Source organism: Streptomyces sp. NPDC088747 (assembly GCF_044751025.1).
In the GTDB taxonomy this organism is placed as follows: Bacteria; Actinomycetota; Actinomycetes; order Streptomycetales; family Streptomycetaceae; genus Streptomyces.
In genome coordinates, this window is sequence record NZ_JBIVKZ010000010.1 from 229,004 (window position 1) to 285,482 (window position 56,479).

The window sequence follows — 56,479 nt, forward strand, 5'->3', positions numbered from 1 at the left end:
CGGGCCGCTGACGGCTCCGTAGCCGCGTCGGACCCCGTGGGCCCGGCTCGCGGGGAGCCGGGCCCACGCCCACGGCACCGACTTCGCTGTGCGGAAACAGCGTCGACCCCAGCCATTAACAGCTTCGGTATTCCCTCAGTGCACGCACGACCGGAAGGAGAGGGAGCATGAGCCGTACCGTCATCAGGGGTGGACTCGTCGTCACCGCGTCCGACGAGATCCACGCCGACGTCCTGATCGAGGACGGCCGGATCGCCGCCCTCGCCGCCACCGGCACCCCGGCCGCCGACGCGTGGACGGCCGAGCGGACCATCGACGCCACCGGGAAGTACGTCATCCCGGGCGGTGTCGACGCGCACACCCACATGGAACTGCCCTTCGGCGGCACCTTCGCCTCCGACACCTTCGAGACGGGCACCAGGGCCGCGGCCTGGGGCGGCACGACCACGATCATCGACTTCGCGGTGCAGAGCGTCGGCCACTCGCTGCGCGAGGGCCTCGACGCCTGGAACGCCAAGGCCGACGGCAAGTGCGCCATCGACTACGCATTCCACATGATCGTCTCCGACGTCAACCAGGACACCCTCAAGGAGATGGACCTGCTGGTGGAGGAGGGCGTCACCTCCTTCAAGCAGTTCATGGCCTACCCCGGCGTCTTCTACAGCGACGACGGCCAGATCCTGCGCGCCATGCAGCGCTCCGCCGAGAACGGCGGCCTGATCATGATGCACGCCGAGAACGGCATCGCGATCGACGTCCTGGTCGAGCAGGCGCTCGCCCGCGGGGAGACCGACCCGCGTTTCCACGGCGAGGTCCGCAAGGAGCTCCTGGAGGCCGAGGCCACCCACCGTGCCATCAAGCTCGCGCAGGTCGCCGGCGCGCCGCTGTACGTGGTGCACGTCTCGGCACAGCAGGCGGTCGCCGAACTGGCCAGGGCGCGCGACGAGGGCCTGAACGTCTTCGGCGAGACCTGCCCGCAGTACCTGTTCCTGTCGACGGACAACCTCGCCGAGCCGAACTTCGAGGGCTCGAAGTACGTGTGCAGCACGCCGCTCCGGCCAAGGGAGCACCAGGCCGCCCTGTGGCGCGGACTGCGCACGAACGACCTCCAGGTCGTCTCCACCGACCACTGCCCCTTCTGCTTCGTGGGCCAGAAGGAGCTCGGACGCGGTGACTTCTCCAAGATCCCCAACGGGCTCCCGGGCGTGGAGAACCGGATGGACCTGCTCCACCAGGCCGTCGTCGACGGGCACATCTCGCGCCGCCGCTGGATCGAGATCGCCTGCGCGACGCCTGCCCGGATGTTCGGCCTGTACCCGAAGAAGGGCACCATCGCGCCGGGCGCGGACGCCGACATCGTCATCTACGACCCGCACGCCGAGCAGGTCATGTCGGTCGAGACCCACCACATGAACGTCGACTACTCGGCGTACGAGGGCAAGCGCGTCACCGGCCGCGTCGAGACGGTGCTCTCGCGCGGCGAACTCGTCATCACCGAGCGGGAGTTCACCGGGCGCGCGGGACACGGCGCCTACACCCCCCGGTCCACCTGTCAGTACCTTCTCTGAGAGACCAGGAGCGGCGCCATGGACTTCGGACTCGTCCTGCAGACAGACCCACCCGCCTCCCGCGTCATCGACCTGATGAAGCGGGCCGAGGACAACGGCTTCACGTACGGCTGGACCTTCGACTCCGCCGTGCTGTGGCAGGAACCCTTCGTGATCTACAGTCAGATCCTCGCGAACACCGAGAAGTTGACGGTCGGACCGATGGTCACCAACCCGGGCACCCGTACCTGGGAGGTGACCGCGTCCACCTTCGCGACTCTCAACGACATGTACGGCAACCGGACGGTGTGCGGCATCGGGCGCGGTGACTCGGCGATGCGTGTCGCCGGGCGCAAGCCCAACACGCTGGCCCGCATCAGCGGTGCCATGAAGGTCATCCGGGCCCTCGCGCGTGGCGACGAGGCCGACCTCGGTGGCACCGTCATCAAGTTCCCCTGGGTCAGGCCCGGCGCCGAACTCCCGGTCTGGATGGCCGCGTACGGACCCAAGGCCCTGAAGATGACCGGCGAGGAGGCCGACGGGTTCATCCTCCAGCTCGCCGACCTGTACCTCACCGAGTACATGGTCAAGGCCGTGAAGGACGCGGCCGTCGAGGCGGGCCGCGACCCCTCCGACGTAAGGATCTGCGTCGCAGCGCCCGCCTACATCACCGCGGACGACTCGCCCGAGGCGCTCGCCCACGCCCGCGAACAGTGCCGCTGGTTCGGCGGCATGGTCGGCAACCACGTCGCCGACCTCGTGTCCAAGTACGGGGAGCACTCGGCCGCCGTACCCGACGAACTCACCGACTACATCAAGGCCCGTGAGGGCTACGACTACTCGCACCACGGCCGCAGCGACAACCCCGACACCAGGTTCGTGCCCGACGAGATCGTCGACCGCTTCTGCCTGATCGGCACCGCCGAGCGGCACATCGAGAAGCTGACCGCCCTGCGCGCGCTGGGCGTGGACCAGTTCGCGGTGTACGACATGCACGACGCCCAGGAGGCCACCATCGACGCGTACGGGACGAAGGTCATCCCCGCCCTCAACGCCCTCTAGAAGCAGGGCCGTCGAGGCCCGCCCGCGGTTCCCCCGTTCTCCCCTTCCCGCCGTCCCGGGAAGGGGATCAGGGCGCTTGCCCGGCGCCCCGCAGGTCGCCCCGCACGGCCTTTCCCGTCACTCCTCAGTCGATTGGCCTGCCCATGACCGAGACCGTCCCCACCGACAGTCCGCCGCCCGCCGCTCAGGTCACGCTCCCCGACGGCCGGGTGGAGACAGCTCCCGGCGCGCCCGTGCCCAGCGGCCCCTACGCCAACGAGGACCTGCTGCCGGTCCCGATAGAGAAGCGCACCTGGACCACGTACAACTTCTCCGCGCTCTGGGTCGGCATGGCCCACAACACCGCTTCCTGGACCCTGGCCTCCGGTCTGATAGCCGTCGGCATGGACTGGAAGCAGGCCGTGTTCACCATCGCGCTGGCCAACCTGATCGTGCTGGTCCCGATGCTGCTCACCGGGCACGCGGGACCCAAGTACGGCATTCCGTTCCCGGTCCTCGCCCGTGCCTCCTTCGGTGTCCGCGGCGCCAACCTGCCTGCTGTCGTACGGGCGTTGGTGGCCTGCGGCTGGTTCGGCATCCAGACCTGGATCGGCGGCGAGGCGATCTTCTTCCTGGCCGGGAAGCTCTTCGGCGACAGCTGGGCGAACGCCGGCCACATCGGCGGCTACGCCTGGACCATGTGGCTGTCCTTCGCGATCTTCTGGGTGCTTCAGGTCGCCATCATCTACCGGGGCATGGAGACGATCCGCCGCTTCGAGAACTGGGCCGCGCCCTTCGTGCTCGTCGGCGCCGGCGTGATGCTGTGGTGGATGAGCGACAAGGCGGGCGGCTTCGGCCCGTTGCTCGACCAGCCGTCCAAGCTCGGCTGGGGGCCCGACTTCTGGACCCTCTTCGCCCCCGCCCTCATGGGCATGATCGGCTTCTGGTCCACGCTGTCGCTGAACATCCCGGACTTCACCCGGTACGGCAGGAGCCAGAAGGCGCAGACCCTCGGGCAGGCCCTCGGGTTGCCCACCACGATGACGCTGTTCGCCTTCCTGTCGGTGATGGTCACCTCCGGTTCCCAGGCGGTGTACGGCGAGGCGATCTGGGACCCGGTCCAGCTCGCCGCGAAGACGGACAACGTCTTCGGCATCATCTTCGCGCTGGTGACGGTGCTCGTGGCGACCCTGTCCGTGAACGTCGCGGCCAACCTGGTCTCGCCGGCCTTCGACTTCTCCAACATCGCGCCCCGGAAGATCAGTTTCCGGGCCGGCGCCCTCGTCACCTGCGTGCTCGGCGTGCTGATCTTCCCGTGGAAGCTCTACTCCGACCCGCAGGGCTACATCTTCACCTGGCTCGGACTCGTCGGCGGTCTGCTCGGCACGGTCGCCGGCATCCTCATCGCCGACTACTGGATCCTGCGCCGCACCAAGCTCGACCTCGCCGACCTCTACAGCACGGGCGGCCGCTACTGGTACGACGGCGGCTGGAACTGGCGGGCCGTGGTCGCCTTCGTCACCGGCGGCGTACTGGCCATCGGCGGCGCCGACTTCCACCCGCTGATCGACGGACGGCCCGTCCCGGCACTGGAGTCGCTCGCCGACTACGGCTGGGCGGTCGGCCTCGGGACGTCGATGGCGCTCTACCTGGCGCTGATGCTCGCGCGTGGGCGGGGGAAGACGGCCGTGTGAGCCGGAGGGTGTCCGAGCGCGAGGCCGACCGTCCGGTGGCGGTCGGCCTCGACGCCGGCCGCGGTCACGGCGCGCCGATAGCGGCGCCGGGTCGCGCCGTTCCCGGCCGGTCCCGCTACTTCTTGTCCAGCGCCGCCACGGCTTCCTTGGCGGCGCTGATGGCACCCTTGTTGATCACGTCGGCCGAGGGGGCCTTCTTCGACTCGAAGTCGCTGCCGTTGTAGGTGATGAGGACCAGCGCGTTGGACGCCCGGACGATCACCACGCCCTCGCGGGTCTGCTGCTTGTCCTCGGTCGTGAGGTTCACCACGGAGTAGCCCGCGTCACCGACGCCGGGGACGGCGCCGCCGCCGCTCTTGTCGGCGATCCGCTCCTTGTAGGACTTCTCGGCCGCCGCGTCCGACTCCTTGACCTCGTACGAGACGTCGAGCCAGCGGTAGTCGAACCCCTTCAGGGCGTTCCAGGAACAGGTGCGGCGCACCGACTTGTCGGTCGAGGCGATCTCCTGGCCGGCGGTCTTGGCGCCCGGGACCAGCGACTTGATCGTCTTCTCGGCCACGCTGTCGCAGGGCGAGGGGGAGGCGGCGTACGTCTTGGTGGCCGCGGAGGTCGACGGCGCGGACGCCGACTCTGTGGGCTTCTGCGGTGATTTGTCCTCGGCGGCGGTCGGGGTCGCGGCGAGCGGACCGGACGTCAACGCCCAGCCCGCGGAGGCGAGCACGACGACCGGCAGCAGACGCGCGGTGAGGGCGAGCGGCAAAGGAAGAGAACGCACGGCGCACTTCTCGTGGGGGACGGTGCGGAGGTGGTCCGCACTGCGGACGGGACGCCAGTGTCACACGACTCCCTGTGGGGTGGAAGCCCGAACTCGCTCTGTGCCTGTGCGGTCACAGTGACTCACTGTTGACGGCCTGTGTGGCCCCCGCCCCGGTGCGGGCCGTCGTGGCTCGTGCGGGGCGTGTCCGGCGCCTCGTGCCGAACTTCCTCGCGGGCAAAGGGAGTTGTCCGGTCGTACCGCTCGCCCGGCCCGCATGCCATGATCGCCGGGTGAGTGCGATACGCCTGAAGGCGACCCAGAGTGCCGCCCTCGTCTGCCTCGCGCTGGCCGTGAGCGGTTGCGGACTCTCCGCCGAACTGGACCGCGAGTTCCACCCCGATGGCCGACCCCGCCCCGAGGCGACCCGGGCCGCCGTTCCGACCGCGTCCGTCCCGCCCGCACCGTCGCAGCCCGCACCGTCGCCGCCGGTGCAGGCGGCGAGCGGCTGCCCGTCGTCCGGTCTGCGTTACGCGGTCGGTCCCGTCGACGGGGCGATGGGGCTGCGGTACATGTCACTCATCCTGACCAACTGCGGTGAGCGGCCGTACGAGTTGGACGGGTATCCCTCCGTCACCGTCCTGGACGAGACGGGTGAGCCGTTCCCGGGCGTCCGCACGGCCCGGGGGACGGAGGAGGTGCCCATGGCGCCGGACCCGGCCGAACCCGAACCCTTCACGCTCGGACCGGGCGAGACCACGCAGGCGGGGCTGTACTGGCGGATGGCGGCCGAGGACGGTACGTATCTCCGCGTCGCGCCGGACGCGAAGGGCGACGGCGTGAACGTACGCCTCGATGATCCTCTCGACATCGGTCCGGAGAACGTCCTGGGTACGACCCCCTGGACGCCCGTGTCCTAGCCGACCGGAGGGGTTGTCGCAATGGGGGTATCACAGCGGCCGTGGGCGCCGTACGTCCGGAAGGCGGCGGTTACGGCACGCGGCCGGTCCACTCCGGGGAGGCGAACTTCGTCCGCGCGAGTTCCTCGGCGCGTGCCAGCTCCTCCGGTGTCACCTTGCCCGCCGACAGCCCGTAGCGGCCACGGAACGAGTCGATCATCCGCTCGATGACCGCCTCGCGTGGCAGACCGGTCTGTCGGCGCAGCGGATCCACCCGCTTCTTCGCGCTCTTCGTGCCCTTGTCGGAGAGCTTCTCCCGGCCGATGCGCAGTACTTCGAGCATCTTGTCGGCGTCGATGTCGTAGGCCATGGTCACGTGGTGGAGCACCGCGCCGGGCCCGCCGTCCGGGCCGACCGTCCGCTTCTGCGCGGCACCGGCGACCTTCCCGGCCTCCGTGGCGATGTCGTTCAGCGGCTGGTACCAGGCCTTGATGCCCATGTCGCCGAGCGCGCCGAGCACCCAGTCGTCGAGGTACGCGTAGCTGTCCTGGAACGACAGCCCCTGCACGAGGGACTCGGGCACGGAGAGCGAGTACGTGATGGTGTTGCCCGGTTCCACGAACATCGCGCCGCCGCCGGAGATCCGTCGTACGACCTCGACGCCGTGCCGCTCGGCACCGGCCGGGTCGACCTCGTTGCGCAGCGACTGGAAGCTGCCGATGATCACGGCGGGCGCGGCCCACTCCCACACGCGCAGCGTCGGGGGCCGGTGGCCCGCGGCGACCTCGGCGGTCAGGACCTCGTCCAGTGCCATGTGCAGGGCGGGGGACTGGGGTCCCTCGTGGACGAGCTGCCAGTCGTAGTCGGTCCAGTCGGTGGCGTGCGCGAGCGCCCTGCGTACGGCGATGCCGATGCCCTCCGAGGTCAGGCCGTACATCACCGTGCCTGCGGGAAGCGCGGCGTCGACGCGGGCGGCCAGGCCCGCGGCGTCGGTGTCCGCGGGGGCGCCGTTCAGAGCGCTGTCGACGGCGGCCAGCGCCTCGTCCGGTTCGAGGAAGAAGTCGCCCGCCACGCGCGCGTGCCTGATGAATCCGCCCTCGACGTCCAGGTCGACCACGACGAGCTTGCCGCCGGGGACCTTGTACTCACCGTGCACCGATCCGCCTCCGCCTCCGTGTCCGTTCCATCAGCGCCAACGCCGCCTCCGGACGATTGATTCCGGACGATTGGTTCCGGCCGTGTGGGGAGGTCGAGCGGGGGAGGCCGTGCGCTCAGCGGGCGCCGATCCGGGAGGCCACCCAGGGGATGCTGCGGCCGGTGGCCGCCGACAGTTCACGCAGGGTGGCGCCCTCGGCGGTCCGCTCGCGCAGCCAGGCCGCGATGTCCCGGGTTCCGACGCGTTCGGCGGCGGCCAGGTCGTTGAGCCGCGCGCGTGAGCGCCGGCCGGCGGCGGAGTTGTGCCCCGCGGGGCGGACCGGGATGCCGTACTCGGCCAGCAGCCGGCGCAGTCTGCCCCTGCCGACGGACAGCATGCGCGCGGTGTCCTCGACGCTGTTCTCCCGCTCGGCGTACAGGGTGCGCAGAGCCTGCCCGAGGTCGCTGAAGCCGTGGGTACGCAGTGCGGCCGTCATCCGGTCGTCCGCGGCCCGCGCCTGCGTACGGCGTCCGGCGCCGAGCCCGGCCTCTCGTACCCGCCGCAGTTCCTCCGGGTCCGTCCGTCCGGTGGCGGCGCCCCAGCGTCTGCGGCTCAGTTCGCCCGAGCGGGCCATGGCCCGGCCCGCCGCGAAACGGGCCTGGGCCTGCTCGGACGCCCGGTAGGCGGCGAGGCGGGTGCGGGACCGCTCCGCGGAGAGCGACCGCGCGCTGAGTGCGCGGGCACTGAGCAGGCCGAACTTCCGCCGGTACTCGGCGGCGGTCATCCTGTGCGCGCGCACATGCGCGCCCAGCGCGCGAAAGGCCCGCCCGCACACGTGGCAGACCACGGTGTCAGTGCTCCGTCCCGGACCAGCCGCCCGAAGTCGGGGTGGAGTACCCCGAGTCCGGTGCCGGTGCCGGTGCCGAGTTCGGTGGCGGTAGAGGCGGCGAGGGCCGCGGGAACGGTCGTCACTGTTCGTCTCCTCCGGTGCCGGTCTCGGGTGTTCTACTGTTAATGCAAGTTATTCGCAATAGCGGTGTGGTTGCAAGAAGGCGGTCCGTCGAGCGACACTGTGCCCAGGTGCGGGGCGGCGTCCTGCCTGACGCGTCCGAGTCCCTCGGGCATTGCCCCGCACCCCTTCTCGCCTGTATCCCCGTTCGCCCCGCGTCCATTCCGGACGGGTCCGGGGCCGCGATCACCGGGGCACTAGCCTGGTCCGGCCGCCGACCGGCACAAGCAGCGAGGTGAGAAGCCGTATGTTCACGACCCGTCCCACTCTCCAGGGCACCTTCGGCATGGTGTCCACGACGCACTGGCTCGCCTCGCAGTCGGCGATGGCCGTCCTGGAGGACGGCGGCAACGCCTACGACGCCGCGGTCGCCGCGGGCTTCGTCCTGCACGTCGTCGAGCCGCACCTCAACGGGCCCGCGGGCGAGGTCCCCGTCATCGTCGCCCCCGCGGACGGCGAGGTGCGGGTGCTGTGCGGGCAGGGCGTCGCGCCCGCCGGAGCGACGATCGCCCACTACAGGGGGCTCGGTCTGGATCTCGTACCCGGGACCGGACCGCTCGCCGCCGCCGTCCCCGGCGCCTTCGACGCCTGGATGCTGCTCCTGCGCGACCACGGCACGAAGTCCCTCGCCGCCCTCCTGAAGTACGCCATCGGGTACGCGGAGGACGGGCACGCGCCCGTGGAGCGCGTCGGCGAGACCGTGGAGACCGTACGCGAGCTCTTCGAGACGGAGTGGACCTCGTCGGCGGAGGTCTACCTGCCGGGCGGCAGAGCCCCGCGCCCCGGCGAACTGTTCCGCAACCCCGCCCTCGCCGGCACCTGGCGGCGGCTGCTCGCGGAGATATCCGACGGCCCGGAGACCACCGACGCCGCCGGGACGCCGGGGGAGGCGGAGCGGGTGAGGCAGATCGAGGCCGCCCGTGAGGTGTGGCGGTCCGGCTTCATCGCCGAGGCGCTCGTACGCCAGGCGCGGCGCCCCACCCTGGACACCAGCGGCGAGCGCCACACCGGCACCCTGACGCCCGCCGATCTGGCCTCCTGGTCGGCGAGTTACGAGGCTCCGGCGACGTACGACTGGCGAGGCTGGACCCTGTGCAAGGCGGGCCCCTGGAGCCAGGGTCCGGTCCTGCTCCAGCAGTTGGCCCTGCTGCCGCCGCGACTGCCCCTCTACGGGTCCGCCGACTACGTCCACCTGTTGATCGAGGGCTGCAAGCTCGCCATGGCCGACCGGGAGGCCTGGTACGGGGACGCGGCCGAGGTGCCGCTCGACGCGCTGCTGTCGGAGCCGTACAACACGGCCCGGCGCGCGCTCGTCGGCCACCGGGCGTCCTGCGAACTGAGGCCCGGCGGCCCCGGAGGGCGGGAGCCGCGGATGAGCGGGCACGCGCGCGTGGTGGCCGCCGGGGAACCGGGCTTCGACGCGCTCGCGGTGCCGGGGGCGGGTGAACCCACGGTGGCCCGGGGTGGCGCCGACCCCCGGGTGGCGCCGGACGGCGGTACCCGGGGCGACACCTGCCACCTCGACATCGTCGACCGCTGGGGCAACATGGTCGCCGCCACGCCCAGCGGCGGCTGGCTCCAGTCCAACCCGGTCGTGCCCGAGCTGGGCTTCCCGCTCGGCACCCGGCTCCAGATGGCCTGGCTGGAGGAGGGGCTGCCCAACTCCCTGACGCCTGGCCGCCGTCCGCGCACCACGCTGACCCCCTCGCTCGCGTTGCGCGACGGAGTGCCGGTCATGGCGTTCGGCACACCTGGCGGGGACCAGCAGGACCAGTGGCAGACGCACTTCTTCCTGTCCGTGGCGCTCCGCGCCGAGGTGCGCGGCGGCCTCGACCTCCAGGGCGCGATCGACGAGCCGAACTGGCACAACGACAGCTTCCCCGGCTCCTTCTACCCGCGTGCCATGCACCCCGGCAGCGTCACCGTCGAGTCCCGCATGGACCCGGGGGTCGTCGAGGAACTGGGTCGCCGCGGGCACCACGTCCAGGTCGGCGAGGCGTGGTCCGAGGGCCGGCTGTGCGCGGTCGCGCGGGATCCGGAGACGGGAGTGCTGTCGGCGGGGGCCAATCCGCGGGGGATGCAGGGGTATGCGGTCGGGCGCTGATCCGGCGGGTCCGGGGGGTCCGGGGTCCGGCGGGCCCGGAGGATCCGGGGAGTTCGGGGCGCTCGGGATTGGGCGGCGGCACGCGGCCCGGCGCGTTCGCGCACCCCGTGTGCCGTGCCGCGCGCCCTCCGTCACCGAACACTCCGGGAATTCACGGTGAATCCGCCCGGAGTGCACCCGTCCGGTGAGGATTGTCAGCGACGCGTGCTGTCATGGAGCCATGATCGTAGACATCGAAACCATCGACGAGTTTCTCGACCACCGCACGACCGACGTCGAAGAAGCGGTCCGGCAGGCGGCCGCCGGCGAGATCATGCCGCGCTTCCGGCAGCTCGCCGCGCACGAGATAGACCAGAAGACCGGCCCGCACGACCTGGTGACGGACGCCGACCGCAAGGCCGAGCAGTACCTCACCGGGGTGCTCACCGCGCTGCTGCCCGGCTCCGTGGTGGTCGGCGAGGAGGCGGTGCACGCCGATCCGGCGACGTACGGAGCCATTCGCGGCACCGAGCCCGTCTGGATCGTGGACCCGGTCGACGGGACACGGCAGTTCGTCCACGGCGACCCCGGATTCTGCACCCTGGTCGCGCTCGCCCTGGACGGCGTCGTGCGGGCCTCCTGGACGTTCGCGCCGGCCCGCGACGAGTTCGCCACCGCGATCCGCGGCCGGGGTGCCGTACTCGACGGCGTGCCCCTGCGCTCCGGCTCGCCCGTGCCCGGCCGCGACCTCGACGTCGCGACCTCGCACCCGGACTTCACCACGGACGCCCAGAAGCGCGCGCTCGCCGCCCTGTGGACCGACGGTGTCGTCACCCGTCCCTGCGGCTCCGCTGGCCTGGAGTACCTGGCCGTCGCCCGCGGCGAGCTGGACGCCACGGCCTTCTCGTGGGAGGCCGCCTGGGACCACGCGGCGGGCCTGCTCCTGGTCGAGGAGGCGGGCGGTGCCCATCTGACCCTCACGGGCGAGCCGTTCCGGATCGCCGGAGGCAACACGATGCCGTTCACGGCGGCCCGCGACGAGGCCACGGCACGCCGGGTGGTGTCACTGCTGAGGGGCGGGATCTGAGCCGGGGCCGGCGGGTGCCGGGCGGAACCGGCTTCCGGGGCGAGCGGAACCGAGGTCTCCGAGCGGCCGGAACGATGCCTCCGGCGCGAGCGGCCGGAACGATGTCTCCGGCGCGACCGGAACGGAGACTTCCGGCGCGGCCGGGTTTTCAACCGCCCGCGCCGTCAGGGCTGTCGCTCCCCCGGCATATCCTGATCCCAGTGGCCATCGGCTGACAAAGGAGTCCGAAGGTGCCGTCGATGCTCGATGTGGTCGTGGTGGGTGCGGGGCCGAACGGCCTGACGGCCGCCGTGGAGCTGGCCCGTCGCGGCCTCTCCGTGGCCGTCTTCGAGGCGCGGGACACCGTGGGCGGCGGATCCCGCACCGAAGAGCTGACACTGCCCGGCTTCCGGCACGACCCGTGTTCGGCGGCCCATCCGCTGGGCGTCAACTCACCCGCGTTCAGGGCGATGCCCCTGGAGCGGTACGGCCTGGAGTGGCTGCACGCCGAGCTGCCCATGGCCCACCCGTTCCTCGACGGCACCGCGGCCGTGCTCTCCCGGTCCGTCGCGGAGACCGCCGCCTCGTTCGGGCCCCGCGACGCCGGTGCGTACCGCCGCCTGATCGCCCCGTTCCTCCCCAAATGGGACACACTGCTCCACGACTTCATGTCGCTGCCCCTGACCGCGCTGCCCCGCGATCCGGTCACCCTCGCCCGCTTCGGACTCGTCGGACTGCCGCCCTCGACATGGCTGATGCGCCGCTTCCGTGACGAGCGGGCCAAGGCGCTGTTCTCCGGGCTCGTCGCCCATGTCATCGCCCCGCTCGACGGGATCGCCACCGGTGCCGTGGGCCTCGTCTTCGCCCTCGCCGCGCACGCCCGCGGCTGGCCCGTCGCGCGCGGCGGCTCGCAGTCCATCTCCGACGCGCTCACCGCGTACCTCAAGGACCTCGGCGGCAGCGTCCACACGGACTACGAGGTCAAGCGGCTCGACGACCTGCCGCCCGCCCGCGCCTACGTCTTCGACACCTCGCCCACCGCGCTGTCCCGGATCGCCGGCTTCGGCCGCTACTACGAGCACTACCGGTACGGCGCGAGCGTGTTCAAGATCGACTACGCGCTCGACGGCCCGGTGCCGTGGACGGCGAAGGAGGCGCGCACCGCCGGGACCGTGCAGGTCGGGGCGAGCCGCGCGGAGATCGACGGCGCACTGCGGGCGGTCTCGCGCGAGGGACGGGCACCCGACACGCCGTTCCTGATCACCGTGCAGCCCGGCGTCGTCGACCCCTCCCGGGCGCCCGACGGCAAGCAGGTCTTCTGGGCGTACGGACACGTTCCGAACGGCTGGACGGGAGACCTCACCGACGCCATCGAGCGCCAGCTGGAGCGCTTCGCGCCGGGCTTCCGCGACCGCGTCCTCGCCCGGGCGACAGCGGGTCCGCCCGAACTCGCCGCCCGCAACGCCAACTACGTGGGCGGCGACATCGCGTCCGGCGCCGCCGCCGGCCTCCAGCTCCTGCTGCGCCCCAAACTCTCCCTCTTCCCGTACGGCACCCCGCACCCGGCCGTCTTCATCTGTTCCTCGGCCACCCCGCCGGGCCCGGGCGTCCACGGCATGTCGGGGCACAACGCGGCGAAGGCCGTGTGGAGGAGGCTGAGGCAGCCATGACCACGATCGCGCTGGTCCGGGGCGACATCACCCGGCAGAGCGTCGACGCCGTCGTCAACGCGGCGAACTCCTCGCTGCTCGGCGGGGGCGGCGTCGACGGCGCCATCCACCGCCGGGGCGGACCCGCCATCCTCGCCGAGTGCCGCAAGCTCCGTGCCTCCCACTACGGCAAGGGCCTGGCCACCGGACAGGCGGTCGCCACCACGGCGGGCGAACTGGACGCGCGCTGGGTGATCCACACCGTCGGCCCGGTGTGGCAGGGCCCCGGCAGCGACTCCGCCCCGCTCGCTTCCTGCTACCGGCAGTCCCTTCGCGTGGCGGACGAGCTGGGCGCGCGCACCGTCGCCTTTCCTGCCATCTCGGCCGGCGTCTTCGGGTGGCCGATGGACGACGCCGCCCGCGTGGCCGTCGAGACGGTCGAGGAGACCCCGACGGCGGTCGAAGAGGTCCGGTTCGTCCTCTTCGACGAGCGGGCGTACGAGGCGTTCGCCGCGCGGGTCCGCTGACTGTCCTCGACAGGGGGCAGCCGAGGGAAATTGCCGGGCGGCTGGGGCGCCTTCCGCAGTACGGTCCGGCTGTGACGGACGAGGACGGGTATTTCGGGGAGAGTGTCGCGGCGACCTACGACGAGTCGTCCGCGGAGGAGTTCCGGCCGGAGGTCGTCGGGGCGGTGGTCGACTTCCTGGCGGGGCTCGCCGGTGGCGGCCGGGCGCTGGAACTGGGCATCGGGACGGGGCGCGTCGCGTTGCCGCTGGCACGGAGAGGAGTCCCGGTCCACGGCATCGACCTGTCGCGGGCCATGGTGGACCGGCTGCGCGCCAAGCCGGGCGGCGACACGATCGGCGTGACGATCGGCGACTTCGCGACGACGAAGGTGGAGGGGACCTTCTCCGTCGCCTTTCTGGTCTTTAACACGATCATGAACCTGACGACGCAGGACGCGCAGGTGGACTGCTTCCGCAACGTCGCGGCCCACCTCGAACCCGGCGGCCGGTTCGTCATCGAGGTCATGGTCCCCGAGCTGCGGAAACTCCCGGCCGGGCAGACCGTCGTACCCTTCCACGCCAGCCCGACGCGCTGGGCGTTCGACGACTACGACGTGGCCACCCAGCAGGTGAGTTCGAACTACGTCGAGGTCGTCGACGGGCACGGCCGGTACCGGTCGATCCCCTTCCGCTACGTCTGGCCGGCGGAGCTCGACCTGATGGCCCGGCTCGCCGGCCTGCGCCTGTGCGAGCGGTGGGAAGGATGGACCCGCGAACCCTTCACCAGCGAGAGCGGCGGGCATGTTTCCGTCTGGGAGAAGCCCGCCGCGTAGCCGCTCGGACGGCTTCCCGCGAGCCGGCCGAGCTGGGGAAATGCGGAGTAGGGGAAGTGCGGGGCCTAGGAAGTGCGGGGCTTGGGAAGTGCTGGTCCAAGCTTTACTGCGAGCTGATTGCAGGTGGGATTGGTGAGCAGCAGGGTGGGAGGCGCACCCGAAAGCTCCGCCGGTCCCGAGAGAAGGCCCCCATGCGTCGTACGTCGCTCACGCGGCAGGAGTGGGGCCGGCTCGGCGGGATGGCCGCGGTCATCATCGCCCTGCACGTGATCGGCTGGTTCACCCTCGTCGCCGTCGTGGCGCCGGAGCACTACAGCATCGGCACGAAATCGTTCGGCGTCGGGATCGGCGTGACCGCGTACACCCTGGGCATGCGGCACGCGTTCGACGCCGATCACATCGCGGCCATCGACAACACCACCCGCAAACTGATGAGCGAGGGCCGACGGCCGCTGTCGGTCGGGTTCTGGTTCTCGCTCGGCCACTCCAGCATCGTCTTCGGGCTGGCCCTCCTGCTCTCCCTCGGCGTCCGGACGCTGGCCGGACCCGTACGCGACGACGACTCACGCCTGCACGACGTCACCGGGCTGATCGGTACGACGGTCTCCGGGACCTTCCTGTACGTCATAGCCGCCGTCAACCTCGTCATCCTCGCCGGGATCTGGAAGGTCTTCCGGCAGATGCGCTCCGGCCACTTCGACGAGGCGGCCCTGGAGGAGCAGCTCGACAACCGCGGGCTCATGAACCGTCTGCTCGGCCGGGTCATGAAGTCGGTGACCAGGCCCGGGCAGATGTATCCGCTGGGTCTGCTCTTCGGGCTCGGCTTCGACACGGCCACCGAGGTCGCCCTGCTGGTCCTCGCCGGGTCGGGCGCGGCCTCCGGGCTGCCCTGGTACGCGATCCTGTGCCTGCCCGTCCTGTTCGCGGCGGGCATGTGCCTGCTCGACACCATCGACGGTTCGTTCATGAACTTCGCCTACGGGTGGGCCTTCTCCAAGCCGGTGCGCAAGGTCTACTACAACCTCACCATCACCGGGCTGTCCGTCGCCGTCGCCCTGATCATCGGCACGGTCGAACTCCTCGGCCTGCTCGCGGAGCGGCTGAACCTGCACGGAGCCTTCTGGGACCGGGTCGGCGACCTCGACCTCAACACCGTCGGTTTCGTCATCGTCGGGCTGTTCGTCGCCACCTGGGTCATCGCCCTGGTGGTGTGGAAGGCCGCCCGCATCGAGGAGAAGTGGACGGCAGGACTGCGCCCTGCGCCGGCGGACGGTCCTCGTCGACCTGGGACGGCCGACCGGTCATCTCCGGCGTCTGCTGACCGGCCATCTCCGGAGTCCGCTGACCGGTCATCTCCGGCCTCCGCTGACCGGTCATCTCCGGAGTCGGCTGACCGGTCGTCCCCGGAGCTCGCCGACCCGCGCCCCGCCGCGCAACAGCCCGCCGGCTGACGACCCGCCCGGCGACTGACGCCCCAGGGGCACCACCACCCCCGGCAGCGTTCCCGGCGGCCGGTCCCGCCCGCGCCTCCGGATGCCGCACCCGCCCTGCACCCCCGCGCGGCGCGCGGTAATTTGTCCGTGATTGTGCAGAGGCCCTTCGGCCTGCGGCGGTGAGGGGCGGACGATGGCCAGGACGTTGCACGTGGCGGGTGCCGCCACGGTCGCCCGCCCGGCCGGCACACGGCACGTGACAGTTGAGCCGCGTGTCCGTGCCGGGGGAGGCCCGGCGGCATGAGCGCTCCGCCGGCCGCTCCCACGACGCCGAACCCGACCGTCGGCAGGCGGATCTCCTGGCAGGCGGGGGTCTCGCTCCTCGTGGTGCTGGGCGCGCTGTACCTGGCGCGGCGCCACTGGCCGGTGGTCGAGGAGGGAGTCGCGCGGCTGGCAGACGCCGACCGGGGCTGGCTGCTGGTGGCGAGCGCCGCCACCGTGGCGACCTGGGCGTGTTCCGCACTCGCCCAACAGGGCGCGGTGGCCCGGCCGTTGCCCGCGCGGCGGCTGGTGGCCGTGCAGTTCGCGGCGTCCGCCGCCAACCACGTACTGCCCGCGGGCCTGGGCGCGGGCGCGGTCAACCTGCGCTTCCTGACCCGGTGCGGACTGCCGTTCGCCCGGTCGGCGACCGCCCTCGCGGTCAAGGCCACCTCGGGAGCCGTGGCGCGAGGCTTCCTGATCGCGTCCCTCGCGCTGGCCTGTCCCGGCGTACTCCGCGTTCCGCACGTGCCGGCGGCGCCGGTGGCGGTCGCCGTCGCGGTGGCCGCCCTCGCCGCGGCGCTCCTGAAGGGACCGCTGCGGCGTGTCCTGCGGGCCGTGCTCGCCGATGTCCGCGCCGTGCACGAACTCCCCGCGCGGGCGGCCGCGTTGTGGGGCGGTTCGCTCGCCTTCGCCGGGTTGCACGCCTCGGTGGTGATCGCGGTGTCCCAGGCCATCGATCTGCCGCTGCCCCCTGCCCAGGTCGCCCTCGCCTACCTCGCCGCGAGCAGCGCCGCCGTCCTGCTCCCGACCCCGGGCGGCCTCGGCTCCCTGGACGCCGCCCTCGCCCTGGCCCTCACCCTCGCCGGCGCACCGGCCGGCGCGGCGGCGTCCGTCGTCCTCGGCTACCGGCTCCTGACCGTGTGGCTGCCACTGCTGCCGGGACTGCTGGCGCTGGGAGTGCTGGTACGGCGCCGGGTGGTGTGACCGGCGCCACCCCGAGAGCCGGGCAAGGGGCCCTTTCGGCAGGCGGGCCGAAGGCCGGTCCCTGCGTCCGCGAGGTCGATGTCGGATTCCCGCCAGCCCTGACCTCGCGCGTGCCCGATGCTTGAGGCATGCAGAACGGGATGCACACCGACACGGAACGCTGTGTGCGCGCGGTCCAGTCGAAGGACGCGCGCTTCGACGGCTGGTTCTTCACGGCGGTCGTGACGACGCGCATCTACTGCCGGCCCAGCTGCCCGGTGGTGCCGCCGAAGCCGGAGAACATGACGTTCCACCCCAGCGCGGCCGCCTGTCAGCAGGCCGGATTCCGGGCCTGCAAGCGGTGTCGCCCCGACACCAGCCCCGGCTCGCCCCAGTGGAACCAGCGCGCCGACCTCGTCGCCCGCGCCATGCGCCTGATCGACGACGGGATCGTGGACCGCGAGGGCGTACCGGGCCTCGCCACCCGGCTCGGCTACAGCACCCGCCAGATCGAGCGGCAGCTCCTCGCCGAACTGGGCGCGGGCCCCCTCGCCCTCGCCCGTGCCCAGCGCGCCCAGACCGCGCGACTGCTCATCGAGACCACTCCGCTCCCGATGGCGGAGATCGCCTTCGCGGCCGGGTTCTCCTCGATCCGCACCTTCAACGACACCGTCCGCGAGGTCTTCGCACTCTCACCGAGCGAACTGCGCGCCCGGCTGCCCAGGCGGAAGGCGGGCGCCGCCGCACCGGGAGCGCTGAGCCTGCGGCTCCCCTTCCGCGCCCCCCTCAACCCCGACAACCTCTTCGGCCACCTCGCGGCGACCGCCGTACCGGGCGTCGAGGAGTGGCGCGACGACGCGTACCGGCGCACCCTGCGCCTGCCCTACGGCCACGGGATCGTCGGACTCACCCCGAACCCCGACCACATCGCCTGCCGCCTCACCCTCACCGACCTGCGCGACCTGCCCGTCGCGATCAGCCGCTGCCGCCGCATGCTCGACCTGGACGCCGACCCGGTCGCCGTCGACGAGCAGCTGCGCACCGACCCGCTGCTCGCGCCGCTCGTCGACAAGGCGCCGGGCCGCCGGGTGCCGCGCACGGTCGACGAGGACGAGTTCGCCGTACGGGCCGTACTGGGCCAGCAGGTCTCCACGGCCGCGGCCCGCACCCACGCGGCGCGTCTGGTCACCGCGTACGGGGACCCGGTCGACGACCCCGAGGGCGGGCTCACCCACCTCTTCCCGTCACCCGAGTCGCTCGCCGCGCTGGACCCCGAGTCCCTCGCGATGCCGCGCACCCGCCGCGCCACCTTCACCACCCTCGTACGTCAACTCGCCGACGGCTCGCTCCACTTGGGCATCGACAGCGACTGGGAGGAGACCCGCGCCCGGCTCCTCTCCCTGCCGGGCTTCGGCCCCTGGACCGTCGACGTCATCGCCATGCGCGCCCTGGGCGATCCCGACGCCTTCCTCCCCACGGACCTCGGAATCAGGCGCGCGGCACAGGAGTTGGGCCTGCCGTCCACTCCCGCCGCACTCACGGCACGCGCCGCGGCGTGGCGCCCCTGGCGGGCGTACGCGGTCCAGTACCTGTGGGCGACGGACAGCCACCCGATCAACTTCCTTCCCCAGTAGGCAGGTATGAGCCCACACAAGGACGATTCATGAAGCGCCACACCGTGATCGACAGCCCTTACGGACCGCTGACCCTCGTCGCCGACGAAGGTGCCCTCTGCGGCCTCTACATGGTCGGCCAGCGGCATCGCCCCGCCGAGGAGAGCTTCGGCGCACGCGACGACGACGCACTCCTCGACGAGGTGACCGACCAGCTCGCGGCCTACTTCGCGGGCGAGTTGAAGGAGTTCGACCTGCCGCTGCGACTCGACGGAACGCCCTTCCAGCAGGGTGTCTGGGAGCAACTCCGGCGGATCCCCTACGGCGAGACGCGCTCGTACGGCGAACTGGCCGAAGTCCTGGGCAACGTGGGAGCCTCCCGCGCGGTGGGCCTAGCCAACGGCAAGAACCCGATCGGCATCATCGTGCCCTGCCACCGCGTCGTCGGTGCGAACGGCAGCCTCACGGGGTACGGCGGCGGTCTCGACCGCAAGCAGCGGCTGCTGGACTTCGAGAGCGGCGCCGCCCTCTTCTCGTAACGGACATCTCGTAACGGACACCGGTGGTTCATCCGGGCTGTGCAACGGGGTGAGGGGCCGTCGACACACCCGGGCGGCGGAGACCTGCACCCCCGACGAACTGGCGGCGGCCGTGAAGGGCGAGCACCGGTCGCGACGGTCGTGCCCCCCCGCGACCGCACCACGGTGTGACCCGCGCCGCATGGCACCCGTCCGGCACGCGGTCAGCCGCTACCCGCCGCTGTCGTCGCCCAGGCGGCGCAGCAGTTCGGGCAGTGCCGTGCCGATCGGCTCGCGTACGACCTCGTCGGCGCGATCGTCGTACGGCGTCGGTTCGGCGTTGACGATGATCAGGCGTGCCCCGTGGTCCGCGGCGATCCCGGCGAGCCCTGCGGCGGGCTGCACCTGGAGGCTGGTCCCGACGGCGATGAACACCTGGCACGCCTTGGTGATCGCGAGGGCCTCACCGAGGACGACGGGGTCCAGCCGCTCGCCGAACATCACCGTCGCCGACTTGAGGATGCCGCCGCACTTCAGGCACGCCGGGTCCTCCTCACCGGCCTCGACCCGCGCGAGCGCGGCCTCCATCGGCGCCCTGTCGTGGCACTCGGTGCACACCAGGGTCCGCGCCGTGCCATGCAGTTCGAGCACTTTGCGGGCGGGCATCCCGGCGAGCTGGTGGAGCCCGTCCACGTTCTGGGTGATCACCCGCACCGGCACCCCGGTCCGCTCCAGCTCGGCCACGGCCAGGTGCGCGGCGTTCGGCTCGGCCACCAGCGTGCCGTTCCGCCGCCGCAGCTGCCACGCCCGTCGTCTGATCTCCGGATCACCCATGTAGTACTCGTACGTCACGAGCTTCTCGGCCTCGGGATCCTTCCGCCACACCCCGTTGGGGCCGCGGTAGTCGGGAATCCCGGAGTCGGTGGAGATACCGGCTCCGCTGAGGACGGCGACGAGAGGCCTGGTCATGGGCCGAAGGGTAGGACGTCCGTCGGCGCGGGGTCCATCGAGTAAGGGGAGTCGTGGAGTCAGCCGACCCGGTGACCGTTCTCCAGCTCCACCGTCCCCGTGCCCTCCGTCAGCACGTCGAGCGCGGCCAGGACGCGTCGGCCCAGCGCGCCCGGAAGGTACTCCGGCAGTTCCTCCCGCGGGACGAGACGCCAAGACAGCAGCTCCTCCTCCTGCAACCGGATCGCGTTGAAGTCCTGCTCGGTGAGGACTCCGCCGTCGTACAGGTAGGCCACCAGCGGGGGCCGCGCCGTGCCGTGCACCCAGTCCACGGCGAGCAGCCGGCCGAGTGCGATGTCGAGGCCGATCTCCTCGACGGTCTCCCGGCGGGCGCCCTGGCGCGGAGTCTCCCCCTCGTCCGATTCGACGGTGCCGCCCGGAAGGGCCCAGCCGTCACGGTAGTTCGGCTCGACCAGCAGGACGCGCCCGTCGGAATCACGGAAGAGGGCGGCGGCCCCGGCGAGGACGCGGGGCAGGCCCGCGATGTACGTGGCGAAGTCTTGAATGGTCATCCAGGAAGGGTAACGAGCCGCCCCGTCCGCGCGGCCGGTCCGCGCGAGGGCTCCGGGGTGCCCGATCACGGCCGGTCGCGCGAGGTGTTCCGTGAGCCGGGCGGGGCATGACGGCGAGGGCTTCCTCCGGTTAAGGTCGCAGCGGCGCGACTGCCTTGACGTGAGCAAGGCTCGAAAGCAAGGGGATGCAAGGTGGCGGACGCTGCTGTGAACCGGACTCGGCAGGCGGCTCGTGTGCTGATCGCCGCGGACAAGTTCAAGGGAACGCTGACGGCCGTGCAGGTCGCCGAGCGGGTGACAGCCGGGCTGCGCCGGGCCGCGCCGCAGGTCGAGGTCGAGGCGCTGCCGGTGGCCGACGGCGGGGACGGCACCGTCGACGCGGCCGTGGCGGCCGGATTCGAACGGCGTGAGGTGCGGGTCGCCGGTCCGCTCGGTGACGAGGTGACGGCGGCGTACGCGCTGCGCGACGGCACGGCGGTCGTGGAGATGGCCGAGGCGAGCGGGTTGCAGCGGCTGCCCGCCGGGGTCTTCGCGCCGCTCACGTCCTCGACGTACGGATCGGGCGAGCTGCTGCGGGCCGCGCTGGACGCCGGAGCCCGGTCCATCGTGTTCGGCGTGGGCGGGAGCGCCACCACCGACGGGGGCGCCGGCATGCTGTCCGCGCTCGGCGCGCGGTTCCTGGACGCCGACGGTGAGCCCGTCGCGCCCGGCGGCGGCGCGCTGAGCGAGGTCGTGACCGCGGACCTGTCCGGCCTCGACACCCGGATCTCCTCGGTCGACCTCGTCCTCGCCTCCGACGTGGACAACCCGCTCACGGGCCCCAAGGGCGCACCCGCCGTGTACGGCCCGCAGAAGGGCGCGAGCCCCGACGACGTGGCCGCGCTGGACGCGTCCCTCGCCCACTTCGCCGCCGTCCTGGAGAAGGCCATCGGCTCCCGGGCCGCCGAGTACGCGGCGGCGCCCGGCGCCGGCGCGGCGGGCGGTATCGGGTACGGCGCGCTCGTCCTCGGCGCCCGCTTCCGGCCCGGTATCGAGGTCATGCTCGACGTCCTCGGCTTCGCGCCCGCGCTGGAGCGCGCCACGCTGGTCATCACCGGCGAGGGTTCCCTCGACGAGCAGACCCTGCACGGCAAGGCCCCCGCCGGGGTCGCCGCCGCCGCGCGCGCCGCAGGCAAGGAGGTCGTCGCGGTCTGCGGCCGCCTTGCCCTGCGCCCGGAGGCCCTCGGCAAGGCCGGCATCCGCCGCGCCTACCCCCTCACCGAGGTGGAACCCGACATCGCGAAGTGCGTCGAGGACGCGGGCCCCATCCTGGAGCGGGTCGCGGAGAACATCGGACGGGACTTTCTCACCTGAGGCGGGCCGCGAGGCTGATCCTGGCGGGACCTTCCTCGCCCGAGGCGGGCCGCGCGGGGCAGATCCCGGTGGGGACCGGACGGTGAACAATTCCCGCGGGCACCGGGCAGTGAACGGTCCCCGCGGGCACCGACGGCACTCCCCGCAGGGACCGGCCGCGCCCGGCTGATCCCAGTCGGGACCGGACGGCGAACGATCGCCTGGGCACAGTGGCGGCACAGAACCAGCAGCACTTCGGCCTGTTCCTCTGGGCCGAGCGTGTCGAACCATTCGATGCCTCTGTGGCATCGGGCGCAGTGCTTGCGCGAGTTCGTTGAGCATGATGTCGCGTTCGGCCACGGCTGCCTCCTGTCGGATATGCGGCGACTCTGCGCGGAGTCCAGTTCAGTGGAACCAGGCAACAAGCCGTACATGGTCGGCTCCGTGGAGTTCGCCGAGTGTCCGCATCACGCTCCAGACCGGTCCCCAGTGGGTTTGGTCTCCGGCGACCGACTCCCGGCTTCGCTTGCCGGAGCTGTCTGTTTCCTGCCAGTCGGCGCAGGCGAGCTCGGCCCAGGTGATCCATGTGGTCCCGTGGGCATCGCCGGTGGCGTCGTAGAGGGCGTACTCGGCTCGTAGCGTCTTGGACGCATCGCAGGGAAAGCCGCGGTCTTGTGCCAGGGCTCGGAAGCCGAAGGAGTTGCGAATGCCGAAAAGGCAGGCGAGGGCGTCGTAGGCGTTGCCGTTGTTGAGCAGGAAGAGGTCGATGGCGGAGTGCCACCCGGAGTCCTCGTCACCGGGACCCCAGAGACGGGCACCGGGCCGACATTCGATCATTCCGCTGACCTCGGTAGACATGCGGGCATCCTGCCTTCACGGCCCAGGACTCAGCACCCGCATTTCCTGACCAGGATGCGGGCCGATCAGCCCCCCGTAGCCTCGTCGCCGCACTGGAACTGGAACCAGCCCGCCAGGGCGGAGTCCATCCCCTCGTAGGTCGACTTGGCCTCCTCGTGGGGTGCGTCGAAGCCGTTGGCGGGCGGGGAGCGACATCGACTGTGAAGGCGGTGCGCCTGGCTGAGGGCCTTGTCCCACCATGGGCCGATGGGGATCATGACCGGGTGCCGCACGAACAGAAACTCCACGAACTACTCGAACGCGCCGGACTCACGGTCGTCGAGGACGTGCTCCCGGGCAGCCTGTTCCCGCCGGAAGCCGGCTGGCGGATCGCGCGGGGGATCGCGGCACCGGACGGCGCGGCCCGGGAAGCGCTCGACGCCGCATGGTGGCGCCGCCTTCGCGATGCCGACGGCGAGTTCCTGGTGGCCGTTCTCGGACACCGGATCGGCGGCAACGACTCCTGGTGGACCCGGGTCCGGTGCACCGGGAGCGGTGTGCCGGAGCTGACCGGCGACCCCGGGTTCGTGGCGCTCTCCCTCGACGGGCAGGTGCTGCTGGCGCAGGTGCCCGGCGCGGACGGGCCTCGGGTGACGGCCCTCGACCGGCTGCCGGAGCGGCTGGAGGAAGCCGCCGCGGCCGCCGGGCGCGAGACGGAGGCCGAACGCGCCGAGGTGTGGGCGGCGGTGCCCGGCCCACGTGCGTGGCCTCTGCACTGGGCCGAGGGCATCGGGTCCAATCCGGCCGCGACGGACGAACTCCTGATCCGACTGCTGGACGTGGAGGCGGGCTTGCTGCACGACTGGGACCGGCCTGCCGTACTCGACGCCGCCCTGGCGCATCCCGATCCGCAAGTGCGGTCGAGGCCCGCGGACACCTTCCGACCCAAGCTCACATCCGATCAGTGGGTACGCCTGGTCCGCGCCGAACCGTCGCCGAGCCGGCGCGTGCTCTGGGCCGAGCATGCCCGCGCCCGGGGCTTCGAACTGCCCGAGGACCTTTACGACGACCTCCTCGCCGGCTCCTCCCGCGCTCAGGCCGCCGAACTCCCGAGGCTTCCCCCGCACCACCTCCCCAGCCTCGCGGCCGACGCCGATCCCCAGGTGCGCGCGGCGGCCTGCGCCCGGTGGGAAGACGGCCGCGCCGCTGCGGGCACGACTGCTGGCCGACACCGACGACGCGGTGCGCACGGCGGCGCTGCTCGCCCACCACACCGCCGTCCCCATGCCCCGCGAGGTCTTTGCCGCGCTGCCCGCGCCCCGGCGCGCACTCGAACAGTGCCGTCTCTCGCCCGAGCTGGAGGCGGAGCTGGTCCGGGACGATGACACGGAGGTACGCCGAGCGCTGGCCGCCAACCCGCAGCTCAGTGCCCACAGCGTCACCGTCCTGGCTCAGGACCCGAACGACGACATCCGCTCGGCGGTGGTACTGCGGCCCGACCTCAACGAAGAACAGCGTGCCGCGGTACGCCACGACTTCGACCCGACCCTGATGTCGCACACTCTGCCCTGGGTCAAGGACCTGCACGATGACGCCGACGCGATGCGCCGCCTCGCCGTATCGTCCCATCCGCTCATCCGCCGAAGCGTGGCCCGTGCCCGGCATCTTCCACCGGACGTCGTGGAACGTCTGGCCCGGGACGAGGACCGCACTGTCCGCCTGTTCCTCGCCGAATCGTGCGACGACGCCCCGGCCGAGATGCTGCTGGAGGTCTGGCGCTGGTGGGACGGCAGCTTCACGCACCCCGGCCGCCCCCGCAGCCACCCCAACTTCCCCCGTACGGGCCTGCTGCGCTACGCCGGCGACCCCGATGGGCGGATGCGCCGCCTGGCCCTGGACGATCCGCAGTCCACACGTGCCGACGTCGCACGCCTCGCCCGCGACCCGGAAGCCGAGGTGCGCCGCCGCGCGGCCGAGGACCCCCGGCTGTCACCGGCCGACGCGGTGCGGCTGCTCAACGACCCGGCGGCCCACGTCCGCGGCATCGCGGTGCGCAATCCTCGGCTGCCGGCCCGCGTCCTTGCCGGGCTGCTGCACGACCGCGACACGGCATGCGAGGCGGTCACCAATCCGGCGATCCCGGTCCCCGTCCTGCACCGCATCCTGGCCAAGGTCGCGGCAGCCATGGCAGCCCGGCGCTGAACACCGCCACCCCGCAGGGCGGCCCCGTGGCGGTCTTATCCCGAACTCCGGCACAACCCCGCCTGGACATCTCGAGTTGGGGGTCTGGCACACCACGGAACTTGCCCCAGACCCCCAACAGGCGCACTGTCGGTTCCGGAGCGTGCGCCCCTCCAGCCCCGCGCCATGCCCCGGTCGCCAGAGACGGGCCGGACCGGCCCCGTCCCTGGCCCCTGGAGTCGTCAGTCGTCAGCCAGGGTGAGGGTTACAAGCGGCGGGCTGACGCTGTTCTCACGGGAGTTGAGGATCACCGCGAGCCCCGGGGAGTCCTCTGTGAGGGCGATGGTGATCCGGCCGCCGAGGTTCCCCACCACGGCGGCGGTCACGTCGAACAGGAGGGGCGCCTTGGTCGTGGTGGCGACGGCGTTCGAGAGTGCCGTTCCCAGGGCGGGCCGGGTGTCCCAGGTGAGGCCCGACTCGGTCCACTGTGTCGCGTCGACGCTGTGTGCGGTGAGGGTTGCGGAGGTGCCGCCGGAGTCGGAGACGTATCCGTACACCGAGAGGGTGGCGGTGGTGACGGTGCCCAGGACCGGTGCGGTGTCGAAGGTCAGATAGGCCTGCCGGGTGTAGCCGGTGCCGGTCGCGTTCTTGACGACCAGGGTGGTGGCCGCCCCGTAGGCGGTGGCGGCGTACGAACCGTCGCGGACGTAGGTGTCGGCGACCGGGGTGAGCGCGGCCGAGGCGAGGGTGAAGGTGGCCTCCCGGGTGGCGCCGGCGGTGCCGGACAGCGCGGCGGTGAGAGTGAGGGCGGGCGAGCCGGTGGCGGAGGTCACGGTGAGCCCCTCGTCGGCGTCGACCAGGGTGCCGCCCACCGAAAGGGTGACGGTGACCGTCCCCGAGGACCGGGTGGGGTCGCAGATGCCGACCGTCACCCGGCCTCCGTGCTGCCGGGTGATGACGGAGCAAGGTGCCGAGACGGTGATCCCGCCCGCGCTGCCCGCGGTGAAGAAGTTGGCCGCGATCACCCCGCTCGCCTCGTCCCGGACCGCGTGCGCGCCCGCCGTCCGGGACAGCACCGTGACGGTCGGTGCGGCGGCCCGCGCCCGGGTCGCGGTGTGGCTGAGGCCGGGCAGCAGTACGTAGGCGTAGGAGTCGTCGGAGGGGGCGGTGCCGTGGGGCAGGCAGAGGGAGACGTACCGGCGGGTGAGCTGGTCGGTCGTGCCGTTGAGCGTGTTGATGCCGCTCCAGGAGCCGGTGCGGTCGGTGCGGGCCGCCTCGACGGTGGCGCCGCCGGGGAAGAGGTAGCCGCCCACCCCCTCCAGGTGCGCCCAGGACGACACCGACAGGGTCTGCGACCAGCCGGTGGTGGCGGGCTGGGCGACGCCGTCCACGGTGAGGGTGTTGTGGCCGCCCTCGTGCAGGCTGCGGTTCTCCACCACCGTGGTCACTTCGGCGCCGCTGCCCCCGGTGATCGCGGAGCCGACGCAGACCACTGAGTCGTCCAGCAGGAACCAGGACTTGCGGGCGGTCAGGGTGGACCCGTACTGCCGGAAGTCCATGCCCACACTGCCGTACGTCCCGGCCAGGCTCGCCCCGCCGCACCAGACGGCGGCGGACCGGCTGCCGGTGCCCGCCCCGTCGTCGAGGGGCAGGGTGTCGACGGTGGTGCCGGGCAGCCGGTAGGGGTCGGCGGTGGGCCAGTAGCCGTCCGTGTGGTGAGTCGGGTCCGAGGCCAGATAGAGGTAGCCCATGCCGTCGCCGGTGTGCCAGCCGTGCAGGTTCTCCCCGTTGCTGCACTCGTAACGGGCCGTGCGGGACGAGGACATGGCGAGGGCGTAGGCCCAACCGTCGCGGCGGTGCACCACCCGGTCCATCGACGGGAACTGGACGTGCCCCGTCCCCTCCTCGGCCGCCGGGACCGAGTCGTCGGCCAGCACCGGGCCGGCCAGGGCGATGCCCGCGACGCCGGCGGTGGCCGAGAAGGGCGCCACCTCCTCGCCCCGGGTGATCCAGCCCTTGGCCAGGCTCCGGAAGCGGGCCGCCTGCGCGGCGTCGGGCGCGGACTCGGCTGCCCGCAGGACCGACTGGATGATCAGGTTGCCGTCGTAGAAGTCGGTCTCGGCGGGGCGGCTGACCGCCCGGCCGCGTACCGCGTCCATGCACAGTCCGTTCCACACCCAGGGCCGGAAGGCGGTGTCGACGGCGCCGAAGATGTTGGCGGAGTCCGGGTCGGTGACTGCCCAGTCGGAGCCGTCCAACAGCTGGAAGAGCACCCCGAGACCGCGCAGCATCACCATGCCGTAGGTGCCGGTGTAGGGGATCCAGGTGTGCTGGACGAACGAGCCGTCGGCATACAGTCCGTCGCCCGAGGTGACGTACGGGAAGACCGCGGAGAGCGCGGCGACGGCGGCGCCGAGCCGCTCCGAGCTCGCGCCGAGGACGCCGCGCAGGGCGACGACCTGGCAGAGGTCGACCCGGTTGGCGCCGGTGGAGACGGTGCGGTTGGCGCCGTACCGGTTGAGCGTCGGGTCCGGGACGAAGTGGTCGACGGCGGCGAGCAGCGCGTCCAGGCGGGCGGTCGTCAGCAAGGGGCGTACCAGGACAGCCGTGTTGAGCAGTGCCTGGGGTGAACCCACCTCCCACTCCCACCAGTTCCCGGTCTCCGCGGTGTCGGCGCCGTAGAGGTGGGTGCAGACGAAGTCCAGGCCGTCGGCTATCGCGGCGCCGAGCGCGGCATCACCGTGCAGGACGCGTCCGCTGCCGTCGGTGGCGACCGTGCCGGGGGTGACGTACGCCGTGGCCAGCGCGGCGAGTTGCTTGCTGCTGGCGGTCAGGTTGGCGGGGGTGGTCGTGGTGAGGGGGAGGTCCGGCCAGAGGGAGGGGGAGCCGGCGTCCGGGGCCAGGGTGTTCCACAGGGTGGTGGCGGTGCCGGAGACGGCCGTCAGCGCGGTGGCGTAGGCCTCGTCGTCCGTGTCGATCGCCCCGCCGGTGAGGATGTCCGCCCACAGTAGCCGCAGGGTCTCGTACGGGTCGGCGGCGGTTTCGTCGGCGTGGGCGAGAGTGGCGCCGGGGCCGAGGGGGAGAGCCCCGGCCAGTCCGGCGAGCGCCAGCGCGGTGGCGGTGAGGAAACCCCGGCGGCCGAAGGACGCGCCGGCGGATCGGGGAAGGGGAGTGGTGACGTCGGTGGTGACCTGCGGGAACTTCTCGGACACGCTGGTACTCCGTTCACGAGGTGAGGACGTTCCGGGGAGCTTGGCGGAGCAGGCGGAGCGGGCGGAGTTGGCGGAGCCGGCGGAGTTGGGAGGCCGCGGAGTCAGCGGGCGGCGGCCGGTTCGGTGGCGGACACCGCGACCGCCGCCCGCGGGCGGTTCAGCAGCCGCAGCAACCGGGCGGTCTCGGCGGTGACGGCGTCCCGGCCCGCGCCGAGGTAGCGCCGGGGGTCCACCGAACCGGGATGGGCAGTCAGGTCGTCCCTCACCGCTTTGGTGAACCGGGAGTTGAGATGCGTCGAGATATTGATCTTCGTCATGCCGGCGGCGACCGCCTCCACCAGTCCCGCGTCGCCGACCCCGGACGAACCGTGCAGCACCAGCGGCACGGGAACCGCCGCCCGCAGCGCGCGGATCAGCGCGAAGTCGGGCGCCGCGTCCCGGGTGAGCATGGCGTGCGAGGTGCCGACGGCGACGGCGAGCCCGTCGACCCCGGTGGCGGCGGTGAACGCCGCGGCCTCGCCGGGGTCGGTGCGCACCCCGGGAGCGTGGGCGCCGTCCTTGCCGCCGACCTCGCCCAGTTCGGCCTCCACCCACACCCCGCGCCGACGGCAGCGCTCGGCCAGTGCGGCGGTCGCGGCGACGTTCTCGGCGTAGGGGAGGGCGGCGCCGTCGTACATCACCGACGGCACTCCGAGCGCGACGGCCTCCTCGGCCAGCGAGGGCGACACGACGTGGTCGAGGTGGACCGACACAGCGACCCGGGCATCCTCGGCGGCGCTGAGCGCGGCACGGGCCAGCGGGCGCAGGGCGCCGTGGTAGCGGACGGTGTTCTCGCTGATCTGGAGCACCACCGGGCAGCCGGTCTCCTCGGCGGCGGCGACGATGGCGGTGATGTGTTCGAGCTGGATGACGTTGAAGGCGCCGAGCCCGCGGCCTTCCGCGCCGGCGGTGGCGGCGAGGGTTCCGGTTCCCACGAGGGGCATGTCGTTCTCCTGGTGATCACGAAGGGATGTCGTCGACCGGGTCCGCCGGCCGCGGTGCGGTCAGGGCGGTCACGGCGATCCGTGGCAGCAGATCGCGATAGGTCACGGCGTCGAAGTCGCCGGCGAGCGGGGCCCGTACGGCCGCGGCGGACAGTGCCACCGCGGACCGCAGCCGCTCCGGCCACGGGGCACCGTCGGCCAGCCCGGCGGCCAGGGCGGCGACTGCCGCGTCTCCGGCACCGGTCGGGTTCCCGGCCAGCGGCCCGGGCGGACGGGCCCGCCAGACTCCGTCCGGGGTGACGGCGAGCAGCCCCTCGGCGCCCAGTGAGACCACCACCGACCCCGCTCCGGCCCGGCGCAGAGCCTCGGCGCCCGCCAAGGGGTCCCCGGCGCCGACCGTCTCGCGCAGCTCGACGGCGTTCGGCTTGACCAGGTCGGGCCCGGCGTCCAGAGCCGCGAGCAGCGCAGGACCGGCGGTGTCGAGGACGACAGGGACGCCCACCCGGCGGGCGGCGGCGACCAGTTGGCCGTACGCGTCCTCGGAGAGTCCGGGTGGCAGGCTGCCCGACAGGACAACCACACGCGCCCCGCCGAGCAGCCGGACGTACTCGCCGGTGAACGCACGCCACTCGGCCGCGCTCACCTCCGGGCCCGGCTCCAGGAACACCGAGGCGTCCCCGGCCGCTGTCTCGACCACGGTCACGGTCTGCCGGGTGGTCCCGGCGACGGCGGTCAGCGACTGGGCCATCCCGGAGGCGGCCAGGTCCCGTCGGACCAGCTGTCCGGTCGGACCGCCCACCAGCCCCGCGACCAGCGCCGACCGCCCCAGCGTGGTCAGCACCCGGGCCACGTTCACCCCCTTGCCGCCTGCCCGGTGCCGGGCGTCGGCGAGCCGGTGGACGGCGCCGGTACGGATGCGGTCGACGGTGTAGGTGACGTCCACGGCGGTGTTGAGGGTGACGGTGATGATGGTCACGCGGCCACCGCCAGGTCCAGGGCGAGCAGCGCGGCGCCCTGACAGCCCGCCCGGTCGCCGAGCGCCGCGAGGGCCAGTTCGGGCGGTCGGTGGAAGGGGAGCCGCCGAGCCAGTGCCTCGCGCAGCGGGTCGGTGAGATCGGTGCCCGCGCGAGCCAACCCGCCGCCCAGGACGACCAGTTCGGGCTCGCACAGCACGGTGTACGCGGCCAGGCCGTCGGCGAGCGCGTGCACGGCCCGGCGCCAGACCTGTCGGGCGACCGGATCACCGGCCCGCACCAGGTCGCGCACACCCTCCGCGGTGACGGGGATCTCCAGCCCGGGGCGTACGCCTCCGCCCGTGAGCGGGGCCTTCCGCGAGGACCTGGCATGCCCGCTCGCCTCCGCGTACGCGAGGGCCACCGCCGACGCCGAGGCGAGCGTCTCCAGGCAGCCCCGGCGGCCGCAGCCGCAGCGTGGTCCGCCGCCGGAACGCAGGACCAGATGGCCGAGTTCGCCCGCGCCGCCCCGGCTGCCCTCGAACACCCGGCCCTCGCGGACATGGGCGGCGGCGATGCCTGTGCCCAGGGCGACGAACAGGAAGTCGTCGTGTTCCCGGCCTGCGCCCAGCCGCCCCTCCGCCAGCGCGCCGGCCCGCACGTCGTGGCCCAACGCGACGGGCAGGCCCAGCCGTTCGGTCAGCAGGTCACGCAACGGCAGGTCCCGCCAGCCGAGGTTGGCCGCATACCGGGCCACGCCCCGCGCGGTGTCGACCAGGCCGGGCACCGCCACTCCGGCCGCCAGGGGCGCCGACCCCGTCGATGCCACGCAGGCGGCGGCGAGTTCGGCGGCGGTCGCGGTCACCCGGTCCAGCACCGCCGCGGGCCCCGCTTCCCGCCGCGTCTCCCGGCGCACCGAGCGCACCACGGAGCCGTCCCGTGCCACCAGCGCGGCCTTGATCCCGGTGCCGCCGACATCGACGGCGACCACCAGGCCGGGCGGCGGGCTGCTGTTCCTCATCGCGCGCGGTCCTTCCCGGTCAGCCGAGCACGACGGAACGGGTCAGGTTGCGCGGCCGGTCCGGGTCCAGCCCGGCGGCCTCGGCGCGGGCCACCGCCAGCCGCTGAGCGAGGATCAGGCCGGCGAGCGGGTCCAGGCCCCCGGTGTGGACCAGGGTGGCGCCGGTGCGGGCGATGTCCTCGTCCAGACCGGCGGGGACCGGGCCGAACACCCAGACCGCGCGCCCGGGGGCGGCGATGCTGATCGGGCCGTGGCGGTACTCCATGGCCGGGTAGCTCTCGGTCCACGAACCCGCCGCCTCCCGCATCTTCAGTGCGGCCTCGTCGGCGAGCCCGCAGGTCCAGCCGTCCCCCAGGAACGTCACCTGCTCGGCCGCGACCAGCGTCGGGTCCAGGGGATCCAGCAGCGCGCCGCGGGCGTCCTCGACGGCTTGGGCTAGGTCCTCGCCGAGGTGGGCGCGGAGCAGCGCGAGGGCGGTGGTCGCGAACCGGGTCTGCACGACAGAGCGTTCGTCGGCGAACGGCAGCACGATCACCTGGCCCGCCGAAGCGGCCACCGGGGTGGCTCCGTCCGCGGTGATCGCGGTGACCGGGACGGCGGTCCGGGCGTCGCGCCCCAACTCCTCCATGAGCCGCAGGACTTCCGAGGTGGTGCCGGACCGGGTGAGAGCGATGACCCGTTCGTAGCGGCGGCCGGCCGGGAACTGTGAGGCGGCGAAGGCGTCGGTACGTCCGTGACCGGCGCTTTCGCGCAGGGCGGCGTAGGAGCGGGCCATGTACAGCGAGGTCCCGCAGCCGATGACGGCAACGTCCTCACCGGCCCGCGGCAGCGCGTCGGCGGCCTCCACGGCGGCATCGGCGGCCCGCAGCCAGCACTCGGGCTGGGTGGCGATCTCGTCCAGGGTGTACGACACGGGGTGTCCTGCCTTTCACGGGAGGAACGGGAGGAAGGAGGGGAGGGAAGGAGGGGAGGGGCGTAGGGGCGTGCGGGGGAGAGGGCGTGCGGGGGGTAGGCCGCGGCTCGGACAGACAGCCGCGGTCTGATGTGGGTGCGGGGGTGCGGGGGTGCGGGGGTGCGGGGGTGCGGGGGTGCGGGGGTGCGGGGGTGCGGGCGTGCGGGCGTGCGTGGGCTTGTCGCGCCAGGCCGGACTAGTGGCCTGGTGCCGCCCAGGTGTCAGGGAGTCCCAGTGCCCGCGCGGTGTGCGCCAGCGCCTGTGGCAGCCCCGGGATCTCCGGGTACCAGCGTTTCTCCCATTCCAGGCTGAGGTGGGCCCGGTAGCCCACCGCCGTGAGGGCCGCGGGTACGGCGTCCAGCGGGACCGCGCCGGTGCCGGGCAGGCATGGACGCGGGTCCTGCCGGGAGACCGCGTCCTTCACCTGGACGTGCCGCAGCCAGGGCGCGAGCAGTACGGCCGACTCCGCCGGGCTCTCCCCGGCCCGCCAGGTGTGCAGTACGTCCCACACCGCGCCGACCGCCGGGTGGTCGACCGCGCTCAGGACCCGGGCGGCGTCGGCGCCCCCGGGGTGGGAGTCGTGGGTCTCCAGCAGCAGGGAGGTTCCGGCGTCGGCGGCCTGCGGGGCGGCGGCGCGCAGTCGTCGTACCGCCCGCGCGTCCGCCTCCGGTCCGGGGCGGTCCGCGCCCGGGAAGACTCGGATGCCCACCGCGCCGACCTCGGCGGCCAGGGCGGTCAACTCGGCGAGGGCGAGCAGGCATTCGGTGTCGGTGACGCCGGGGTCGGCGACCCGGACGTACCCGGCCAGCCATCGTGTCCGCACCCCCGCCCGGTCCAACAGGTCCACTGTCTCGGCGAGTTCGGCGGGCGGTGTGCGCGGGGTGAGTAGTCCTTCGGGCGGGTCGCAGCGCAACTCGACTCCGGTGCAGCCGTGTTCGCGGGCCAGCCGGGCGACCTCTCGGACGCCGGCGTTCGGGCAGCCGAGGGTGCTGAACGCCGGCTCCCAGGACACGGGCCGGGGCGCGGGGCGCGGGGCGGCGGGATCAGCCAACGGGCACCTCCAGCGGTGTGGGGAGGATCTGGGGCTGCCCGGTGGCGCAGGCGGCGTACACGGCTTCGACGGTCTGCACGACCCGACGGCCGTAGTCGGCCGTGACCGCGTTGGGCCGCTCCCCGCGGACTGCCGCGGCGAACGCGGTGAGCTGGTCGCGGAAGGCGTTGGGGACGTCGTCCTCGGACTCGGCGGCCAGCAGCACGGGCGCGGAGCCGTCGTCGGGGTGCAGGCGGGCGCCGAGGCCCCGGGCGACGAGGAGGGTGCCGCGCTCGCCGATCACGGTGAGTTCGTCGCGGGGCGGCAGCAGGACGCTGGTGACGGCGATGTGGCAGGCCGTCCCGTCGGCCAGTTCCAGCCGGGCCAGGACGTCGGTCTCCACCGGCAGCCCGCCCCGGGTCGCCGCGGTGGCGGTGACGGCGACCGCCTGGCTGCCGGTGAGCCACAGCAGCCGGTCCACGCAGTGGGTGCCGATGTTGAAGAACACGCCTCCGCCGGCGACGGCCCGGTCGAAGAACCAGGCGGGACGGCTGCCGGGGCGGTAGTCGGTGGTCCGCCAGTCGTGCACGGCGAGGATCCGGCCGATCGCGCCCGCGTCCACGGCGGCCTTGGCGGCGGCCATCGGTGGCAGGAAGTGCTGGATGTGGCCGACGAACAGCAGCACCCCGGCGGCCTCGCAGGCGCGCTGCATCAGCGTGCAGTCCCGGGTGCTGGTCGCCATCGGCTTCTCGACCAGTACGTGCAGTCCGGCCGCGGCGGCGTCGGTCACGATGCCGGTGTGCAGGGCGTGCGGGGTGTTGACGACGACCGCGTCCACCAGGCCGGAGGCGATGAGCGCGCGGTGGTCGGTGAAAACGGCCGCGGCCAGTGGGCCGGCCACGCGGTGGGCGGTGGTGGCGTCGAGGTCGCAGACGGCGGTGACGCGCAGGCCGGGGGTGCCGGTGGTGGCGTCGGCGTGCAGGGCACCGACGGCGCCCGCGCCGATCAGGCCGAGCCGGATGTCGCTCACGGGGTGCTCTCCTGGAGGGTGGGGGTCGGCGGCGGGGTGGGGGTCGTGGCGGCGGTCGCGCCGGTACCGGTGGCGGCGAGGGCGGCCGTCGCTCCGCAGGACTGGCGGACGGTGATGGTGGGCCGCAGCAGGATCCGGACGTCCGGTTCGGCGGGGTCCTCCAGACGTCGCAGCAGGAGGCGGGCGGCGGTTCTGCCCAGTTGTTCCTTGGGCGGGGCCACCGCGGTGAGCGGCAGGTCGGCGAGGTCGGCGATCTCGTCGTCGTAGGCGACAAGGGCGAGGTCGCCGGGGACGGTGATCCCGGCCCGGCGGGCGGCGGTGAGCAGCAGGGCGGCCTGCCGGTCGCCGAAGCAGACGGCGGCAGTGGCGCCCGCCTCACGCAGGGCGGCCAGGCAGCGGTCGGCCGCCGCCGGGCTCCACTCCTGGCGTGCGGCCCGGAACTCGGTGCTGACGGCGCCGAGTTCGCTGATGGCCTGGTGGAATCCGTCGGCGACCGGGCCGGTGGTGGGGCTGAAGTCGCGCAGCACCAGGCCGATGCGGTGGTGGCCGAGGGCCGCGAGGTGCCGGACGGCGTCGTGGGCGCCGGCCTCGTGGTGGGTGCAGACGGTGGTGTTGGTGTCGGTGAGGGAGGCGGTCCGGCGTTCCATGAGGACGGTCGGTACCGGAAGCGCGGCGAGCCTGGCCAGGACGTCGGCGGCCGGTTCTGCGCCGTTGAGGGTGGGGACGACGAGGAGGCCGTCGACGCCCGCGTCCAGCATGTCCCGCAGGTCGCCCGCCTCGCGGGCCTGGTCGTAGCCCGAGCAGGCGAGGAGCAGCCGGGCACCGGCGGCGGACAGGGTCTCCTCGATGCCCTGGAGGACCTTGGGGAAGTAGAAAGCGGTGTCGGGGACCATCACGCCGACCAGGGCGCGGCCCGGGGCGGGCGCGCTCGGCGGGACCACGAAAGTGCCCGAACCCTGACGCCGTACCACCAGCCCTTCGGCGACCAGTTCGTCCACGGCGCGGCGCACGGTGCTGACCGAGGTGCCGCTGCTGTGGGCGAGTTCCTTCTCGGTGGGCAGCCGGGAGTCGGCCGGCCAGATGCCCTGCACGAGCCGTTGCCGCAGGTCGGCGGCGAGCTGGCGGAACTTCAGGTCACGGGAGCCGGAGTCGGCGTTCATGGTGGTCAGTCCCCCTGTCGAGCGGCTCACTTGACGGAACCGACGGTCATTCCCTCAATGATCCGTCGGCCGAGCCAGATGTAGGCGGCGAGCACCGGCAGGATCACGATGGCGACTCCGGCGAACAGGCCGCCCCAGTCGGCACCGTTGTACTGCATCTGCTGGAGCAGTCCGAGCAGGGCGAGGGAGAGGGTCTGGTGGTCGGTGGTCTGGATGAAGACGAGGGCGAAGACGGTCTCGCCCCAGTGCTGGATGACGTTGAGGATCAGTACGGTGACCAGTCCGCCGCGTGCCAGCGGCAGCATGACCTGCCAGAAGGTGCGCAGCGGGGAGGCGCCGTCGAGGGCGGCGGCCTCCTCCAGTTCGACCGGCAGGGTGGTGAAGAAGCCGGTGAGGAAGAACACGGCGAACGGCAGCGAGGTCGCGACGTAGACCACGGTCAGCCCGAACAGGCTGTTGACTAGCTGTAGTTGGTTCATGACGACGAACAGCGGCAGCATCACCACCTGGGCCGGGATGCCGAGGCCGAGTGCGAAGAACATGGTGAAGGGGCCGCTGAGGCGGGTGGTGACCCGGCTGAGGACGTAGGCGGCGGGCGCGGCCAGCAGCACGGTGAGTACGGCGGTGCCGCCCACCACGAGCAGGGTGTTGGCGGCGGCCTGCCCGAACATGCCGCCGGTCCAGGCGCGGGAGTAGTTGTCCCAGTGGAAGTCGGTCGGGATCTTCCAGGGGGAGCTGAAGATGCCGTCGGCGCTCTTGACCGAGGAGACCAGCAGCCACAGCCCGGTCAGGATGTTGAAGGCGGCGAACAGCCAGACGAGGGCGACTCCGGTGGCGTGGCCGGGGCGGCGCGGCCGGCGGGTGAGCGGGCCGGGACTTCGGCCGGGACTGGCGACGGCCATCGGTGGACCTCCGTGGTGCGATGCGGACGTAGGGGGAAGGGACAGCGGGTGCCTCGGTCGGAGAGCGTGAGACCGGGTCAGGGGTACGGGGGCAGGGAGGCGAGGGCGGTGGTCAGAACTGCACGGAGTCGCGGCGCATGACCCTGCGGACGAGGGCGACCAGTACGGCGACCAGGGCGAGCATCACCACGGCGCTCGCGGCTGCCGAGCCGTAGCGGGGGACACCTCCGGAGGCGAAGGCCTCGCCGTAGGTGTAGAGGGCGGTGTTCCACACGCCGGTGTCGGGCATCTGGCCCGCGGCGCCGGCGAAGGCGTAGATGAACTCGAAGACCTTGACCGCGGAGATCGTCCACAGCACCGCGCACACCCCGACCACGTCCCACATCAGGGGGAGCGTGACGTGCCGGAACTTCTGGAAGGTGTTCGCGCCGGCGAGTTCGCAGTCCTCGTACAGTTCGGGCGGGATCTGGTCGACGGCGGCCATCAGGATGGTGGTGTAGAAGCCGGTCGACGTCCACACCAGACCGATCATGATCACCGAGAACAGGTGTTCCTGGCCGAGCCAGTTGGGCGGCTCGTCCACTCCGGCGACCCGGGCGACGGCGTTGACCAGTCCGTCGCTCTGGAAGAGGAAGCCCCACAGGATCGCCAGCACGACGCTGGGCACGATGTTGGGGAAGAAGAGGATCGACCGGGCCGCTTTACGGCCCTTCATGTCGCGCAGGAACATCGTCAGCGCGAAGGCGGTCAGGAAGGTCACCGCGCCCACGCCCAGGATGATCCAGAGGGTGTTGGCGAAGGCGTGATGGAACGTCGGGTCCTGGAACATCCGGCGGTAGTTGTCCAGGCCGACGAAGGTCATGGGGCCCGCGCCCGCCCACTCGTTGAGGCTCAGCCACAGCGTGTACAGCGAGGGTCCGGCGAAGAAGACCACGTAGACCAGGACGGCCGGCAGCAGCAGCGGCCAGAACAGGCGTTTGCGGCGGGCGGACAGCGGGCTCGGCCGGCCGGCCGCCCGGACGGCAGCGGGGCGCCGTCCGGTGCGGGCGCGGTCCGGCGCGGCGACGGGCGCCGTGTCGGTGGCGCTCACGCGGCCGTCTTCCAGTAGCCGGCGGAGTCCGAGGACAGCTTCTTCGCGAAGTCCTCGGCGGTGAGGCCGCCGGTGAGGAACTTGGTGTTCAGCGGCTGGAACACCTTGGTGTACCACTCGGCCGCGGTCTCCTTCACCCCGTCGAGCGTCTTGACGACCGTGCCGGAGGCGAGGGCCTTCTGCGCGTCCGCGAGTTCGGCGGGGGCGGTGATGTCCTCGCGTGGGGTGAGGTTCTTCGCCTTGCTGGAGATGCCCTCCAGGTGCTTCTTGGCGAAGAAGTAGGCGAGGAACTTCTGCGCGGCGGCGGCGTTGCGCGCCTTCTTCGGTATCGAGAAGCCGATCAGGGAGATGTCCTGGGAGGCGTCTCCTCCGGAGGCGAACGCGGGGAACGGGAAGGAGCGGTAGGTGAAGCCGGAGCCCGCGAACTCCGCGGTCTCGCTGGGCGCGAACGTGCCCAGCAGCAGGAAGTCCGACTTGCCCTTGGCCCACTTCTGCTGGACCGCGGGCCACTTGGAGCCGTCGTAGCCCTTGGCGAAGTCGCCGCCCTTGACCAGGTCCTCGATCCTCGCCAGAGCGTCCACGAACCCGTCCGCCTTCAGCAGGGCGCCGCTCTTGTCGGCGGCCGCCCTGCCGAACGCGCCGGGGCCGAGGCCGCGCAGCACCGCGTAGTACGTCCAGTAGGCGGCGTAGTCGGCGATGTCGCCGTCCAATGCGAGCGGCCCGTCACCCCGCCTGCGGCGCCGGGTCGACAGCAGCGCGGCGAACTCGTCCCAGGTGGCCGGGGGTTGGGCGGCGACGTCGGGCAGGGCATGGCCGTCGTACCAGATCTGAGTGGTGAGCACCTCGTAGGGCAGCTGCCACAGGACACCGTCGGTGGTGTCGAGGTCGCGATACTTGGCCGGGACCACGCTGCCGACGGTGTTGCCGCTCTCGCCGTGGACCGCGAGGCCCAGCACGGGGGTCAGGTCGAGGGCCTGGCCGGTGGCGTAGAGCTGGGCGTAGGCGAAGCGGTCGGCGGAGTCGACCAGGTCGGCGGGGACGTTGGAGGTGTTGAGGGTGGGGGCGAGCTGCTGGACGACCTGGCGGCCCTTCCACTGCACGTCCACGGTGACGCCGGTGTCCTTGGTGAACTGGTCGATGGCCGCCTTGATGACGGTGGCCTGGGGTTCGTCCTGTTTCCACATGGACCAGTAGGTGAACGAGGAGGAGCCGTCCCCGGTGGCCGCGGAGTCGTTGCCGCAGCCGACGGCCAGGCCGGCCGTGGCGGCGAGGGTGGTGCCCAGCACCGAACGGCGGCTGAAGGTCCGGGCGGCGGTGAGAGGACTCCGGCCGGGGGCCCGGCCGGGCCCTCCGGGGGCCGTGGGCTTGTCGGCAGCGAACATGGGCGCGCTCCTGTAGTGGGGGCCGATGGTGGCCTGAAGCGAGGGAAGGAATGGCCAAATGATTCGTGCCATGTCATGAGGTAGTCAACGGCTTCTGTGCGTAATGAATCGAATATGAATCTGCGAATCACCCCACAGGTGACGGTCTTTATGGCATTCCGTCAGCAGGTGTCGCCGGAGGTCATGTCGTGTTCATATGGCTGGAACAGTTGACCGAGAGGCTGATCCACGCCAATGATTCCGGGCACCCGCCACACCGAGACCGGGAGACCCGCACCCATGGCAAGCCGCGACCCCGCCCGCCCCAACGTCCTGCTGGTCCTCTCCGACGACCAGGGCCCCTGGGCGCTCGGCTGCGCAGGCAACACCGAGATCCAGACCCCGCGCCTGGACGCCCTGGCCGCGGGCGGGCTCCGCCTCAGCCGCTTCTTCTGCACCTCACCGGTCTGCTCACCGGCCCGCGCCTCCCTGTTCACCGGCCGGCTCCCGTCCCAGCACGGCGTCCACGACTGGCTGTCGTACCACCACACCGGCCGCACGGGCATCGACTTCCTCGCCGGCCAGACCCTCTTCACCGACCTCCTCGCCGACGCCGGCTACCGCCTCGGCCTCAGCGGCAAATGGCACCTCGGCGCCAACGACCGCCCCCGCAAGGGCTTCACCCACTGGTACGCCCACGAGAGCGGCGGCGGACCCTACCGGGGCGCACCCATGTACCGCGACGGCGTGCGCACCAGCGAACCCGCCTACCTCACCGACGCCCTCGCCGACGACGCCGGACGGTTCCTCGCCGCCGAGGCCGACCGCCCCGAACCCTTCCACCTCTCCCTGCACTTCACCGCCCCGCACAAGCCGTGGAAGGACCAACATCCGCCCCAGTACACGGCGTTGTACAAGGACTGCCCCTTCGACACCTGCCCGCAAGGCACTCCGCACCCCTGGCAGCCCCTGGACGCCGACGGCTCCCCGGTCGGCGGCGAAGCCGACACCCGGCAGGCCCTCATCGGCTACTTCGCGGCGACCACCGCGATGGACGCCGCGATCGGCCGCGTTCTGGACCGCCTCGACGCCCTTGGCCTCACCGGATCCACCCTGGTGATCTTCACCAGCGACAACGGCTTCAACGCCGGCCACCACGGCATCTGGGGCAAGGGCAACGGCACCTTCCCGCAGAACATGTACGACAGCTCCGTCCTGGTCCCGTTCCTCGTCGCCCAGCCCGGCCGGATCCCCGCGGGCCGGGTCAGCGACGCCCTGCTCTCCCAGTACGACGTGCTGCCCACCCTCCTCGATCACCTCGGCCTGGACCCGCTCGTCCCCGACCCGGCCCTGCGGCCCCTGCCCGGCCGGTCTTTCGCCGGTCTCCTCGACGGCACCGGCGACACCTCGGGCCACGACCGGGTGGTCGTCTACGACGAGTACGGCCCGGTCCGCATGATCCGCACCCGCGACTGGAAATACGTCCACCGCTATCCGCACGGGCCACACGAGTTGTACGACCTCACCACCGACCCCGGCGAGGAGCTCAACCTCGCGGGCGTCCCCGAACGCCGGACCACCCGCGAGAGGCTGGCGGCCCGGCTGGACGAATGGTTCGCCGCCCACGTGGATCCCACCCTCGACGGCGCCCGCCTCCCCGTGGCCGGCACCGGCCAGCGCACCCCGGTCGCCCCCGGCTCACTCCCCACCGCCTTCGAACCCCCACCCGCCGGCTGACCGAGCCGGCGGGCCGGGGCGATCCTCAACTCCCCTCGGCCGACCGCCTCACCAGGACCAACCCGCCAACGGGCGACACCGGCAAAGGCGTGGATCCCTCACCGCCCCACCCCCGGCAACCGGTACGCGTCCAGTGCCAGTGTCATCTCGATCAGGTCCCGGGGCCGGGCCAGTGACCGTGAGGTCAGCTGTTCCAGGCGCCGGAGGCGGTTGAAGACGGTGTTGCGGTGGCAGTACAGCCGGCCCGCGGCGCGCCCGGCCGAGCCCTCGCAGGCCAGCCACACGTCGAGGGTCTCAAGGAGCACGGCCCGGTCGCCGGGCTCCAGTTCGAGGAGGGCGCCGAACACGTCCGCCACCAGGCGCCCCGCCAGCTCCGGCTGGCTCACCACGAGTGCGGTCGGCATGCGCTGGTCGAGCCGTACGACATCCCGGGCGTCCGGCGTGCAGGTGCGCAACGCCAGCTCGGCGAGCCGCCGCGCCCGCCCCAGCTCGGCGAGCCCGGCCACCACCGGACTGATCCCGCCCGGCCCCTGGCACCGTCCGTCGAGCAGCCGGGCCACCTCGTCCAGCCCCTGCCCGGCGTCCAGCGCCACCACTCCCACCTCGCAGTCCGCCCGCATCCGCCAGATGAAACGCAGCCCCGCGCCCACCAGCGGCCGCGAACAGGTGTCGCGGCTGTCATGGCGCTCGCCACGCAGCACCACCACGGCGTACTGCCCCTTCTCGGGCAGATCGAGCCCGGCGGCGGCCCGCGCGGCGAGCCCGGGTGACTGCTGCCCCTCGAGCAGGGCGTCGAGCAGCGCCTGCAACTGTTCGTCGGTGCGCCGCCGCAGCTCCGCCTCGGTGGCCCGGTACGCCTCGGTGGCGGCCGTGGCCTGCGCGTCCACCGCCGACCACACCATGGTCGCCGAGCGCATGAGCATCGAGATCCGCTCGGGCGCCAGCCCCACCGCGCCCTCCATCAGCGCGTCCCAGACGAGATAGCCCGCGGCACGGTAGGAGTGCACGAGCAATTCCAGCGGAAGCCCCTGCTGGGCCCGCCGCCTGCCGGTGTCCTCGGCGTGCTCCAGATCGCGGCGTGGCGAGTCCCGCGGCGCGGAGAGCGTCTGGATGCCGACGCGCATGGCGGCCTCGGCCTCCCGCCACTGCTGGTCGTGCGGCAGCACCTGTCCATAGACGGGGGAATATTCGGTGAGCTGCCGCAGATGCTCGTCGACGAGCTCGGGCAGCCGTTCCAGCAGAGCCGTGCAGGACTCCGCGAGCAGCTTCCAGTCATGACCGGTCCGCGGTCGGCGCCCTCCCATGGCCGGAGGATGTCACCCGCACGGCACCTTCGACAGGCCCCTGACACGCGGTCTTGTGCGCGTGCACAACGGCCGGCCACCACCTCTGGGCACCCGCCGCGTATCGCCCGAACCCCGTGGACGGGCGCCTGTGCCGATGCTGAGGTGAGCGCCACACCGAGTGAGGAGATGGGGAGGTGGCAAGGTCATGGGCGGTTCCGCTCTGCTCGTAAGGGACCTTTCGGTCGGCTACGGCCCCGTACGCGCACTGCGCCAGGTGTCTCTTGAAGTACCCGAAGGAGCCGTGGTCACCGTTCTCGGCAGCAACGGCGCCGGGAAGACGACACTGCTGCGGGCGATCTGCCGGACGCTCTCCTTCCATGGGGGAGCGGTGACCGGCGGCACGATCGGTCTCGGCGGACAGCCGATCGACCGGGTTTCCGCGGACCGGGTGGTCGCCGCGGGAGTGTCCCAAGTGCCTGAAGGGCGAAGGGTGTTCGCCCGGATGACGGTCGCGGACAACCTGCGCGCCGGGGCACTGGGCTCGGCGGGCGGCCGGGAACAGCGGGCGCGGGCACTGCGCCGCGTGCACGACCTGTTCCCCGTACTCGCCGAACGCGCCCAGCAGCGCGCGGGACTGCTGTCCGGAGGGGAACAGCAGATGCTCGCCGTGGCCAGGGCGCTGATGGCCGCGCCCAAGGTGCTCCTGCTCGACGAACCCTCCCTGGGCCTCGCCCCGTTGATGGCACAGCGCATCGCCGACACCGTGCGGGAGATCAACGAGCAGGGCACCTCGGTGCTGCTCGTCGAGCAGAACGCGGCGCTCGCCCTGCGGCTCGCCTCGCGCGCGTACGTCCTAGAGGTCGGCGAGGTGACCCTGTCGGGGCCGGCCGACGAACTCGCCGCCTCCGACGAGGTGCGCCGCCGCTATCTGGGCGTGGTCGACGAGGACGCGGCGGCCGACGCCGCGCCGACGCGCGGCACCCTGCCGACACTGTCCCGGTGGGAGGGGTGAAGCCCGTGCCGGACGTTCCGTCCCTCGAAGTGCGGGACCTGACGGTCCGCTTCGCCGGCCTGACCGCCCTCGACTCCGTGAGCTTCACCGTCCGCCCCGGCACCGTGCACGCGGTCATCGGCCCCAACGGGGCGGGGAAGTCCACCTGTTTCAACGTCCTTTCGGGTGTCTACCGGCCCGCCTCCGGCAGCGTCCGCTTCGGCGACCAGGAGCTGACCGGCCTGCCCCCGCACCGCATCGCGGGCCTCGGCGTCGCCCGGATCTTCCAGAACCTCGCGCTGCCGCCGCACGCCACGGTCGAGGACAGCCTGCTCCTCGGCCGGCACCGGTTGACCCGCAGCGGCTTCGTGGCCTCCGGGCTACGGCTGCCGTCGGCGGCCCGCGAGGAGCGCCGGCACCGCGAACGGGTGCGGGAGATAGCCGAGTTCGTCGGACTGGAGAATCAACTCGCCCGCCCGGCGGGCTCACTCCCCTACGGACAGCAGAAACTCGCCGAACTGGCGCGCGCGTTGTGCATGGAGCCACGGCTCCTGCTCCTCGACGAGCCCGTCGCCGGCATGACCGCCGACGAACGCCGGCGCACCGCCGCGGTCGTCGCGGGCGTCCGCGACAGCCTCGGCATCTCGATCGTGCTCGTGGAACACGACATGGGGGTGGTGATGCGGCTCGCGGACGCCGTGACCGTACTGGACTTCGGCCGCCGGATCGCGGACGGCGCCCCCGCCGACGTACAGAACGATCCGGCGGTCGTACGGGCCTACCTGGGCGAACGCTCGGACGACGAGCCCGCCGACGGGCGACCTCGCGGCGACCGGTCCGTAGCCGACGAAGCCGCCGACGGGCAGCCCGTAGCCGACGAAGTCGCCGACGCGCACCCCGTCAAGAGCCACCGCCACCGAACCGACGGCGAGGAGACCGCCAAATGAGTACCTTCGCCGAACTTCTCCTCAACGGGCTCTCGTTGGGCTCCGTCTACGCCCTCATAGCCCTGGGCTTCGTCGTCATCTTCCGCGCCACCGAGGTCGTCAACTTCGCGCACGCCTCACTTCTCCTCGCGGGTGGATACGTCACCGCGGTCCTCCACGACGACATCGGGTTCTGGCCCGCGCTGCTCGCCGGAATCCTGGGCGCCGCGCTGGTGGGAGCGGCGGTGGAGTTCCTGGTGATGCGCCGCTACCGGGGGTCCGACCAGAGCGTCCTCGCCATCGTCACCATCGGCGTCGACATCCTGCTCACCACCGAACTGACCCGCAGGATCGGCACGGACGTGCTGCCGCTCGGCGACCCGTGGGGCACCTCCGTGCTCACCCTCGGACCGGTCTCCCTCGCGCACACCCGGATCGCCGCGTTCGTCGCCGCGGCCCTGCTCATCACCACCTTCCTGCTGGCCTTCCGGTACACCTCCTGGGGCGTGTCGATGCGCGCCGCCGCGGAGAGCCCGGAGACCGCCGCGCTGATGGGCATACGGCTGGGGCGGGTCTCGCTCAGCGCCTGGGCGGTGGCCGGCGGACTCGCCGCCGTCGCCGCCCTGTTCCTCACCGTCTTTCCGACCCCGGGCCTGGAACGGGCCACTTCGCTCGCCGCCCTGAAGGCATTCCCGGCCGCGATCCTCGGGGGGCTCGACTCCACGACAGGCGCGCTGGTCGGCGGCCTGCTGGTCGGGGTGACGGAGTCCCTCGCCACCGGCTACCAAGGCGATCTGACCTTCCTGGGCAGGGGACTCGGCGATCTGGCCCCGTACCTCGTGATGGTCGCGATCCTCCTCATCCGGCCCGCCGGGCTGTTCGGCACGAAGGAGCTGGCCCGTGTCTGAGGCCGTCAAGAGCGGCGCCCGGCCGCTGTGGTTCACCCGCACCCGTACCTACGTCTGGGCCGCGGGCGCCGTCCTCCTGCTCGTCCTGCCCTTCTACCTGGACCGCTTCTGGCTCCAGGCGGGCCTGTTCGCGATGGCCGCCGGGATCGGCGCGATCGGCATCAACCTCCTCACCGGAGCGACCGGGCAGCTCTCCATGGGGCACGCCTTCTTCCTCGCGGTCGGCGCGTACGGCTACTGCGTGTTCGCCGGTGAAGGGGGAGACGGACTCACCGGGCTCGGCCTGCCGACCTGGCTCGCCGCCGTCCTGGGAGTAGTGGCCGCCGGCGTCGCGGGCGGGCTGTTCAGCCCCATCGCTGGACGTCTGCGCGGCGCCTATCTGGGCATCGCGACCCTCGCCCTGATCTTCATCGGCCAGCACGTGCTGTTCAACGCGCGTGACCTGACGGGCGGCTTCAACGGCCGCGACGTACCGCCCCTCAGCCTCTTCGGCCTCACCTTCGACGACAGCGAACTCCTCGTCGCCAACGTGCCGTTCGGCTCCGCGGAGAAACTCTGGTACGCCGGACTCGTCCTGCTCCTCGGCGGCGCGCTCTTCGCCCGCGGGGTGCTGCGGGGCCGTCCGGGCCGGGCCATGAACGCGATCCGCGACCACCGGATCGCGGCCGGGGTGATCGGCGTGCCGGTCGCCCGCTACCGGGCCGCGGTCTTCGTGCTGTCCTCGATGTACGCGGGGCTGGCCGGCGTCCTGCTCGCACTGATCTTCCAGCGGACGGTGCCGGACTACTTCGGCATGATCCTCTCGCTGGAGTACCTCGCCATGATCGTGATCGGCGGACTCGGTTCGGTGGCCGGGGCGGTGATCGGGGCGGCGTTCGTCTCCCTGCTGCCCCAGCTGCTGACCCGCTACAGCGACGCGCTGCCCCTGGTCTCCGACCCGGGCACCGGCGGGATCGCACCCGGCGAGGCATCCCGGTACCTCTACGGCGCCGCCGTGGTGGCGGTGGTGCTCTTCCTGCCGGGCGGCCTGGTCGGGGTGGCCGCCCGCCGTCGCTCCGGGCCGGACACCCGGCCCGAACCAAAGCCCAGCACAAGGTCCATCGCAGGGGCCACTTCAGGGGAGGAACGATGAGAACGACATACGTGGCAAGGGCGGCCGCCGGATCGCTGGCCGTCTTGCTCGTGCTGTCCGGCTGCAGCTCCAAGGCCAAGGACGACGACGACAAGGCGACGGCCGCCGCCGGCGGGGTGAAGACCGGAGAAGGGATCTCCGGCAAGACCATCACCCTCGGCGCGCTCACCGACATGACCGGCGTCTACGCCACGCTCGGCAAGAGCGTCACCCAGGCCCAGCAGCTCTACGTGAAGCAGCTCAACGCCGACGGCGGTGTGTGCGGCTACCAGGTCGCGCTCACCGTGCGCGACCACGGCTACGACCCGCAGAAGGCGGTGTCCGGCTACACCGAGCTGGCACCGAAGGTGCTGGGCTTCACCCAGTTCATCGGCTCACCGTTCGTCGCGGCCGTGAAACAGCGCGTGGACGGTCAGGACAAGGGCCTGGTGCTGCCGCAGGCCTGGTCCGGCTCCCTGCTGGGCAGCCCCTACATCCGGGTCATCGGATCCACGTACGACATCGAGACGATCAACGCCATCGACTTCCTGATGAAGGAGAAGGGCCTCAAGAAGGGCGACAAGATCGGCCATGTGTACTTCGAGGGCGACTACGGCGAGAACGCCCTGGTCGGCTCCAAGTACATGGCGAAGGAGTCCGGCCTCACCGTCGTCGAGCAGAAGATCAAGCCGACCGACAACGACATGACCGCCCAGGTGGCCGCCCTCAAGCAGGCGGGCGTCAAGGCGGTCGTGATCAGCGCGGGCCCGCGCCAGGCGGCCTCGCTGGTCGGCGTCGCGGCGGCCGGCGGGTTCAACGTGCCGATCATCGGCAACAACTCGGCCTACGCCCCGCAGCTGCTCGCCACCGCGGCCGGACCGGCGCTGACGGCGAACTACTACGTGGCCTCTCCCTCGCTCCCCATCGGAGGCGACACCCCGGAGGCCAAGAAACTCGTCGCCGACTACAAGGCCGCGTATCCGAAGGACTCCCTGGACAACGGGATCGTGGCCGGCTGGACCGCGGCCGCCGCCTTCGGTGAGGCCCTGAAGAAGGCCTGCGTCAACAAGGACCTCACCCGCGAGGGCGTCGACAAGGCCCTGCTGACCCTCTACGGCTTCGACGCGGGCTTCGGCGTGGTCCAGGACTTCAGCGACCCGAAGGCGCCGTCCTCGAACCAGAGCGTCATCCTGAAGCCCGACAAGAAGGCGGTGGGCGGCATGACGGTCGTACGGGCGGCCTCGGCGGCAGCGGCGGCGGAGGGTTACACACCCGCCGGGTGACGCCCTGACGCCCCTGGAGCGCCGCACACAGGGCGCGTGACAGCAACGACGAAGGGCCCCGAACCGGAATCCGGTTCGGGGCCCTTCGGTCATGCGGTCCTGGGAACTACGGCAGCTGGGCCGCGCGTGCGTCGCGCCGGTTGCCCCGGAAGTTGTTCACCCGGCGGGCGGTGGCGAAGAGCGGGATCACCGCGCCCGTCACGAGCTGGAGCGCGCAGCCGGTCTGGAGCAGCAGCTGACCACCGGGAGCGTCGAACGCCCAGGCGGCGAGCAGCCCCATCGAGACCACGATCCAGGAGAGCATCGCCACCGCGAGGGGTCCGCGCGGCTTCGGATACTCGACACGGCTCACCATCAGCCAGGCGGTGCCGACGATCGCCATGAGCGTGGCGACGAACGGCAGCTCCAGCAGCACGATGGAGACCACGGTGAGCGCCCCGAAGGGCGAGGGCATGCCCTGGAACGTGCCGTCCTTGACCGTGACGCAGGAGAAGCGCGCGAGTCTCAGGACGACCGCGAGGAGGACCACGATGGCCCCCACCGCCGCCATGCGCTGATGGGCGTCGTCCGCGACCATGCCGTAGACCAGCACGAAGTACGCCGGGGCGAGCCCGAAGCTGATCAGGTCGGACAGGTTGTCCAGCTCGGCGCCCATGGGGGAGGAGCGGAGCTTGCGGGCCACCAGGCCGTCGAAGAGGTCGAAGACCGCCGCGCACAGCATGAGGATGACGGCCGTGGCGGCGCTGTGCCGCGCCATGCCGGTCTCCTGGCTGCCCGTGAGGTGCGGGATCAGGATGCCGGTGGTGGTGAAGTACACCGCCATGAAGCCGCACGTCGCGTTGCCCAGGGTGAGGGTGTCCGCTATCGAGAGGCGGAGAGAGAGGGGCATCTCCTCTTCGTCGTCCGCCTCGTCGGCTTCCGGCACCCAGCCGGTGCGGGCCTGCGTCTCGGGATCAATCACGGTCAATTCGAGTCACCCCAGCCACGGTCTTCTGACCGACCTCCACGTCCACCTCGACACCCTCGGGGAGGTAGATGTCGACGCGCGAGCCGAAACGGATCAGACCGATCCGGTCGCCCTGCTCGACCTTCGTACCCTGAGGGATGTAGGGAACGATACGGCGGGCGACCGCGCCGGCGATCTGGATCATCTCGATGTCACCGAGTTCGGTGTCGAAGTGCCAGACGACGCGCTCGTTGTTCTCGCTCTCCTTGTTGAACGCCGGGACGAACCCACCGGGGATGTGCTCGACCGATGTCACCGTGCCGGCCAGCGGCGCACGGTTGACGTGGACGTTCAGCGGGCTCATGAAGATCGCGACGCGGGTACGTCCGTCCTTCCACGGCATGATGCTCTGCACCACACCGTCGGCGGGCGAGATGACCCGGCCCTGGGCGATCTCTCTCTCGGGGTCGCGGAAGAACCACAGCATGCCCGCCGCGAGCGCGGTGGCGGGCACGGCGACGGCCTTGGCGGCGCCGGAGTGGCGGGCGCGAACCAGGCTGAGTGCTGCGGTGGCAACGGTCGGGAGAAGCCACGGCGATGCTCCGCGCGCGAGGCGTACGCCGACCAGGCTGTCGCGAGGTGCAGAGGTTTGGCTGTGGGGCATGGATGACCTTCGTAGCGGATGATGCCGCGCTGAGAACGGGGGACGGCGGCTTTCCCGGAATCGTACCGGTCGCGGGCCACAACTGGGTAAGCCAGGAAGCCGAGTCGGCGGCTGAAGAGTGCTGACGGGGTGTGATGTTCTTCTCGAAGGAAACACCCCTAACCGGGACAACTATCCCTGGAGTCGGTACTCTTCGAGCAGCCTGCGCCCGATGATCATTTTCTGGATCTCGGCGGTACCTTCGCCGATCAGCAGCATCGGCGCCTCGCGGTACAGGCGCTCGATCTCGTACTCCTTGGAGAAGCCGTAGCCACCGTGGATCCGGAAGGCGTCCTCCACCACCTCTTTGCAGTATTCGGAGGCGAGGTACTTCGCCATCCCCGCTTCGAGGTCGTTTCGTTCTCCCGAGTCCTTTTTGCGTGCCGCGTTGACCATCATCGCATGGGCGGCCTCGACCTTGGTAGCCATCTCGGCCAGCTTGAACTGGATGGCCTGGTGCTGGGCGATCTGCTTGCCGAAGGTGTGACGCTGCTGGGCGTACGAGACGCCCAGCTCGAAGGCACGCTGAGCGACTCCGCAACCACGCGCCGCCACATTGACGCGGCCCACCTCGACGCCGTCCATCATTTGGTAAAACCCTCGGCCGGTGGTGCCGCCGAGTACACGATTGGCCGGAACGCGCAGTCCGTCCATGATGAGCTCGGTGGTGTCGACACCCTTGTAACCCATCTTGTCGATCTTCCCGGGGATGGTGAGGCCGGGGCGGACCTCGCCGAAGCCGGGCTCCTTCTCGACCAGGAAGGTCGTCATCGACTTGTGGGCCGCGGTGCCCTCCGGGTGTCCTTCGTCACTCTTCACGAGGACGGCCACGAGCGTCGACGTCCCGCCGTTGGTCAGCCACATCTTCTGGCCGTTCAGGACGTAGTCGTCGCCGTCCCTGACCGCCTTCGACGTGATCGCCGAGACGTCCGAGCCGAGCGCCGGCTCCGACATCGAGAACGCGCCGCGCACCTCGCCGAGCGCCATGCGCGGCAGGAAGTGGTCCTTCTGCTCCTGCGTGCCGTGCTGCTTGAGCATGTACGCCACGATGAAGTGGGTGTTGATGATGCCGGAGACCGACATCCAGCCGCGGGCGATCTCCTCGACGCACAGCGCGTACGTCAGGAGCGACTCGCCCAGACCGCCGTACTCCTCCGGGATCATCAGCCCGAAGAGGCCCAACTCCTTGAGGCCGTCGACGATCTCCTGCGGGTACTCGTCGCGGTGCTCCAGCTCGGTCGCGACCGGGATGATCTCCTTGTCCACGAAGTCGCGGACGGTGGAGAGGATCTCCCGCTGGATGTCGGTGAGGCCGGCGGTCTGGGCGAGTCGCGCCATGGTTACTTCTCCTGCTCCTTGAGCCGGGGGCGGCCGGGCTGCTCGCCGCCGCGCTCCTTGATGTACGTCTCGGTGGGGACCATCACCTTGCGGCGGAACACGCAGACCAGCGTGCCGTCCTGCTTGTAGCCCTTGGTCTCGACGTACACGATGCCGCGGTCCGACTTGGACCTCGACGGCGTCTTGTCGAGGACGGTCGTCTCGCCGTAGACCGTGTCGCCGTGGAAGGTCGGCGCCACGTGCTTCAGTGACTCGACCTCCAGGTTGGCGATCGCCTTGCCGGACACGTCGGGCACCGACATGCCGAGCAGCAGCGAGTAGATGTAGTTGCCGACGACGACGTTCTTCCCGAAGTCGGTCGTGCTCTCGGCGTAGTTGCTGTCCATGTGGAGCGGGTGGTGGTTCATGGTCAGCAGGCAGAAGAGGTGGTCGTCGTACTCCGTGACCGTCTTGCCGGGCCAGTGCTTGTAGACCGCGCCGACCTCGAACTCCTCGTAGGTGCGTCCGAACTGCATGGTGCTCAGGCCTCCGGGATCTCGAACTTGGACGTGCGCCGCATACCGGCTGCCCGGCCCTTGCCCGAGATGACGAGCGCCATCTTGCGGCTGGCCTCGTCGATCATCTCGTCGCCGAGCATCGCGGAGCCCTTCCTGCCGCCCGCCTCGGACGTGCAGTACTCGTACGCGTCCAGGATCAGTTCGGCGTGGTCGAAGTCCTCCTGGGAGGGCGAGAAGATCTCGTTCGACGCCTCTACCTGGCCGGGGTGCAGGACCCACTTGCCGTCGAAGCCGAGGGCCGCGGCGCGCCGGGCGACCTCGCGGTAGCCGTCCACGTTGCGGATCTGGAGGTAGGGGCCGTCGATCGCCTGGAGGTCGTAGGTGCGGGCCGCCATCAGGATCTTCATCAGGATGTAGTGGTAGGCGTCCGCGCCGTAGCCGGGCGGCTGTTCGCCCACGACCAGGGTCTTCATGTTGATCGACGCCATGAAGTCGGCCGGGCCGAAGATGATGGTCTCGGTGCGCGGCGAGGCGGCCGCGATCTCGTTGACGTTGACCAGGCCCTTGGCGTTCTCGATCTGCGCCTCGATGCCGATCCTGCCGACCTCGTAGCCCATCGTCTTCTCGATCTGCGTCAGCAGGAGGTCCAGGGCGACGACCTGCTGGGCGTCCTGCACCTTCGGCAGCATGATGCAGTCGAGGTTCTGGCCCGCGCCCTCGACCACGGTCACGACATCGCGGTACGTCCACTCGGTCGTCCAGTCGTTGACCCGCACGACCCTCGTCTTGCCGGTCCAGTCACCCTCGTTGAGGAACTTGACGATGGTGTGCCGCGCCTCGGGCTTGGCCAGCGGCGCGCACGCGTCCTCCAGGTCCAGGAAGACCTGGTCCGCGGGGAGGCCCTGGGCCTTCTCCAGGAAGCGGGGGTTGCTTCCCGGCACCGCGAGACAGGAGCGTCGCGGGCGAAGCCGGTTCACGGGGGCGGGGCTGGTCATGCGGGGACCTCCAGGGGGTCGAGCTTGTTCGCCTTGCGGATCTCGTCGACGATACGGCCGATGATTCCGGTGATGTCGAAGTCCTTCGGGGTGAAGACGGCGGCCACTCCCGCGGCCCGCAGCAGCTCGGCGTCGGCGTTCGGGATGATCCCGCCGGCGATCACCGGGATGTCGGCGGCGCCGGCCTCGCGCAGCCTCTCCAGCACGTCCGGGACCAGCTGGGCGTGCGATCCGGAGAGGATCGACAGGCCCACGCCGTGCACGTCCTCGGCGACGGCCGCGGCCACGATCTCCTCGGGCGTGAGCCTGATGCCCTGGTAGACCACCTCGAACCCGGCGTCGCGGGCCCGCACGGCGATCTGCTCGGCGCCGTTGGAGTGCCCGTCCAGGCCCGGCTTGCCCACCAGGAAGCGGAGCTTGCCGACCCCGAGGTCGTGGGCGGTCACCTCGACCTTGCGGCGCACCAGTGCCATCGCGGTGCCCTCCTCGGCGGTCACCGCGACGGGCGCGGAGGAGACACCGGTGGGGGCGCGGAACTCGCCGAAGACCTCGCGCAGGGCCCCGGCCCACTCGCCGGTCGTGACCCCGGCGCGGGCGCACTCCAGGGTGGCCTCCATGAGGTTGTCGGTGCCCTTGGCGGCCTCCTTCAGCCGCTCCAGCGCCTTGCACGGGCGCGGGTGGTTGAACGGCGGCTGGTACCGGGTGTCGCGCCAGTCCGCGAGCGCGGAGACCACCCGGGCCTCGACCGCCGGATCGACCGTGTGGATCGCCGCGTCCAGGTCGGCCGTGAGCGGGTTCGGCTCGGTCGTCTCGAAGATGTTGACGCCGACGATCTTGTCGGTGCCGCCCTCGATACGGGCCCGGCGCTCGGCGTGCGAGGCGACGAGCTGCGACTTCAGGTAGCCCGACTCGACGGCGGCCATCGCGCCGCCCATCTCCTCGATGCGGTCCATCTCGGCGAGCGAATCGTCCACCAGGGAAGCCACCTTGGCCTCGACGACGTGCGAGCCCTCGAAGATGTCCGCGTACTCCAGCAGGTCGCTCTCGTAGGCCAGCACCTGCTGCATGCGCAGCGACCACTGCTGGTCCCAGGGCCGGGGCAGGCCCAACGCCTCGTTCCAGGCGGGCAGTTGCACGGCACGCGCGCGGGCGTCCTTGGAGAGCGTCACGGCCAGCATCTCCAGCACGATGCGCTGGATGTTGTTCTCCGGCTGGGCCTCGGTCAGGCCGAGGGAGTTGACCTGGACGCCGTACCGGAAGCGCCGCTGCCTGGGGTCCTCGATGCCGTACCGCTCGCGCGTGATCTTGTCCCAGATCCGCCCGAACGCCCGCATCTTGCACATCTCCTCGATGAAGCGGACTCCCGCGTTCACGAAGAAGGAGATGCGCCCGACGACGTCGCCCTTGCGCTCCTCGGCGATCTGTCCCGAGGCGAACACCGCGTCCAGTACGGCGATCGCGGTGGACATCGCGTACGCGATCTCCTGGACCGGGGTGGCTCCCGCCTCCTGGAGGTGGTAGCTGCAGATGTTGATCGGGTTCCACTTGGGGATGTGGTTCACCGTGTAGGTGATCATGTCCGTCGTCAGCCGCAGCGAGGGCACCGGCGGGAAGACGTGCGTCCCCCTCGACAGGTACTCCTTCACGATGTCGTTCTGCGTCGTCCCCTGGAGCAGGGTGATGTCGGCGCCCTGCTCCTCGGCGACGACCTGATAGAGCGCCAGCAGCCACATGGCGGTGGCGTTGATGGTCATCGAGGTGTTCATCTGCTCCAGCGGGATGTCCTGGAACAGCCGGCGCATATCACCGACGTGCGACACCGGCACGCCGACCCGGCCGACCTCGCCGCGGGCGAGGACGTGGTCGGGGTCGTACCCGGTCTGGGTCGGCAGGTCGAAGGCCACGGAGAGACCCGTCTGGCCCTTGGCGAGGTTGCGCCGGTACAGCTCGTTGGACGCCTCGGCGGTCGAGTGACCGGCATAGGTCCGCATGAGCCACGGCCGGTCCTTCTGGCGCTCAGTCATCTGGGGACCTCAGATGTTCCGGAAGCGGTTGATGGCGTCGATGTGCAGGCCGCGCTTCTCCTCGTCGCGGACACCCATGCCCTCGCGGGGCGCGAGCGCCAGGACTCCGACCTTGCCCTGATGCAGGTTGCGGTGCACGTCGTAGGCGGCCTGCCCGGTCTCCTCCAGGGAGTACACCCGGGAGAGCGTCGGGTGGATCTTGCCCTTGGCGACCAGCCGGTTGGCCTCCCAGGCCTCGCGGTAGTTGGCGAAGTGCGAGCCGACGATGCTCTTCAGGGACATCCACAGGTAGCGGTTGTCGTACTCGTGGGTGTACCCGGAGGTCGAGGCGCAGGTGACGATCGTGCCGCCCTTGCGGGTGACGTAGACGCTCGCGCCGAAGGTCTCGCGGCCGGGGTGCTCGAAGACGATGTCGACGTCCTCGCCGCCGGTCAGCTCGCGGATCCGCTTCCCGAAGCGCTTCCACTCCTTGGGGTCCTGGTGGTGCTCGTCCTTCCAGAACCGGTAGTCCTCGGCGTTGCGGTCGATGATGGCGTCGGCGCCCATCGCCCGGCAGATGTCCGCCTTCTGCGGGCTGCTCACGACACAGATGGGGTTGGCGCCGCCGGCGAGCGCGAACTGGGTGGCGTACGAGCCGAGTCCGCCGCTCGCGCCCCAGATCAGCACGTTGTCGCCCTGCTTCATGCCGGCGCCGTTGCGGGAGACCAGCTGGCGGTACGCGGTGGAGTTCACCAGGCCCGGGGCGGCGGCCTCCTCCCAGCTCAGGTGGTCCGGCTTCGGCATCAGCTGGTTGGACTTGACGAGCGCGATCTCGGCGAGGCCGCCGAAGTTGGTCTCGAAGCCCCAGATGCGCTGCTCGGGGTCGAGCATCGTGTCGTTGTGGCCGTCGGAGGACTCCAGCTCGACGGAGAGGCAGTGCGCGACGACCTCGTCGCCCGGCTTCCAGGAGTTGACGCCGGGGCCGGTGCGCAGCACGACGCCCGCGAGGTCGGAGCCGATGATGTGGTACGGCAGGTCGTGGCGCTTGGTGAGCTCGCTGAGCCTGCCGTAGCGCTCCAGGAAGCCGAAGGTCGACATCGGCTCGAAGATCGAGGTCCACACCGAGTTGTAGTTGACCGAGGAGGCCATCACGGCCACCAGTGCCTCACCGGGACCGAGTTCCGGCACCGGCACGTCGTCCAGGTGGATCGACTTGCGGGGGTCCTTGTCACGGGTTTCGAGACCGGCGAACATCTCCGTCTCGTCCTTGTGCACGGTGATCGCGCGGTACGACTCGGGGAGCGGGAGAGCGGCGAAGTCGGCGGACGTGGCCGTCCGCGACTCGATCGCGTCCAGGATTTCCTTCACGGTGTTGCCTCCGGCGACTGGCGTCTGAGGGAAGACGCTGAGGGTTACGTCGGTGCTGCTGCTGGATGTGAGGGGGGTGCCGTCGGTTCGGCGGAGGTGGAGCGGTGGCAGCGCTTTGTGGCGCGGAGGGTTGCCTGTGACGCAGGCGTCCGGGCGCGCTCGCCATTGGCTTGCGGGGACAGCCGGCGTGCGAATGGTCTCTGCACGCCGGCCGCCCGGACTCCTTCAACGTATGGCACGCCGTGTCACCTGACAAGGCACGGAGTGCCAGAAGTTGCGCTCAGGTGAAATCTTTACGTAACACTTGAGCGATGATCGATCAGGTGGGGTCGATTTCGGGCAGGAAAACGCCGGACGCGCTCGAAAAGAGCCCGTCCGGCGGTTGAAGGGAAGGCGGCGAAGCCGCGGAGCGGAGCGGGAAGCCCTACGACCGTTCCCGCAGGGCCTGCTCGATGGTCCGCATGACCTGGTCCAGCGGAGCGTCGACCCTGGCCACGGTCACCAGCACGTCCCCCTCCGTGAAGGAGGAGGCGGGCGCCCCGAGAGACGCGGTCTCGCGCCCGGCGCCGATCCCCGAGCCGAAGGTCTTCCGCACGATCGAGAAGGCGTGGTCGAGCTGGGACTCGACGTCGCCCTGTCCGTCCGCCCGCAGCCAGCGGCGCAGCACGTGGTTGTGCGCCGTGACGACCGCGGACGCGGCGACCTCCGCGAGCAGCGGGTCGTCGTTGGCGTCGTCGTCGTGCGCGTGCTCGTCGAAGTGGCCCAGCAGATAGCGGGTGAACAGCCGCTCGTAGCGCGCCACGGAGGCGATCTCGGCCTCGCGCAGTGTCGGCACCTCGCGGGTGAGCTTGTAGCGTGAGACGGAGATCTCGGGCTGGGCCGCGTACATTTTCATGACTTCCTTGATGCCACGGCACACCGTGTCGAGCGGGTGCTCGTGCGCGGGAGCCGCGTTCAGCACCGCCTCGGCCCGGATCAGGGTGTCGTCGTGGTCCGGGAAGATCGCCTCTTCCTTGGAGCGGAAGTGCCGGAAGAAGGTGCGCCGCGCGACCCCCGCCCTGGCCGCGATCTCGTCGACGGTGGTCGCCTCGTACCCCTTGGTCGCGAACAGCTCCATGGCCGCGGCCGCCAGCTCGCGGCGCATCTTCAGGCGCTGGGCCGCCGCGCGACCGCCCGCCGCACTCTCCGGCGCGTCGGACGTGGCAGGTGTACGTGAGGACTTGGCGGGCTGGGACATGCCCCGAACGTACTGCATCCGTGCAGGAGAGTGCGCATGTCCGGGGATCCCCCCACCCTGTGCGGGCGGGGGGTGTACGGCGGGGCCGAGCAGGCCGCCCCACTCGGTCCCGGCACCGGACCGGTCGCCCTCTCCCTCAGCGCCGGGCATATTCGCGGAAGCCCCGGCCGGTCTTCCGGCCGAGGCAGCCCGCGGCCACCAGATGCTCCAGGAGCGGCGCCGGGGCGAGGCCCGGGTCGCGGAACTCGCGGTGCAGGACCTTCTCGATGGCCAGCGAGACATCGAGCCCGACCACGTCCAGGAGCTCGAAGGGGCCCATGGGGTACCCGCCGCCGAGCTTCATCGCGGCGTCGATGTCGTCGAGCGTCGCGTAGTGCTCCTGGACCATCTTGATCGCGTTGTTCAGGTACGGGAACAGCAGCGCGTTCACGATGAAACCGGCCCGGTCCCCGCAGTCCACCGGGTGCTTGCGGACCTTCGCGCAGACCTCGCGCACGGTGGCGTGCACGTCGTCCGCGGTCAGGACCGTGCGCACGACCTCGACCAGCTTCATCGCCGGGGCCGGGTTGAAGAAGTGCATGC

Annotated in this window: 52 protein-coding genes (2 of these 52 cut by a window edge); 23 read left to right on the forward strand and 29 right to left on the reverse strand. The window is 71.6% G+C overall.

Annotated elements, in window-relative coordinates:
- From ACIP79_RS24165 to ACIP79_RS24180, 4 genes are all read left to right on the forward strand, one after another.
- Positions 1 to 22 carry the 3' end of a nitrilase-related carbon-nitrogen hydrolase gene (locus ACIP79_RS24165; protein ID WP_399208732.1) on the forward strand. 821 nt of this gene lie to the left of the window's left edge, so only the last 22 of its 843 coding nucleotides appear in the window; its start codon lies beyond the left edge, outside the window; the stop codon is at positions 20 to 22.
- A 145-nt stretch (positions 23 to 167) separates the two neighbouring features.
- A complete protein-coding gene (hydA, locus tag ACIP79_RS24170) occupies positions 168 to 1,568 on the forward strand; it encodes a dihydropyrimidinase (RefSeq protein WP_401226576.1) in 1,401 nt (466 codons plus the stop codon).
- A gap of 18 nt (positions 1,569 to 1,586) precedes the next feature.
- A complete protein-coding gene (locus ACIP79_RS24175; RefSeq protein WP_401226578.1) occupies positions 1,587 to 2,609 on the forward strand; it encodes a TIGR03842 family LLM class F420-dependent oxidoreductase in 1,023 nt (340 codons plus the stop codon).
- 143 nt (positions 2,610 to 2,752) lie between these two features.
- Positions 2,753 to 4,282 (forward strand): NCS1 family nucleobase:cation symporter-1, encoded by a 1,530-nt coding sequence (locus ACIP79_RS24180; RefSeq protein ID WP_401226580.1) that lies wholly within the window; start codon positions 2,753 to 2,755, stop codon positions 4,280 to 4,282.
- A gap of 115 nt (positions 4,283 to 4,397) precedes the next feature.
- On the opposite strand, the gene ACIP79_RS24185 is transcribed toward ACIP79_RS24180, so the two are convergent.
- Positions 4,398 to 5,057 (reverse strand): hypothetical protein, encoded by a 660-nt coding sequence (locus ACIP79_RS24185; RefSeq protein ID WP_383684169.1) that lies wholly within the window; start codon positions 5,055 to 5,057, stop codon positions 4,398 to 4,400.
- Positions 5,058 to 5,329: 272 nt separating this feature from the next.
- Between ACIP79_RS24185 and ACIP79_RS24190 the strand changes: the two genes are divergently transcribed.
- Complete coding sequence (locus ACIP79_RS24190; protein WP_401226581.1) at positions 5,330 to 5,956, forward strand: DUF4232 domain-containing protein; 627 nt, start codon at positions 5,330 to 5,332, stop codon at positions 5,954 to 5,956.
- Positions 5,957 to 6,026: 70 nt separating this feature from the next.
- On the opposite strand, the gene ACIP79_RS24195 is transcribed toward ACIP79_RS24190, so the two are convergent.
- The 3 genes from ACIP79_RS24195 to ACIP79_RS24205 all read right to left on the reverse strand — a co-directional run bounded on the left by ACIP79_RS24195 (position 6,027) and on the right by ACIP79_RS24205 (position 8,042).
- The gene (locus ACIP79_RS24195) at positions 6,027 to 7,091 is read right to left on the reverse strand and encodes a lipoyl protein ligase domain-containing protein (protein WP_401226582.1); all 1,065 of its coding nucleotides are present in this window, start codon (positions 7,089 to 7,091) and stop codon (positions 6,027 to 6,029) included.
- A 115-nt stretch (positions 7,092 to 7,206) separates the two neighbouring features.
- Positions 7,207 to 7,917, reverse strand: a complete 711-nt coding sequence (locus tag ACIP79_RS24200) for a MucR family transcriptional regulator (RefSeq protein WP_401226583.1) — start codon at positions 7,915 to 7,917, stop codon at positions 7,207 to 7,209.
- Entirely contained in the window at positions 7,851 to 8,042 is a 192-nt protein-coding gene (locus tag ACIP79_RS24205; RefSeq protein ID WP_401226738.1) for a hypothetical protein, read from the reverse strand. Before ACIP79_RS24205 ends, ACIP79_RS24200 begins: the two co-directional genes overlap by 67 nt.
- Before the next feature lie 284 nt (positions 8,043 to 8,326).
- On the opposite strand from ACIP79_RS24205, the gene ACIP79_RS24210 reads away from it, so the two are divergent.
- The 9 genes from ACIP79_RS24210 (at position 8,327) to ACIP79_RS24250 (ending at position 19,025) form a co-directional block, all read left to right on the forward strand.
- Positions 8,327 to 10,183: a gamma-glutamyltransferase family protein gene (locus tag ACIP79_RS24210; protein WP_401226584.1), complete on the forward strand. Its 1,857-nt coding sequence runs from the start codon at positions 8,327 to 8,329 to the stop codon at positions 10,181 to 10,183.
- A 220-nt stretch (positions 10,184 to 10,403) separates the two neighbouring features.
- Positions 10,404 to 11,249, forward strand: coding sequence for an inositol monophosphatase family protein (locus ACIP79_RS24215; protein WP_401226585.1), 846 nt, complete (start codon positions 10,404 to 10,406; stop codon positions 11,247 to 11,249).
- 239 nt (positions 11,250 to 11,488) lie between these two features.
- Positions 11,489 to 12,898 (forward strand): phytoene desaturase family protein, encoded by a 1,410-nt coding sequence (locus tag ACIP79_RS24220; protein WP_401226586.1) that lies wholly within the window; start codon positions 11,489 to 11,491, stop codon positions 12,896 to 12,898.
- Positions 12,895 to 13,404 (forward strand): O-acetyl-ADP-ribose deacetylase, encoded by a 510-nt coding sequence (locus tag ACIP79_RS24225; RefSeq protein WP_401226587.1) that lies wholly within the window; start codon positions 12,895 to 12,897, stop codon positions 13,402 to 13,404. Before ACIP79_RS24220 ends, ACIP79_RS24225 begins: the two co-directional genes overlap by 4 nt.
- A 71-nt stretch (positions 13,405 to 13,475) precedes the next feature.
- Positions 13,476 to 14,216 carry a class I SAM-dependent DNA methyltransferase gene (locus tag ACIP79_RS24230; protein WP_401226589.1) on the forward strand — a complete coding sequence of 247 codons (741 nt, stop codon included), beginning with the start codon at positions 13,476 to 13,478 and terminating at the stop codon, positions 14,214 to 14,216.
- A 191-nt stretch (positions 14,217 to 14,407) separates the two neighbouring features.
- Positions 14,408 to 15,667, forward strand: coding sequence for a HoxN/HupN/NixA family nickel/cobalt transporter (locus ACIP79_RS24235; RefSeq protein WP_401226590.1), 1,260 nt, complete (start codon positions 14,408 to 14,410; stop codon positions 15,665 to 15,667).
- A gap of 282 nt (positions 15,668 to 15,949) precedes the next feature.
- Positions 15,950 to 16,894, forward strand: a complete 945-nt coding sequence (locus tag ACIP79_RS24240; RefSeq protein WP_401226591.1) for a lysylphosphatidylglycerol synthase domain-containing protein — start codon at positions 15,950 to 15,952, stop codon at positions 16,892 to 16,894.
- Positions 16,895 to 17,022: 128 nt separating this feature from the next.
- Positions 17,023 to 18,507, forward strand: coding sequence for an AlkA N-terminal domain-containing protein (locus tag ACIP79_RS24245; RefSeq protein ID WP_401226593.1), 1,485 nt, complete (start codon positions 17,023 to 17,025; stop codon positions 18,505 to 18,507).
- Positions 18,508 to 18,536: 29 nt separating this feature from the next.
- The gene (locus ACIP79_RS24250) at positions 18,537 to 19,025 is read left to right on the forward strand and encodes a methylated-DNA--[protein]-cysteine S-methyltransferase (protein ID WP_401226595.1); all 489 of its coding nucleotides are present in this window, start codon (positions 18,537 to 18,539) and stop codon (positions 19,023 to 19,025) included.
- Positions 19,026 to 19,235: 210 nt separating this feature from the next.
- On the opposite strand, the gene ACIP79_RS24255 is transcribed toward ACIP79_RS24250, so the two are convergent.
- The gene (locus tag ACIP79_RS24255; RefSeq protein WP_401226596.1) at positions 19,236 to 19,973 is read right to left on the reverse strand and encodes an SIR2 family NAD-dependent protein deacylase; all 738 of its coding nucleotides are present in this window, start codon (positions 19,971 to 19,973) and stop codon (positions 19,236 to 19,238) included.
- A gap of 59 nt (positions 19,974 to 20,032) precedes the next feature.
- Positions 20,033 to 20,524: an NUDIX domain-containing protein gene (locus ACIP79_RS24260; RefSeq protein ID WP_401226598.1), complete on the reverse strand. Its 492-nt coding sequence runs from the start codon at positions 20,522 to 20,524 to the stop codon at positions 20,033 to 20,035.
- 192 nt (positions 20,525 to 20,716) lie between these two features.
- Between ACIP79_RS24260 and ACIP79_RS24265 the strand changes: the two genes are divergently transcribed.
- On the forward strand, positions 20,717 to 21,877 hold the full coding sequence (locus ACIP79_RS24265; protein ID WP_401226600.1) for a glycerate kinase: 1,161 nt from the start codon (positions 20,717 to 20,719) through the stop codon (positions 21,875 to 21,877).
- Positions 21,878 to 22,261: 384 nt separating this feature from the next.
- On the opposite strand, the gene ACIP79_RS24270 is transcribed toward ACIP79_RS24265, so the two are convergent.
- Both ACIP79_RS24270 and ACIP79_RS24275 read right to left on the reverse strand, forming a co-directional pair.
- The gene (locus tag ACIP79_RS24270) at positions 22,262 to 22,714 is read right to left on the reverse strand and encodes a hypothetical protein (protein ID WP_401226601.1); all 453 of its coding nucleotides are present in this window, start codon (positions 22,712 to 22,714) and stop codon (positions 22,262 to 22,264) included.
- A 65-nt stretch (positions 22,715 to 22,779) separates the two neighbouring features.
- Positions 22,780 to 22,986 carry a hypothetical protein gene (locus ACIP79_RS24275; protein WP_401226602.1) on the reverse strand — a complete coding sequence of 69 codons (207 nt, stop codon included), beginning with the start codon at positions 22,984 to 22,986 and terminating at the stop codon, positions 22,780 to 22,782.
- Here ACIP79_RS24275 and ACIP79_RS24280 point away from each other — a divergent pair.
- Together ACIP79_RS24280 and ACIP79_RS24285 are read left to right on the forward strand one after the other, a co-directional pair.
- The gene (locus ACIP79_RS24280; protein WP_401226604.1) at positions 22,978 to 24,078 is read left to right on the forward strand and encodes a hypothetical protein; all 1,101 of its coding nucleotides are present in this window, start codon (positions 22,978 to 22,980) and stop codon (positions 24,076 to 24,078) included. The genes ACIP79_RS24275 and ACIP79_RS24280 overlap by 9 nt on opposite strands.
- On the forward strand, positions 23,978 to 24,895 hold the full coding sequence (locus ACIP79_RS24285) for a hypothetical protein (RefSeq protein WP_401226606.1): 918 nt from the start codon (positions 23,978 to 23,980) through the stop codon (positions 24,893 to 24,895). The genes ACIP79_RS24280 and ACIP79_RS24285 overlap by 101 nt, the downstream gene beginning before the upstream one ends.
- Before the next feature lie 221 nt (positions 24,896 to 25,116).
- Here ACIP79_RS24285 and ACIP79_RS24290 read toward each other — a convergent pair whose 3' ends face one another.
- The 11 genes from ACIP79_RS24290 to ACIP79_RS24340 all read right to left on the reverse strand — a co-directional run bounded on the left by ACIP79_RS24290 (position 25,117) and on the right by ACIP79_RS24340 (position 38,589).
- Complete coding sequence (locus ACIP79_RS24290; protein WP_401226608.1) at positions 25,117 to 28,086, reverse strand: polysaccharide lyase family 8 super-sandwich domain-containing protein; 2,970 nt, start codon at positions 28,084 to 28,086, stop codon at positions 25,117 to 25,119.
- 101 nt (positions 28,087 to 28,187) lie between these two features.
- Positions 28,188 to 29,069, reverse strand: a complete 882-nt coding sequence (locus tag ACIP79_RS24295; protein ID WP_401226610.1) for a class II fructose-bisphosphate aldolase — start codon at positions 29,067 to 29,069, stop codon at positions 28,188 to 28,190.
- A gap of 16 nt (positions 29,070 to 29,085) precedes the next feature.
- Entirely contained in the window at positions 29,086 to 30,045 is a 960-nt protein-coding gene (locus tag ACIP79_RS24300) for a 1-phosphofructokinase family hexose kinase (protein WP_401226612.1), read from the reverse strand.
- Positions 30,042 to 31,043, reverse strand: a complete 1,002-nt coding sequence (locus ACIP79_RS24305; protein WP_401226614.1) for an ROK family protein — start codon at positions 31,041 to 31,043, stop codon at positions 30,042 to 30,044. Before ACIP79_RS24305 ends, ACIP79_RS24300 begins: the two co-directional genes overlap by 4 nt.
- Before the next feature lie 19 nt (positions 31,044 to 31,062).
- A complete protein-coding gene (locus ACIP79_RS24310) occupies positions 31,063 to 31,956 on the reverse strand; it encodes an SIS domain-containing protein (RefSeq protein WP_401226616.1) in 894 nt (297 codons plus the stop codon).
- Positions 31,957 to 32,191: 235 nt separating this feature from the next.
- The gene (locus ACIP79_RS24315; protein WP_401226617.1) at positions 32,192 to 33,046 is read right to left on the reverse strand and encodes a sugar phosphate isomerase/epimerase family protein; all 855 of its coding nucleotides are present in this window, start codon (positions 33,044 to 33,046) and stop codon (positions 32,192 to 32,194) included.
- Entirely contained in the window at positions 33,039 to 34,055 is a 1,017-nt protein-coding gene (locus ACIP79_RS24320) for a Gfo/Idh/MocA family protein (RefSeq protein ID WP_401226619.1), read from the reverse strand. Before ACIP79_RS24320 ends, ACIP79_RS24315 begins: the two co-directional genes overlap by 8 nt.
- Complete coding sequence (locus ACIP79_RS24325; RefSeq protein ID WP_401226620.1) at positions 34,052 to 35,215, reverse strand: LacI family DNA-binding transcriptional regulator; 1,164 nt, start codon at positions 35,213 to 35,215, stop codon at positions 34,052 to 34,054. The genes ACIP79_RS24320 and ACIP79_RS24325 overlap by 4 nt, the downstream gene beginning before the upstream one ends.
- 26 nt (positions 35,216 to 35,241) lie before the next feature.
- Positions 35,242 to 36,117: a carbohydrate ABC transporter permease gene (locus tag ACIP79_RS24330; RefSeq protein WP_401226622.1), complete on the reverse strand. Its 876-nt coding sequence runs from the start codon at positions 36,115 to 36,117 to the stop codon at positions 35,242 to 35,244.
- Positions 36,118 to 36,229: 112 nt separating this feature from the next.
- Positions 36,230 to 37,207: a carbohydrate ABC transporter permease gene (locus ACIP79_RS24335; protein WP_401226624.1), complete on the reverse strand. Its 978-nt coding sequence runs from the start codon at positions 37,205 to 37,207 to the stop codon at positions 36,230 to 36,232.
- Positions 37,204 to 38,589 (reverse strand): ABC transporter substrate-binding protein, encoded by a 1,386-nt coding sequence (locus ACIP79_RS24340; RefSeq protein ID WP_401226626.1) that lies wholly within the window; start codon positions 38,587 to 38,589, stop codon positions 37,204 to 37,206. The genes ACIP79_RS24335 and ACIP79_RS24340 overlap by 4 nt, the downstream gene beginning before the upstream one ends.
- Before the next feature lie 279 nt (positions 38,590 to 38,868).
- Between ACIP79_RS24340 and ACIP79_RS24345 the strand changes: the two genes are divergently transcribed.
- Entirely contained in the window at positions 38,869 to 40,305 is a 1,437-nt protein-coding gene (locus tag ACIP79_RS24345) for a sulfatase-like hydrolase/transferase (RefSeq protein ID WP_401226627.1), read from the forward strand.
- A 98-nt stretch (positions 40,306 to 40,403) separates the two neighbouring features.
- Here ACIP79_RS24345 and ACIP79_RS24350 read toward each other — a convergent pair whose 3' ends face one another.
- Positions 40,404 to 41,609, reverse strand: coding sequence for a helix-turn-helix domain-containing protein (locus tag ACIP79_RS24350; RefSeq protein WP_401226628.1), 1,206 nt, complete (start codon positions 41,607 to 41,609; stop codon positions 40,404 to 40,406).
- 187 nt (positions 41,610 to 41,796) lie between these two features.
- Here ACIP79_RS24350 and ACIP79_RS24355 point away from each other — a divergent pair, with 187 nt between their 5' ends.
- Genes ACIP79_RS24355 through ACIP79_RS24375 form a run of 5 tightly spaced genes read left to right on the forward strand, consistent with a single transcriptional unit; the run spans position 41,797 to position 46,810 of the window.
- Positions 41,797 to 42,603: an ABC transporter ATP-binding protein gene (locus ACIP79_RS24355; RefSeq protein WP_401226629.1), complete on the forward strand. Its 807-nt coding sequence runs from the start codon at positions 41,797 to 41,799 to the stop codon at positions 42,601 to 42,603.
- Positions 42,591 to 43,529: an ABC transporter ATP-binding protein gene (locus ACIP79_RS24360; protein WP_401226631.1), complete on the forward strand. Its 939-nt coding sequence runs from the start codon at positions 42,591 to 42,593 to the stop codon at positions 43,527 to 43,529. The genes ACIP79_RS24355 and ACIP79_RS24360 overlap by 13 nt, the downstream gene beginning before the upstream one ends.
- On the forward strand, positions 43,526 to 44,416 hold the full coding sequence (locus ACIP79_RS24365; RefSeq protein WP_383684291.1) for a branched-chain amino acid ABC transporter permease: 891 nt from the start codon (positions 43,526 to 43,528) through the stop codon (positions 44,414 to 44,416). Before ACIP79_RS24360 ends, ACIP79_RS24365 begins: the two co-directional genes overlap by 4 nt.
- A gap of 25 nt (positions 44,417 to 44,441) precedes the next feature.
- A complete protein-coding gene (locus tag ACIP79_RS24370; RefSeq protein WP_401226730.1) occupies positions 44,442 to 45,548 on the forward strand; it encodes a branched-chain amino acid ABC transporter permease in 1,107 nt (368 codons plus the stop codon).
- Positions 45,545 to 46,810 (forward strand): ABC transporter substrate-binding protein, encoded by a 1,266-nt coding sequence (locus ACIP79_RS24375; protein WP_401226633.1) that lies wholly within the window; start codon positions 45,545 to 45,547, stop codon positions 46,808 to 46,810. The genes ACIP79_RS24370 and ACIP79_RS24375 overlap by 4 nt, the downstream gene beginning before the upstream one ends.
- 106 nt (positions 46,811 to 46,916) lie before the next feature.
- Here ACIP79_RS24375 and pssA read toward each other — a convergent pair whose 3' ends face one another.
- The 9 genes from pssA to ACIP79_RS24420 form a co-directional block, all read right to left on the reverse strand.
- Positions 46,917 to 47,735, reverse strand: coding sequence for a CDP-diacylglycerol--serine O-phosphatidyltransferase (gene pssA, locus ACIP79_RS24380; protein ID WP_401226731.1), 819 nt, complete (start codon positions 47,733 to 47,735; stop codon positions 46,917 to 46,919).
- Positions 47,736 to 47,763: 28 nt separating this feature from the next.
- A complete protein-coding gene (locus ACIP79_RS24385) occupies positions 47,764 to 48,420 on the reverse strand; it encodes a phosphatidylserine decarboxylase (RefSeq protein ID WP_401226635.1) in 657 nt (218 codons plus the stop codon).
- 171 nt (positions 48,421 to 48,591) lie between these two features.
- Positions 48,592 to 49,797, reverse strand: a complete 1,206-nt coding sequence (locus tag ACIP79_RS24390; protein WP_401226637.1) for an acyl-CoA dehydrogenase family protein — start codon at positions 49,795 to 49,797, stop codon at positions 48,592 to 48,594.
- Positions 49,798 to 49,799: 2 nt separating this feature from the next.
- The gene (locus ACIP79_RS24395) at positions 49,800 to 50,312 is read right to left on the reverse strand and encodes a MaoC family dehydratase (RefSeq protein WP_383684299.1); all 513 of its coding nucleotides are present in this window, start codon (positions 50,310 to 50,312) and stop codon (positions 49,800 to 49,802) included.
- Between the two features lie 5 nt (positions 50,313 to 50,317).
- Positions 50,318 to 51,289, reverse strand: coding sequence for an HpcH/HpaI aldolase/citrate lyase family protein (locus ACIP79_RS24400; protein ID WP_401226639.1), 972 nt, complete (start codon positions 51,287 to 51,289; stop codon positions 50,318 to 50,320).
- Positions 51,286 to 53,313 (reverse strand): protein meaA, encoded by a 2,028-nt coding sequence (locus ACIP79_RS24405; protein WP_401226641.1) that lies wholly within the window; start codon positions 53,311 to 53,313, stop codon positions 51,286 to 51,288. The genes ACIP79_RS24400 and ACIP79_RS24405 overlap by 4 nt, the downstream gene beginning before the upstream one ends.
- 9 nt (positions 53,314 to 53,322) lie before the next feature.
- On the reverse strand, positions 53,323 to 54,660 hold the full coding sequence (gene ccrA / locus ACIP79_RS24410) for a crotonyl-CoA carboxylase/reductase (protein WP_383684304.1): 1,338 nt from the start codon (positions 54,658 to 54,660) through the stop codon (positions 53,323 to 53,325).
- Between the two features lie 424 nt (positions 54,661 to 55,084).
- Positions 55,085 to 55,897 carry a TetR family transcriptional regulator gene (locus ACIP79_RS24415; protein WP_401226642.1) on the reverse strand — a complete coding sequence of 271 codons (813 nt, stop codon included), beginning with the start codon at positions 55,895 to 55,897 and terminating at the stop codon, positions 55,085 to 55,087.
- Between the two features lie 136 nt (positions 55,898 to 56,033).
- Positions 56,034 to 56,479: the end of a 3-hydroxyacyl-CoA dehydrogenase family protein gene (locus ACIP79_RS24420; protein ID WP_401226644.1), read on the reverse strand. The gene runs 1,360 nt beyond the window's last position; the window shows 446 of its 1,806 coding nt (coding positions 1,361-1,806); its start codon lies off the right edge, out of view; its stop codon occupies positions 56,034 to 56,036.

What these genes read in the sequence shown, in the direction of transcription:
- hydA (WP_401226576.1), top strand. Translation starts at nt 168, where the DNA reads ATGAGCCGTACCGTCATCAGGGGTGGACTCGTCGTCACCGCGTCCGAC.
- ACIP79_RS24175 (WP_401226578.1), top strand. Translation starts at nt 1,587, where the DNA reads ATGGACTTCGGACTCGTCCTGCAGACAGACCCACCCGCCTCCCGCGTC.
- ACIP79_RS24180 (WP_401226580.1), top strand. Translation starts at nt 2,753, where the DNA reads ATGACCGAGACCGTCCCCACCGACAGTCCGCCGCCCGCCGCTCAGGTC.
- ACIP79_RS24210 (WP_401226584.1), top strand. Translation starts at nt 8,327, where the DNA reads ATGTTCACGACCCGTCCCACTCTCCAGGGCACCTTCGGCATGGTGTCC.
- ACIP79_RS24215 (WP_401226585.1), top strand. Translation starts at nt 10,404, where the DNA reads ATGATCGTAGACATCGAAACCATCGACGAGTTTCTCGACCACCGCACG.
- ACIP79_RS24220 (WP_401226586.1), top strand. Translation starts at nt 11,489, where the DNA reads ATGCTCGATGTGGTCGTGGTGGGTGCGGGGCCGAACGGCCTGACGGCC.
- ACIP79_RS24225 (WP_401226587.1), top strand. Translation starts at nt 12,895, where the DNA reads ATGACCACGATCGCGCTGGTCCGGGGCGACATCACCCGGCAGAGCGTC.
- ACIP79_RS24235 (WP_401226590.1), top strand. Translation starts at nt 14,408, where the DNA reads ATGCGTCGTACGTCGCTCACGCGGCAGGAGTGGGGCCGGCTCGGCGGG.
- ACIP79_RS24240 (WP_401226591.1), top strand. Translation starts at nt 15,950, where the DNA reads ATGAGCGCTCCGCCGGCCGCTCCCACGACGCCGAACCCGACCGTCGGC.
- ACIP79_RS24245 (WP_401226593.1), top strand. Translation starts at nt 17,023, where the DNA reads ATGCAGAACGGGATGCACACCGACACGGAACGCTGTGTGCGCGCGGTC.
- ACIP79_RS24250 (WP_401226595.1), top strand. Translation starts at nt 18,537, where the DNA reads ATGAAGCGCCACACCGTGATCGACAGCCCTTACGGACCGCTGACCCTC.
- ACIP79_RS24255 (WP_401226596.1), bottom strand. Translation starts at nt 19,973, where the DNA reads ATGACCAGGCCTCTCGTCGCCGTCCTCAGCGGAGCCGGTATCTCCACC.
- ACIP79_RS24260 (WP_401226598.1), bottom strand. Translation starts at nt 20,524, where the DNA reads ATGACCATTCAAGACTTCGCCACGTACATCGCGGGCCTGCCCCGCGTC.
- ACIP79_RS24270 (WP_401226601.1), bottom strand. Translation starts at nt 22,714, where the DNA reads ATGTCTACCGAGGTCAGCGGAATGATCGAATGTCGGCCCGGTGCCCGT.
- ACIP79_RS24285 (WP_401226606.1), top strand. Translation starts at nt 23,978, where the DNA reads ATGCCCCGCGAGGTCTTTGCCGCGCTGCCCGCGCCCCGGCGCGCACTC.
- ACIP79_RS24295 (WP_401226610.1), bottom strand. Translation starts at nt 29,069, where the DNA reads ATGCCCCTCGTGGGAACCGGAACCCTCGCCGCCACCGCCGGCGCGGAA.
- ACIP79_RS24305 (WP_401226614.1), bottom strand. Translation starts at nt 31,043, where the DNA reads ATGAGGAACAGCAGCCCGCCGCCCGGCCTGGTGGTCGCCGTCGATGTC.
- ACIP79_RS24325 (WP_401226620.1), bottom strand. Translation starts at nt 35,215, where the DNA reads ATGAACGCCGACTCCGGCTCCCGTGACCTGAAGTTCCGCCAGCTCGCC.
- ACIP79_RS24330 (WP_401226622.1), bottom strand. Translation starts at nt 36,117, where the DNA reads ATGGCCGTCGCCAGTCCCGGCCGAAGTCCCGGCCCGCTCACCCGCCGG.
- ACIP79_RS24340 (WP_401226626.1), bottom strand. Translation starts at nt 38,589, where the DNA reads ATGTTCGCTGCCGACAAGCCCACGGCCCCCGGAGGGCCCGGCCGGGCC.
- ACIP79_RS24345 (WP_401226627.1), top strand. Translation starts at nt 38,869, where the DNA reads ATGGCAAGCCGCGACCCCGCCCGCCCCAACGTCCTGCTGGTCCTCTCC.
- ACIP79_RS24350 (WP_401226628.1), bottom strand. Translation starts at nt 41,609, where the DNA reads ATGGGAGGGCGCCGACCGCGGACCGGTCATGACTGGAAGCTGCTCGCG.
- ACIP79_RS24355 (WP_401226629.1), top strand. Translation starts at nt 41,797, where the DNA reads ATGGGCGGTTCCGCTCTGCTCGTAAGGGACCTTTCGGTCGGCTACGGC.
- ACIP79_RS24365 (WP_383684291.1), top strand. Translation starts at nt 43,526, where the DNA reads ATGAGTACCTTCGCCGAACTTCTCCTCAACGGGCTCTCGTTGGGCTCC.
- ACIP79_RS24375 (WP_401226633.1), top strand. Translation starts at nt 45,545, where the DNA reads ATGAGAACGACATACGTGGCAAGGGCGGCCGCCGGATCGCTGGCCGTC.
- ACIP79_RS24385 (WP_401226635.1), bottom strand. Translation starts at nt 48,420, where the DNA reads ATGCCCCACAGCCAAACCTCTGCACCTCGCGACAGCCTGGTCGGCGTA.
- ACIP79_RS24390 (WP_401226637.1), bottom strand. Translation starts at nt 49,797, where the DNA reads ATGGCGCGACTCGCCCAGACCGCCGGCCTCACCGACATCCAGCGGGAG.
- ACIP79_RS24395 (WP_383684299.1), bottom strand. Translation starts at nt 50,312, where the DNA reads ATGCAGTTCGGACGCACCTACGAGGAGTTCGAGGTCGGCGCGGTCTAC.
- ACIP79_RS24400 (WP_401226639.1), bottom strand. Translation starts at nt 51,289, where the DNA reads ATGACCAGCCCCGCCCCCGTGAACCGGCTTCGCCCGCGACGCTCCTGT.
- ACIP79_RS24405 (WP_401226641.1), bottom strand. Translation starts at nt 53,313, where the DNA reads ATGACTGAGCGCCAGAAGGACCGGCCGTGGCTCATGCGGACCTATGCC.
- ACIP79_RS24415 (WP_401226642.1), bottom strand. Translation starts at nt 55,897, where the DNA reads ATGTCCCAGCCCGCCAAGTCCTCACGTACACCTGCCACGTCCGACGCG.